The organism is Paracoccus sp. (in: a-proteobacteria) (assembly GCF_047605025.1).
Taxonomy (GTDB): Bacteria; Pseudomonadota; Alphaproteobacteria; order Rhodobacterales; family Rhodobacteraceae; genus Paracoccus.
On sequence record NZ_JASGGO010000001.1, the window covers coordinates 340,942 to 395,166 of the forward strand.

56 protein-coding genes and 1 tRNA gene (2 of these 57 cut by a window edge) are annotated in these 54,225 nt (G+C 66.8%); 21 read left to right on the forward strand and 36 right to left on the reverse strand.

What is annotated here, in order from left to right; genetic code table 11:
• Positions 1-101, reverse strand: the 5' end (the start) of a protein-coding gene (locus tag QM682_RS01565; protein ID WP_415126398.1) for a glycosyltransferase family 4 protein. Its footprint begins 1,096 nt before the window's first position; the window shows 101 of its 1,197 coding nt (coding positions 1-101); it begins with the start codon at positions 99-101; the stop codon falls past the left edge of the window.
• Between the two features lie 198 nt (positions 102-299).
• Here QM682_RS01565 and QM682_RS01570 point away from each other — a divergent pair, with 198 nt between their 5' ends.
• Positions 300-479, forward strand: coding sequence for a hypothetical protein (locus QM682_RS01570; protein WP_415126400.1), 180 nt, complete (start codon positions 300-302; stop codon positions 477-479).
• 36 nt (positions 480-515) lie between these two features.
• Here QM682_RS01570 and QM682_RS01575 read toward each other — a convergent pair whose 3' ends face one another.
• A complete protein-coding gene (locus QM682_RS01575; protein WP_415126402.1) occupies positions 516-1,184 on the reverse strand; it encodes a sugar transferase in 669 nt (222 codons plus the stop codon).
• 340 nt (positions 1,185-1,524) lie between these two features.
• Between QM682_RS01575 and QM682_RS01580 the strand changes: the two genes are divergently transcribed.
• On the forward strand, positions 1,525-2,298 hold the full coding sequence (locus QM682_RS01580) for a hypothetical protein (protein WP_415126404.1): 774 nt from the start codon (positions 1,525-1,527) through the stop codon (positions 2,296-2,298).
• Here QM682_RS01580 and QM682_RS01585 read toward each other — a convergent pair.
• Positions 2,295-3,122, reverse strand: a complete 828-nt coding sequence (locus QM682_RS01585) for a glycosyltransferase (RefSeq protein WP_415126406.1) — start codon at positions 3,120-3,122, stop codon at positions 2,295-2,297. The two genes, QM682_RS01580 and QM682_RS01585, sit on opposite strands and share 4 nt — an antisense overlap.
• Positions 3,119-4,144 carry a glycosyltransferase family 2 protein gene (locus tag QM682_RS01590; protein ID WP_415126408.1) on the reverse strand — a complete coding sequence of 342 codons (1,026 nt, stop codon included), beginning with the start codon at positions 4,142-4,144 and terminating at the stop codon, positions 3,119-3,121. Before QM682_RS01590 ends, QM682_RS01585 begins: the two co-directional genes overlap by 4 nt.
• A 131-nt stretch (positions 4,145-4,275) precedes the next feature.
• Here QM682_RS01590 and QM682_RS01595 point away from each other — a divergent pair, with 131 nt between their 5' ends.
• The 4 genes from QM682_RS01595 (at position 4,276) to QM682_RS01610 (ending at position 10,235) form a co-directional block, all read left to right on the forward strand.
• The gene (locus QM682_RS01595) at positions 4,276-4,977 is read left to right on the forward strand and encodes a chromosome partitioning protein (RefSeq protein ID WP_415126410.1); all 702 of its coding nucleotides are present in this window, start codon (positions 4,276-4,278) and stop codon (positions 4,975-4,977) included.
• A gap of 54 nt (positions 4,978-5,031) precedes the next feature.
• The gene (locus tag QM682_RS01600) at positions 5,032-6,498 is read left to right on the forward strand and encodes a GumC family protein (RefSeq protein ID WP_415126412.1); all 1,467 of its coding nucleotides are present in this window, start codon (positions 5,032-5,034) and stop codon (positions 6,496-6,498) included.
• On the forward strand, positions 6,498-7,871 hold the full coding sequence (locus QM682_RS01605) for an oligosaccharide flippase family protein (RefSeq protein ID WP_415126414.1): 1,374 nt from the start codon (positions 6,498-6,500) through the stop codon (positions 7,869-7,871). Before QM682_RS01600 ends, QM682_RS01605 begins: the two co-directional genes overlap by 1 nt.
• Before the next feature lie 81 nt (positions 7,872-7,952).
• Complete coding sequence (locus tag QM682_RS01610) at positions 7,953-10,235, forward strand: NADP-dependent malic enzyme (protein WP_415126416.1); 2,283 nt, start codon at positions 7,953-7,955, stop codon at positions 10,233-10,235.
• A 64-nt stretch (positions 10,236-10,299) separates the two neighbouring features.
• On the opposite strand, the gene QM682_RS01615 is transcribed toward QM682_RS01610, so the two are convergent.
• The 3 genes from QM682_RS01615 to QM682_RS01625 form a co-directional block, all read right to left on the reverse strand.
• Positions 10,300-10,497 carry a hypothetical protein gene (locus QM682_RS01615; RefSeq protein ID WP_415126418.1) on the reverse strand — a complete coding sequence of 66 codons (198 nt, stop codon included), beginning with the start codon at positions 10,495-10,497 and terminating at the stop codon, positions 10,300-10,302.
• A gap of 354 nt (positions 10,498-10,851) precedes the next feature.
• A complete protein-coding gene (locus tag QM682_RS01620) occupies positions 10,852-11,415 on the reverse strand; it encodes a hypothetical protein (protein ID WP_415126420.1) in 564 nt (187 codons plus the stop codon).
• 64 nt (positions 11,416-11,479) lie between these two features.
• Positions 11,480-12,373, reverse strand: coding sequence for a rhodanese-related sulfurtransferase (locus QM682_RS01625; protein ID WP_415126422.1), 894 nt, complete (start codon positions 12,371-12,373; stop codon positions 11,480-11,482).
• A 142-nt stretch (positions 12,374-12,515) separates the two neighbouring features.
• Here QM682_RS01625 and pncA point away from each other — a divergent pair, with 142 nt between their 5' ends.
• Both pncA and pncB read left to right on the forward strand, forming a co-directional pair.
• A complete protein-coding gene (gene pncA, locus QM682_RS01630) occupies positions 12,516-13,112 on the forward strand; it encodes a bifunctional nicotinamidase/pyrazinamidase (protein ID WP_415126424.1) in 597 nt (198 codons plus the stop codon).
• A gap of 12 nt (positions 13,113-13,124) precedes the next feature.
• Positions 13,125-14,417: a nicotinate phosphoribosyltransferase gene (gene pncB, locus QM682_RS01635; protein ID WP_415126426.1), complete on the forward strand. Its 1,293-nt coding sequence runs from the start codon at positions 13,125-13,127 to the stop codon at positions 14,415-14,417.
• Between the two features lie 5 nt (positions 14,418-14,422).
• Here pncB and QM682_RS01640 read toward each other — a convergent pair whose 3' ends face one another.
• Both QM682_RS01640 and QM682_RS01645 read right to left on the reverse strand, forming a co-directional pair.
• Positions 14,423-15,556: a Hint domain-containing protein gene (locus QM682_RS01640; RefSeq protein ID WP_415126428.1), complete on the reverse strand. Its 1,134-nt coding sequence runs from the start codon at positions 15,554-15,556 to the stop codon at positions 14,423-14,425.
• Positions 15,557-15,733: 177 nt separating this feature from the next.
• Positions 15,734-17,404, reverse strand: a complete 1,671-nt coding sequence (locus QM682_RS01645; RefSeq protein ID WP_415126430.1) for an NAD+ synthase — start codon at positions 17,402-17,404, stop codon at positions 15,734-15,736.
• 134 nt (positions 17,405-17,538) lie between these two features.
• Between QM682_RS01645 and QM682_RS01650 the strand changes: the two genes are divergently transcribed.
• Both QM682_RS01650 and QM682_RS01655 read left to right on the forward strand, forming a co-directional pair.
• Positions 17,539-19,017, forward strand: coding sequence for a 2-isopropylmalate synthase (locus QM682_RS01650; RefSeq protein WP_415126432.1), 1,479 nt, complete (start codon positions 17,539-17,541; stop codon positions 19,015-19,017).
• Positions 19,017-19,226 (forward strand): DUF6331 family protein, encoded by a 210-nt coding sequence (locus QM682_RS01655; protein WP_415126434.1) that lies wholly within the window; start codon positions 19,017-19,019, stop codon positions 19,224-19,226. Before QM682_RS01650 ends, QM682_RS01655 begins: the two co-directional genes overlap by 1 nt.
• Positions 19,227-19,381: 155 nt before the next feature.
• On the opposite strand, the gene QM682_RS01660 is transcribed toward QM682_RS01655, so the two are convergent.
• From QM682_RS01660 to QM682_RS01670, 3 genes are read right to left on the reverse strand one after another with little or no spacing between them, the layout of a single operon-like run.
• Positions 19,382-20,239: a carbon-nitrogen hydrolase family protein gene (locus tag QM682_RS01660; RefSeq protein ID WP_415126529.1), complete on the reverse strand. Its 858-nt coding sequence runs from the start codon at positions 20,237-20,239 to the stop codon at positions 19,382-19,384.
• Positions 20,240-20,247: 8 nt separating this feature from the next.
• A complete protein-coding gene (locus tag QM682_RS01665; protein ID WP_415126436.1) occupies positions 20,248-20,829 on the reverse strand; it encodes a GNAT family N-acetyltransferase in 582 nt (193 codons plus the stop codon).
• The gene (locus tag QM682_RS01670; protein ID WP_415126437.1) at positions 20,826-21,227 is read right to left on the reverse strand and encodes a ketosteroid isomerase-related protein; all 402 of its coding nucleotides are present in this window, start codon (positions 21,225-21,227) and stop codon (positions 20,826-20,828) included. The genes QM682_RS01665 and QM682_RS01670 overlap by 4 nt, the downstream gene beginning before the upstream one ends.
• Before the next feature lie 126 nt (positions 21,228-21,353).
• On the opposite strand from QM682_RS01670, the gene QM682_RS01675 reads away from it, so the two are divergent.
• Both QM682_RS01675 and QM682_RS01680 read left to right on the forward strand, forming a co-directional pair.
• Positions 21,354-22,733: a sensor histidine kinase gene (locus QM682_RS01675; RefSeq protein ID WP_415126439.1), complete on the forward strand. Its 1,380-nt coding sequence runs from the start codon at positions 21,354-21,356 to the stop codon at positions 22,731-22,733.
• 70 nt (positions 22,734-22,803) lie between these two features.
• On the forward strand, positions 22,804-24,183 hold the full coding sequence (locus QM682_RS01680) for a phosphomannomutase (protein WP_415126441.1): 1,380 nt from the start codon (positions 22,804-22,806) through the stop codon (positions 24,181-24,183).
• An 80-nt stretch (positions 24,184-24,263) separates the two neighbouring features.
• On the opposite strand, the gene QM682_RS01685 is transcribed toward QM682_RS01680, so the two are convergent.
• Together QM682_RS01685 and QM682_RS01690 are read right to left on the reverse strand one after the other, a co-directional pair.
• Positions 24,264-25,409, reverse strand: coding sequence for an alkane 1-monooxygenase (locus QM682_RS01685; protein ID WP_415126443.1), 1,146 nt, complete (start codon positions 25,407-25,409; stop codon positions 24,264-24,266).
• 3 nt (positions 25,410-25,412) lie between these two features.
• Complete coding sequence (locus QM682_RS01690; protein ID WP_415126445.1) at positions 25,413-26,519, reverse strand: A/G-specific adenine glycosylase; 1,107 nt, start codon at positions 26,517-26,519, stop codon at positions 25,413-25,415.
• Positions 26,520-26,595: 76 nt separating this feature from the next.
• Between QM682_RS01690 and QM682_RS01695 the strand changes: the two genes are divergently transcribed.
• Genes QM682_RS01695 through QM682_RS01705 form a run of 3 tightly spaced genes read left to right on the forward strand, consistent with a single transcriptional unit; the run spans position 26,596 to position 28,942 of the window.
• On the forward strand, positions 26,596-27,159 hold the full coding sequence (locus tag QM682_RS01695) for a DUF721 domain-containing protein (RefSeq protein WP_415126447.1): 564 nt from the start codon (positions 26,596-26,598) through the stop codon (positions 27,157-27,159).
• The gene (locus tag QM682_RS01700) at positions 27,156-27,833 is read left to right on the forward strand and encodes a DsbA family protein (protein ID WP_415126449.1); all 678 of its coding nucleotides are present in this window, start codon (positions 27,156-27,158) and stop codon (positions 27,831-27,833) included. Before QM682_RS01695 ends, QM682_RS01700 begins: the two co-directional genes overlap by 4 nt.
• On the forward strand, positions 27,830-28,942 hold the full coding sequence (locus QM682_RS01705; RefSeq protein ID WP_415126451.1) for a CaiB/BaiF CoA transferase family protein: 1,113 nt from the start codon (positions 27,830-27,832) through the stop codon (positions 28,940-28,942). Before QM682_RS01700 ends, QM682_RS01705 begins: the two co-directional genes overlap by 4 nt.
• Before the next feature lie 20 nt (positions 28,943-28,962).
• On the opposite strand, the gene lpxK is transcribed toward QM682_RS01705, so the two are convergent.
• The 4 genes from lpxK to QM682_RS01725 form a co-directional block, all read right to left on the reverse strand.
• Positions 28,963-29,955: a tetraacyldisaccharide 4'-kinase gene (gene lpxK / locus QM682_RS01710; protein ID WP_415126453.1), complete on the reverse strand. Its 993-nt coding sequence runs from the start codon at positions 29,953-29,955 to the stop codon at positions 28,963-28,965.
• Positions 29,952-31,187: a 3-deoxy-D-manno-octulosonic acid transferase gene (locus tag QM682_RS01715; RefSeq protein WP_415126455.1), complete on the reverse strand. Its 1,236-nt coding sequence runs from the start codon at positions 31,185-31,187 to the stop codon at positions 29,952-29,954. The genes lpxK and QM682_RS01715 overlap by 4 nt, the downstream gene beginning before the upstream one ends.
• An 8-nt stretch (positions 31,188-31,195) precedes the next feature.
• Positions 31,196-31,441 (reverse strand): DUF4170 domain-containing protein, encoded by a 246-nt coding sequence (locus QM682_RS01720; RefSeq protein WP_415126457.1) that lies wholly within the window; start codon positions 31,439-31,441, stop codon positions 31,196-31,198.
• Positions 31,442-31,565: 124 nt separating this feature from the next.
• Positions 31,566-31,648 (reverse strand) — tRNA-Leu (locus tag QM682_RS01725).
• Between the two features lie 31 nt (positions 31,649-31,679).
• Between QM682_RS01725 and QM682_RS01730 the strand changes: the two genes are divergently transcribed.
• Entirely contained in the window at positions 31,680-31,814 is a 135-nt protein-coding gene (locus tag QM682_RS01730) for a hypothetical protein (protein WP_415126459.1), read from the forward strand.
• Positions 31,815-32,215: 401 nt separating this feature from the next.
• Here the strand turns inward: QM682_RS01730 and metG are convergent, their stop codons facing one another.
• The 3 genes from metG to QM682_RS01745 form a co-directional block, all read right to left on the reverse strand.
• A complete protein-coding gene (gene metG / locus QM682_RS01735) occupies positions 32,216-33,934 on the reverse strand; it encodes a methionine--tRNA ligase (RefSeq protein WP_415126461.1) in 1,719 nt (572 codons plus the stop codon).
• A gap of 337 nt (positions 33,935-34,271) precedes the next feature.
• Positions 34,272-34,760: an NUDIX hydrolase gene (locus QM682_RS01740; protein WP_415126463.1), complete on the reverse strand. Its 489-nt coding sequence runs from the start codon at positions 34,758-34,760 to the stop codon at positions 34,272-34,274.
• A gap of 14 nt (positions 34,761-34,774) precedes the next feature.
• Positions 34,775-35,407: a GcrA family cell cycle regulator gene (locus QM682_RS01745; protein WP_415126465.1), complete on the reverse strand. Its 633-nt coding sequence runs from the start codon at positions 35,405-35,407 to the stop codon at positions 34,775-34,777.
• Between the two features lie 162 nt (positions 35,408-35,569).
• Here QM682_RS01745 and QM682_RS01750 point away from each other — a divergent pair, with 162 nt between their 5' ends.
• The 3 genes from QM682_RS01750 (at position 35,570) to argF (ending at position 38,860) form a co-directional block, all read left to right on the forward strand.
• Positions 35,570-36,397 carry an ABC transporter permease gene (locus QM682_RS01750; RefSeq protein WP_415126467.1) on the forward strand — a complete coding sequence of 276 codons (828 nt, stop codon included), beginning with the start codon at positions 35,570-35,572 and terminating at the stop codon, positions 36,395-36,397.
• Positions 36,398-36,564: 167 nt separating this feature from the next.
• Entirely contained in the window at positions 36,565-37,734 is a 1,170-nt protein-coding gene (locus QM682_RS01755; RefSeq protein WP_415126469.1) for an aspartate aminotransferase family protein, read from the forward strand.
• A 199-nt stretch (positions 37,735-37,933) separates the two neighbouring features.
• The gene (gene argF, locus QM682_RS01760; RefSeq protein ID WP_415126471.1) at positions 37,934-38,860 is read left to right on the forward strand and encodes an ornithine carbamoyltransferase; all 927 of its coding nucleotides are present in this window, start codon (positions 37,934-37,936) and stop codon (positions 38,858-38,860) included.
• Positions 38,861-38,977: 117 nt separating this feature from the next.
• Here the strand turns inward: argF and QM682_RS01765 are convergent, their stop codons facing one another.
• The 6 genes from QM682_RS01765 to QM682_RS01790 form a co-directional block, all read right to left on the reverse strand.
• Positions 38,978-39,853, reverse strand: coding sequence for a 3-hydroxybutyryl-CoA dehydrogenase (locus tag QM682_RS01765; RefSeq protein WP_415126473.1), 876 nt, complete (start codon positions 39,851-39,853; stop codon positions 38,978-38,980).
• A 185-nt stretch (positions 39,854-40,038) separates the two neighbouring features.
• Entirely contained in the window at positions 40,039-40,965 is a 927-nt protein-coding gene (locus QM682_RS01770) for an electron transfer flavoprotein subunit alpha/FixB family protein (protein ID WP_415126475.1), read from the reverse strand.
• A complete protein-coding gene (locus tag QM682_RS01775) occupies positions 40,965-41,723 on the reverse strand; it encodes an electron transfer flavoprotein subunit beta/FixA family protein (protein ID WP_415126477.1) in 759 nt (252 codons plus the stop codon). Before QM682_RS01775 ends, QM682_RS01770 begins: the two co-directional genes overlap by 1 nt.
• Before the next feature lie 121 nt (positions 41,724-41,844).
• A complete protein-coding gene (locus QM682_RS01780) occupies positions 41,845-42,417 on the reverse strand; it encodes a cob(I)yrinic acid a,c-diamide adenosyltransferase (protein ID WP_415126479.1) in 573 nt (190 codons plus the stop codon).
• Positions 42,417-42,617 (reverse strand): twin transmembrane helix small protein, encoded by a 201-nt coding sequence (locus QM682_RS01785; protein WP_415126481.1) that lies wholly within the window; start codon positions 42,615-42,617, stop codon positions 42,417-42,419. The genes QM682_RS01780 and QM682_RS01785 overlap by 1 nt, the downstream gene beginning before the upstream one ends.
• A gap of 23 nt (positions 42,618-42,640) precedes the next feature.
• Positions 42,641-43,456: an SDR family NAD(P)-dependent oxidoreductase gene (locus tag QM682_RS01790; RefSeq protein WP_415126483.1), complete on the reverse strand. Its 816-nt coding sequence runs from the start codon at positions 43,454-43,456 to the stop codon at positions 42,641-42,643.
• Positions 43,457-43,556: 100 nt separating this feature from the next.
• Between QM682_RS01790 and parC the strand changes: the two genes are divergently transcribed.
• Complete coding sequence (parC, locus tag QM682_RS01795; RefSeq protein WP_415126531.1) at positions 43,557-45,773, forward strand: DNA topoisomerase IV subunit A; 2,217 nt, start codon at positions 43,557-43,559, stop codon at positions 45,771-45,773.
• A gap of 878 nt (positions 45,774-46,651) precedes the next feature.
• Here parC and QM682_RS01800 read toward each other — a convergent pair.
• From QM682_RS01800 to cbiE, 6 genes are all read right to left on the reverse strand, one after another.
• On the reverse strand, positions 46,652-46,801 hold the full coding sequence (locus tag QM682_RS01800; protein ID WP_415126485.1) for a hypothetical protein: 150 nt from the start codon (positions 46,799-46,801) through the stop codon (positions 46,652-46,654).
• A gap of 514 nt (positions 46,802-47,315) precedes the next feature.
• Complete coding sequence (gene cobF, locus QM682_RS01805) at positions 47,316-48,071, reverse strand: precorrin-6A synthase (deacetylating) (protein WP_415126487.1); 756 nt, start codon at positions 48,069-48,071, stop codon at positions 47,316-47,318.
• Complete coding sequence (locus tag QM682_RS01810) at positions 48,068-49,357, reverse strand: cobyrinate a,c-diamide synthase (protein WP_415126489.1); 1,290 nt, start codon at positions 49,355-49,357, stop codon at positions 48,068-48,070. The genes cobF and QM682_RS01810 overlap by 4 nt, the downstream gene beginning before the upstream one ends.
• Positions 49,354-50,127, reverse strand: a complete 774-nt coding sequence (cobM, locus tag QM682_RS01815; protein ID WP_415126491.1) for a precorrin-4 C(11)-methyltransferase — start codon at positions 50,125-50,127, stop codon at positions 49,354-49,356. The genes QM682_RS01810 and cobM overlap by 4 nt, the downstream gene beginning before the upstream one ends.
• Positions 50,124-50,474, reverse strand: a complete 351-nt coding sequence (locus tag QM682_RS01820) for a cobalamin biosynthesis protein (protein WP_415126493.1) — start codon at positions 50,472-50,474, stop codon at positions 50,124-50,126. Before QM682_RS01820 ends, cobM begins: the two co-directional genes overlap by 4 nt.
• Positions 50,471-51,637 (reverse strand): precorrin-6y C5,15-methyltransferase (decarboxylating) subunit CbiE, encoded by a 1,167-nt coding sequence (cbiE, locus tag QM682_RS01825; RefSeq protein ID WP_415126495.1) that lies wholly within the window; start codon positions 51,635-51,637, stop codon positions 50,471-50,473. The genes QM682_RS01820 and cbiE overlap by 4 nt, the downstream gene beginning before the upstream one ends.
• Here cbiE and QM682_RS01830 point away from each other — a divergent pair.
• Positions 51,636-52,373: a cobalt-precorrin-6A reductase gene (locus QM682_RS01830; RefSeq protein WP_415126497.1), complete on the forward strand. Its 738-nt coding sequence runs from the start codon at positions 51,636-51,638 to the stop codon at positions 52,371-52,373. The two genes, cbiE and QM682_RS01830, sit on opposite strands and share 2 nt — an antisense overlap.
• Here QM682_RS01830 and cobJ read toward each other — a convergent pair.
• The 3 genes in view from cobJ to QM682_RS01845 are tightly spaced (at most 2 nt apart) and all read right to left on the reverse strand, a layout consistent with a single transcriptional unit that may run on beyond the window.
• Positions 52,349-53,074 carry a precorrin-3B C(17)-methyltransferase gene (gene cobJ / locus QM682_RS01835; RefSeq protein WP_415126499.1) on the reverse strand — a complete coding sequence of 242 codons (726 nt, stop codon included), beginning with the start codon at positions 53,072-53,074 and terminating at the stop codon, positions 52,349-52,351. The genes QM682_RS01830 and cobJ overlap by 25 nt on opposite strands.
• The gene (cobI, locus tag QM682_RS01840; RefSeq protein WP_415126501.1) at positions 53,071-53,808 is read right to left on the reverse strand and encodes a precorrin-2 C(20)-methyltransferase; all 738 of its coding nucleotides are present in this window, start codon (positions 53,806-53,808) and stop codon (positions 53,071-53,073) included. The genes cobJ and cobI overlap by 4 nt, the downstream gene beginning before the upstream one ends.
• Positions 53,809-53,810: 2 nt before the next feature.
• Positions 53,811-54,225: the 3' portion of a precorrin-8X methylmutase gene (locus QM682_RS01845; protein ID WP_415126533.1), read on the reverse strand. The gene runs 212 nt beyond the window's last position; the window shows 415 of its 627 coding nt (coding positions 213-627); its start codon lies off the right edge, out of view; its stop codon occupies positions 53,811-53,813.

The following is a 54,225-nucleotide window of genomic DNA, read 5'->3' on the forward strand; positions in this document are numbered from 1 at the left end:
CGGTGAACCTTCAGCCCCAGATTCTCCAGCGCCACAACTTCTCGGCGAATGAAGCTGTGCGAGGGACGAGGGTAAGTATTGACCAAGTAACCGATTCGCACGGTTGTAAACCCTTTTCAACGGCATTTTTCACTGAATTGCGGTGCTTTATTACCTCATTGGCCGGATTATGCCTATTTTTACTGAAGTTCCGGCGGAAGAGATCCAATATTTTTGCGCTCAGACGAATTCTGTAGAGATTATTTTAATATTCGGCACTATAGATGAAAGCAACCTAAAGACGAAAACAGGGGCTGTGATTGCCAGGGGTTCTCAACATAAGCATCGCCTTCGCGCTGATCATGGCCATGGCAGGGTTCGCCCTGCTTGGCCTGTCCGTGCTTGAGGCATTCTTGCTGTATTCGGGTGGGGGAACGGCGGCGACCTTTTTCTTCGCCTGGCGGCGCTATCGCTGCATCGCCCATCATCAGATCAATTAGGGGGCGAGGCTGACGCCCCGCCCGCAAAGGCCGATCTTAGTAGCCGGTGCAGCGCAGCACGACGCCGACGGTGCGGGCAATGATCGAGACATCGCCGCGAAAGCTTAGGCTGGCTGCATATTCCGCGTCAAAGGTGGCGCGCGCCGCAAAGGTGCTATCGTTGCGATCCGAGATCTGCCACAGGCCGGTGACGCCGGGACGCAGGTGATAGTAATCCGCGCCGGGGTAGAGTTGCGCCTGGTCCAGCATCATGGGGCGCGGGCCGACGATGCTCATGTCACCGCGCAGCACGTTCAGAAGCTGCGGCAGTTCATCGAGCGAGGTCTTGCGCAGGAAGTGGCCGACCGAGGTGATGCGCGGATCCTTCTTCAGCTTCTGAGTCAGGTTCCACTCATTCCGGGCCTCTTCGTTCTGGGCCAGGTATTCGGCCAGGTGCAGATCGGCGTCCTCGATCATGGTCCGCATCTTCCAGAGCCGGAAGGCGCGGCCCGAGCGGCCGATGCGCAACTGCGAATAAAAGGGCTTGCCGCCCTTGGCCATGATCATCAGCGCCAGGATCAGAACGACCGGGACGACGATCGGTGCCGCCAGCAAGACGGCGGCGATGTCCAGGGGGCGCTTCGCGAACCGTGCATAGACGGAATGGATGCCCCTTGGAAGAACAGTTTCCTCGGTCTTGATCAGGAGCGAGGCAACAGGTTCCAAATCGGATGAAACAAAGTCCGTGGAGTGCCGCATTTTGTAAAACCTACCGCAATCATTACGAGGGGCAGTATAGCTTCCACTTTTAATAAAACTAGAACGAAATGCTCTCCTGCCGAAAAGGATAGGTCTGTTGTTTTTCAGTGTGTTAGGTGCTGAACAGGCTCGTGTTCTCATTCTGTTGAAGGGCCTGTTTCGGTGCCTGTCGCGGTTCGGTCCGCCACCCGCAATGTCAATTGGTTGAGTGACTGAGATTTAGACATCTTATGATTGTTTTACGCTACGGAATCCTTGCCTCGGGATGGCGATTGATCCGTTGTAGCTGCTTTCTGGGAGTGTCCGCATGTTTCCGACTCAGCTTCTGGCCGATGTGCTTTCCGTCTTTTTCATCGGCCACAGCCTGGTCAGCCCAGACCTGCCGCAGATGCTGAAGGGCACCATCGACCAGCCTGTCGAGTATCAGATCATCAACGGCGCGCCGCTTGAGGTGCAGTGGAAGGACCCGGCGGGAATCGAGGGGCAGGTCGCGCGCGAGTGGCTGCCCAGCCACAAGGTCGACGTGCTGGTCCTGACCGAGCGGGTGCCGCTGGCGATCACCATGGAGTATCATGCCAGTGCCGATTACGCATATCGCTTCGTCGAAAGCGCCTTGCAGGGCAATCCGCAGGTGCAGAGCTATCTCTATGAAACCTGGGACGACATCGACGACAAGGCCACCGGCAGCACCAATGCCTGGCGCGACCGGATCGTCAGTGACCTGCCGCTTTGGCAGCAGATCGCGGACGACGTGAACGCGCGCCTGCCACGGGGCGCCAAGCCCATGCAGGTGATTCCGGGGGGCTTGGGCATGGTGCGGCTGCATGACGCGATCGCGGCGGGCAAGGTGCCGGGCGCGTCCTCGATCCGCGACTTCTTTCGCGACGACATTCACCCGACCGATGCCGGGTTCTATTACGTCGCCATGATCCACCATGCGGTGCTGACCGGGAAAAGCCCGGTGGGGCTGCCCAACCAACTGATGGGGCGTTGGGCGCCCTATGCGACCGTGCCGCCCGAGCAGGCGCGGGTCTTGCAGGAACTGGCGCAGGAAACCGTGACCGAGTTCGACGCCCGCTAGCGCCCGCGCGCCCATTCCTGGTCGTTGCGACCCATCCGCACGGCGATCGCAACCGCCGAATAGGTGGCGAAACCCAGCGGATCGGCTGCCGCCAGGCGCAGAAGCTCGGCCCGGCTGGGGCGCACATGGCCCTGGCGTGCCAGAAGCTGGGGATAAAGCCGCGCGATTTCGGCCACGCCTTCGTCCTGACGGCGGCGGACGCGGACCAGGGTGCGGAAGCCCTCGACGATGACCCATTCGAAGCTGCCGTCGACAAGCACCCGCTCGGGCTCGTCGAATTGCAGCCGGGCGAAGGTGTCGTCCGAGATGATCTGCGGGAAATCGCCCCAGCGTGCGCGGCCAGCGGCATTCACCCCCCATTGCCCGGCGCCGGTGACGTTTTCCGCGACGAAGGGCAGCTTCTGCCAGAACCGTGCGTAAAGCCGCGAGACCATGCTGCGCGCGGGCCGCACCACCAGATGCGCGCCGGCATAGCGCGGCTGAGGCACGTCCAGCGCCTGGACCATGCGCGTCAGCACACCCGGCGACAGGCGCAGGTCCGCGTCCTGATACAGCCGAATCCCATGCGAGACGCAGGCGTCGCCATGGTTCAGCGCGCCGATCTTGCCGCCTTGGGGCAGATCCTCGACCCGCAGCACCCAGCCGCGCGTCGTGAAATCGGGGGTCATGGCGCGGGCGCGGGCTACGGTGTCGTCCTGGCAGCCATTGGCGACGACGACCACCTCGACGGGGCCGGGGGCTTCCTGGGCCAGCAGGTTGGCCAGGCAATCCTCGATGTAAAGCGCCTCGTCATGGGCGGGGATGATGATGGAGCAGGGGGTCATTTATACTCGATCAGGCCGGATCGGCGTCCCAGAAGGCGCCGGAGATGGAATTCAAGGACGCCGCGCGCCTCGGGGAACTTGCCCAGCATGGTATAGAAGGCGCGCGCCCAGCGATCACGGGGCAGGGGGTCGCGCAGCGCCATGCGGGTGATCTGCGCGGGATAGGCCAGAAGCAGCAGCCAGGCCCAGGGCGTGAGCAGCGCGGCCAGGAGGATCGCCAGCGGCAGGGCGACCGCCCAAATCAGGGCGCGCCGCGTCTCGCGCTGCCAGAACCCCTCGGTCCCGTTGCGGTGGCGCCACGAGACCTCGGCGAAGGCATGGCCGGCCCGCCGCGCGCGCTTGGCCCATTGCGCATAGCGGGTCATCGCGGCGTCGTGCATGGTCATCGGCGCGTCCAGCCGCCGGATGGCCCAGCCCGCGCGGGCGATGCGCAGGCACATCTCGGGTTCCTCGCCGGCGATCAGGCCGGGATCGTAGCCGCCCACCGCATCCAGCGCCGCGCGGCGTGCCAGCATGTCGCCGCCGACCGCCTGGGCCGGGCCGATGGGCGTGTCCCATTCGGCATCGCAAAGCCGGTTGTAAAGCGAAGCGCCGGGATGCAGTTCGCGGCGGCGCCCGGCGACGATGGCCAGGCGCGGCTCGGCGGCAAGCGCGGCAAGGCCGGTCTGGATCCAGCCGGATTCGACCTCGCAATCGCCATCGACGAACTGCACGAATTCGGTCGCCCCGTCCAATCGCGCCAGCCCGGCATTGCGCGCGCGGGCGGCGGTGAAGGGGATGCTCATGTCCAGGCGGATCACCTCGGCGCCCAGTTCGGCGGCGCGCTCGGCACTCGTATCGGTTGAACCCGAATCGATATAGATCACCCGTCCTACCTGCGGCAGCAGCGAGCGCAGACAGCGCATCAACCTCTCGCCCTCGTTTCTTCCGATGGCGATGGCGGTGACGTGTTCAGGGCTCACATGCTGGGGGAATTGCCCAGCATTCTCGTGATCGGGGCTGTTTTCGGTTGTGGCGCTCATGGCGGGGAAGCTAACATGCGGTGATCGGCAAAGTCATCGTCTTGCAGCGGGGCACGCGCCGTCAGTGTTCCACCAGAGGCAGAGGGGCCACAGGTTTGCAGGCCGATACGATACACGCGCGGGAGTTGGGCATGGACCGGAAAACCGCAGTGCCCGGCGCCCGGACCGTTTCCAGTTCCTTCATCAAGCGCGAAGCCGCCCGCGCGGCCGAGGATGCCGAGCATGCGGCGCTGATCGCCAAGCGTTTCGCCATCCTGCGCACGCGCATCCTGCGCGAGATGCGCAGCCGCAAATGGCGCAAGCTGGCGGTCGTTCCCGTCACCCAGGGCGCGGGCGGAACTTTCGTCGCGGTCCATCTGGCGCTGGCGCTGGCGCGCCAGCAGCATACGGGGGTGCTGCTGGCGGATCTGGACCTGGCACTGCCTTCGGTCGCGCGGATGCTGGGCATTCCCGGCTGCGATCAATTGTCCGAGGTGGTCGCATCTGGCCGCAAGCTGACCGAGATCGCCCAGACGATCGAGGAGTTGCACAACCTTTCCGTGGTCGCCCCCGCCCAACCCGAGGATGCGGCGGCCGAGATCCTTCAGGATGAGGGGCTGGCGGCGACCATCGATGCCGCCGCCGCCATCCTGCCCGATTCCACCGTGATGATCCTGGATTGCGGACCGCTGATCGGCCAGGACGAGGCGCTGGCGGCGCTTCCCCTGGCCGACGCGGTGCTGCTGGTCGCCGATGGGCGCCGGGGCACTGCGTCGGATATGGTGCAGGTCGAGCGTCTGCTGGAGGGCATGCCGCCGGTCATGGGCGTGATTCTGAACAAATCCGAAGATTGAGAGACGGGGTTCAATAGTTTGGGACCAATACAATCCTTGCAGGACTTCATCTCGATGCTCTGGCGGCGCCTGCCGCTGATGCTGACGGTGCTGGTCTTGGGCGTTCTGATTTCGCTTTACCTGGTCGCTTCCTCGCCCCGCATCTATGAGGCGGCTTCGGTCATCCAGGTCGATACCCCGGCGGCGGTGAATTCGGGCGGCGACGCCTCGCTTCCCGCCTCGCGCCGCGTGCAATTGATCGAACAGCGGCTGATGGCGCGCTCGAACATCCTGGAGGTGATCGAGAAGCTGGGCCTGTTCAAGGACAATCCGGGCCTGAGCGAGACCGAGCGGATCGCCGCCGTGCGCAGTTCGACCCGCATCGAGAGCATCCAGGCGCCCGGAGTCTCGGCGGATTCCGGCATGTCCCTGGCGGCGATCGTGATCACCTCGCGCGCGGAAACGCCCGATACGGCGGCCGAGATGGCGAACTATTTCACCAACAGCCTAGTGAACCGCGACCGCGAGAACCGGCAGGCCCGCATCGTCGAAAGCCGCAACTTCCTTATCGGCGAGGAGAACCGCCTCAACGAATCGCTGTCCCAACAGGACCGGCGCCTGGCCGAGTTCAGCGCCCGCAACGAAGAGGCGCTGCCGACCTCGCAGGAATATCTGCAAGCCGAGCTGGTGCAGCTTAACGCCAACGAGACAGCGCTGGATCGCGAGATCATGGCGCTTCAACGCTCGCGTCTGGCGCTTGAGGCGGGAAGCACGGCGACCGATGCCCGGCCCTCGGCCACGCTGGTCCAGCAGATCCGCACAGCCGAGGTCGAACTGGCCCAGGCCCGCCGCACGCTTGCCCCCGGGCATCCCGAGATCAAGCGGCTGGAAGATCAGTTGACCCGGCTGAACACTGGCGTGCAGGGAGCCTCGGACGTGGCCGAGCGTCAGGGCGAGCTTTACGATACGCAATTGCAGCAGTTCGAGCAGCAGAAGCGCGAGGTTCAGGCCCGCCGCACCGAGATCGAGCGGGCGCGCGCCCGTGCCCCCCAGGTTGCCCGCGATCTGGAGGCGATGACCCGGCAATTGCGCCGCTTGCAGGACCGCTACAACGAGATTTCGCGCCAACTGGCCCAGGTCGAGACGCAGCAGATGTTGATGGACAACGACCAGACCGAGCGGTTCGTGATCCTGGAGCGGGCCTTGCCGCCGGAATATCCGGCGCTTTCGAACCGCAAGAAAAGCGCCGCTCTTGGCGGTTTTGCCAGCATCGGCCTGTCGCTTGCCATCGCGCTGGCGCTGGAGCTGAAGAACCCCGTGTTGCGCCGCGTCAACCAGTTTACCCGCTCCACCGGCACCCGCCCGGTGATTTCGCTGCCCTATCGCGCTTCCCGGCGTGAGATCGCGATGCGGCGCTGGCGCATGATCTATATCTGCCTTCTGCTGGCTGCTGGGCTGTTCGCGGCGCTGTGGCTTATGGGAAAGATCCCCGGCCTGCCCTCACCGGGCGTGGTGGCTACGCCGACCGACGGAATGGGTTGATGAGCGACGGCGCGACCCCCTCGGCGGTGTCCGAGCCGCCACGCAAGAGCTTTGCCTCGCGTGCTTTGGGCAGCGGTGTCTGGTCCATGGCCAATTTCGGCCTGGGCCAGATCATGCGGCTGGCCTCGAACCTGATTCTGACGCGCGTTCTCAGCCCGGACGATTTTGGCCTGATGGCGCTGGTATCCAGCTTCCTGATCGGCCTGAATATGTTCAGCGACATGGGGCTTGGCCCCTCGATCATGCAAAGCAAGCGCGGCGACGACCCGGCCTTTCTGGATACGGCCTGGACGATCAAGGTCATCCGCGGCTTCATCATCTTCGCCTCGGCCTGCGCCATGGCCTGGCCGCTGGCGCTGTTCTACGACGCGCCGCAATTCGCCTGGGTATTTCCGGCGGCGGCGATCTCGATGCTGGTGGGCGGGTTCTTTCCGACCCGGATCGATTCCGCCGGGCGGCATTTGCAGATCGGCCGGTTGACCCTGATCGAGCTTGCCAACCAGTTGATCGGCATCCTGATCACCATCGCGGCCGCGCTGATCCTGCAAAGCGTCTGGGCGCTTGTCTGGGGCCAGGTGCTGGGCGCATTCGTGCAGCTTGTCATGTTCCATTACATGCTGCCGGGCCATGTCGACCGCTTCCGCATGGAAAAGGCCGCGCGGGAAGAAATCGTCAAGTTCGGCAAATGGATCTTTTTCAGCACCATCTGCGGCTTCATGCTGTTTCAGGGCGACCGGATCGTGCTGGGCCGCGTGCTGACGCTGGACCATCTGGGGATCTACAATATCGGCCTGTTCCTGGCCACCGTGCCGGGGCTTCTGGGCACGGCCATCGCGGGCCGGCTCTTCATCCCGATGTATCGCGAGCATCCGCCCGGTGAAAGCGAGCATAACCGCCGCACGCTGCAACGCACCCGCACGGGGTTCACCGCGCTGCTGATGACGGCGGCGATCATTCTGGCGCTGATCGGTCCCTGGATGGTCGATCACCTTTACGACGACCGCTATACCCGCGCCGGCGGCATCCTGGTGGCGCTGGCCTGCATCCAGATGCTGATCGTGATCCCGCTGAGCTATGAGACGGCGGCCTTGGCGTCGGGGGATTCGCGGGGCTTCTTCATCATGCAGTCCAGCCGGGCCCTGATCTATAGCGCGCTGGTGATGATCGGCGCCTGGCTGGGCGGGCTGGCGGGGCTGCTGGTCGGCCAGGCATTCGCGCATCTTTTCTGCTATCCGGTCTCGGTCTGGATGGCGCGGCGGCAAAAGGCATGGGATCCCCGCCACGACATGATCGCGGCAGTGGTCGCGGTTTTGGGCGCCGCGTTCGCGCTGACATTGCATGGCGACATCGTTTCCGCTGCGCTGCTGCACTGATCGGGCTGCGGCGCAGCGACTTTCTGCTCTTTTTTCCGGCTTTTCGCTTCGCTAAGCAGATCGAAAGCTAGGAGGATGAGCATGAGCGACGACAACACCCCCCGCCGGTCCCGGATCACCCCCGAGGAGGCGCTGGCCTATCACATGGAGCCGCGTCCGGGGAAATACGACATCGTTGCTTCGACCCCCATGGCCACGCAGCGCGACCTGTCGCTGGCCTATTCGCCCGGCGTGGCGGTCCCTGTCGAGGCCATCGCCGAACGCCCGGAAACCGCCTATGACTATACCGTCAAGGGCAACATGGTCGCCGTCATCACGAACGGCACGGCGATCCTGGGGCTGGGGAACCTGGGCGCGCTGGCCTCGAAGCCGGTGATGGAGGGCAAGGCGGTCCTGTTCAAGCGTTTCGCCGATGTGAACGCCATCGACATCGAACTGGACACCGAGGATCCCGAACAGATCATCAACGCGGTCAAGCTGATGGGGCCGACCTTCGGCGGCATCAACCTGGAGGACATCAAGGCGCCCGAATGCTTCATCATCGAGCAGCGCCTGAAGGAACTGATGGACATCCCGGTCTTTCACGACGACCAGCACGGCACGGCGGTCATCTGCGCCGCGGGCCTGCTGAACGCGCTGGAGATCAGCGGCAAGAAGATCGAGGATGTGCGCATCGTCCTGAACGGCGCCGGCGCGGCGGGGATCGCCTGTCTCGAACTGCTGAAATCCATGGGCGCCAGGCATGACAACTGCATCATGTGCGACACCAAGGGCGTGATCTATCAGGGCCGCGCCGAGGGCATGAACCAGTGGAAATCGGCCCATGCCGCCAATACCTCGGCGCGCACGCTGGAAGAGGCGATGAAGGGCGCGGACGTGTTCCTGGGCGTCTCGGCCAAGGGCGCGGTGACGCAGGAGATGGTGATCGGCATGGCCGACAACCCGGTCATCTTCGCCATGGCGAACCCCGACCCGGAAATCACCCCCGAGGAGGCCCATGCCGTCCGCCCCGACGCCATCGTCGCCACCGGCCGTTCGGACTATCCGAATCAGGTGAACAACGTGCTGGGCTTTCCCTATCTGTTCCGGGGCGCGCTGGACATCCATGCCCGCGCCATCAACGATGAGATGAAGATCGCCTGCGCCCGCGCGCTGGCCGAACTGGCGCGCGAGGACGTGCCCGACGAGGTGGCCGTGGCTTACGGCCGCAAGCTGCAATTCGGTCGCGATTATATCATCCCGACCCCCTTCGATCCCCGGCTGATCCATGTCGTGCCGCCCGCCGTCGCCAAGGCGGGGATGGATACCGGCGTCGCGCGCCGCCCGATCATCGACATGGAGGCCTATACCCATTCGCTGAAGGCGCGCATGGACCCGACCGCGGCGATCCTGCAAGGCATCCATGCCCGCGCCCGCCAGGCCCAGGCCCGGATGATCTTCGCCGAGGGGGACGATCTGCGTGTGCTGCGCGCCGCCGTCGCCTGGCAGCGCGGCGGCATGGGCCAGTCGCTGGTCGTCGGCCGCGAGGCGGATGTGAAAGAGATGCTGGAAGGCGCGGGCCTGGGCGATGCGTCGCGCGAACTCACCATCGTCAACAGCAACAATACCCGCCATCTCGATGCCTATCAGCAGACGCTTTACAGCCGGCTGCAACGCAAGGGCTTCGACCGCGAGGACGTGTTCAAGCTGGCGGCGCGGGACCGGCATGTCTTCGCCTCGCTGATGCTGGCGCATGGGCATGGCGACGGTCTGGTGACCGGGGCCACGCGCAAGAACGCGCCGGTGCTGGCCCAGATCGGCAAGGTCTTCGACGTGACACCCGCCGCCGGGGCGGTCGGCCTGACGGCGGTTCTGCACAATGGCCGCATCGTGGTGATCGGCGATACGCTGGTCCATGAATGGCCCGAGGCCGAGGACCTGGCCGCCATCGCCACGCGGGGCGCCCATGTCGCGCGCGGCCTGGGCCTGGATCCGCGCGTGGCCTTCCTGTCCTTCTCGAACTTCGGCTATCCGCTAAGCGAGCGGGCGGTGAAGATGGCCAAGGCCACCGAGGTTCTGGACGCGCAGGGCGCCGATTTCGAATATGAGGGCGAGATGACCGTCGATGTGGCGCTGAACCCGGCGCAGGCGGCGAAATATCCGTTCTCGCGTCTGACCGGCCCGGCCAACGTTCTGGTGGTGCCGGCGCGGCATTCGGCCTCGATCTCGGTCAAGCTGATGCAAGAGATGGCGGGGGCGACGATCATCGGGCCGATCCTGACCGGCGTGCCGCAACCGATCCAGATCTGCTCGACCGGCTCGACCGTGAACGACATCCTGAACATGGCGGCCATCGCCGCCGGGCGTCTGGGTCAGGTGAAATAACCCGCCCATGAAAAAAGGCAGCACCCGGTGGTGCTGCCTTTTGATCTGGCATCCGAGGTAAAAATCACTCGGCCGCGATCGCGGTGGCGTATTGCCCGCACCAGTCGCCCTGTTCGACGACCGGCCAGAAGCCGCGGCTATCGGCGTCCTTCTGGGTCACCGGAGGATTGACGCGGCACAGGCCGGCGCCCGTCAGTTCGGTGTTGGAATTGGCTGCGTGATCTTCATAGAAAACGCAGGATTGGCATGCACCATGGGTCATGATTTCGGCTCCTGTATTCGGTTCGTTATCTGGCTGGCTGTTAAGCTGGCTGGCGATGGCTTGCTTGCGCGTGGCTTGCTTGCTGTATGAGAGGAATATAGGAGACGCTTTTGGGGAGTTCAATAGAAAATCTAATAAAAACAAATAGTTGACAAGTTATCTCGGATTAATTTCACCTAGAGAATTAATCGGATTCCTGGAATTTCCTTGCAGAACATGCGCTTGAGAAAGCTCTGGATTTTTCCCGTAAAAACCCAAGAAAAACCCTAGGAGTGTCGAAAGCGTCGGCGCCGGGCCATTTCCGGCCCGGCGACATATTTAAACAGATTCTCTCGGATTTCGATTTCAGACGAACTAGAAATCCGCTGCACCCAGGACGGCGTGGTCGATCTTCGCCAGCGTCACCGTCACGTTGCTGAAGCTGATCCGCGTATCGGCGCCCAGGTCGGTGATGCGCAGGTCCGCGAAACGCTCGGCGCCGCTTTCGATGACGATGCGGTCGACCCCGTCCTGGAAATCGCTGATCCGGTCGGCGCCATCGCCCGCCGCGAAGATAAAGGCATCCGCCCCCGCCCCTCCGGCCAGGGTGTCGTTGCCGATGCCACCGTCCAGCAGATTGCCGCCATCGCCGCCCTGAATGTAGTCATTGCCGGCGCCACCCCGGAACGTCGAATAGCCGCTGCTTTGCCAAGCATCCATCAGGTCGTTGCCGGCACCGCCGTCCAATAGGTTCCCGCTCGCACCGCCGGTAAGCGTGTCGTTGCCGGTGCCGCCGAAAAGCTCGTTGTAATGCAGAAACGCACCCACAAGCTCGTCATGGCCGGCCAATCCGTTCACGCGAATCGTTTCCGAATATGGAAACACGTTCTTCATGCGGATCCGGTCATTACCCGCAGTGCCGTTGCGAGTAATCGTCATTGTTCACCTATTAACTTGCAGTCTTTTCAACTGTTAGGTGATGGGCTGAAGATCAGCCGACTATTTACTTGGACAAGTTGAAGCAACCGCCCCGCTCGGCCTGCCGCTGGCGTTCGCGAAAGCGGGCGCGGTCGGCCTGGTCATATTCGGCGTGGCAGCGGTGGCAACTGACGCCTTCCTCATATTCCGGCCGCGCGCGATCGGCGGGCGCCAGCGGGCGGCGGCAGGCGTGGCACAGCACATGATCGCCCTGCCGCAGCCCGTGGCCCAGGCTGACGCGCTTGTCGAAGACGAAGCACTCGCCGTGCCACAGGCTTTCCGCTTCGGGCACTTCCTCAAGGTATTTCAGGATGCCGCCTTTCAGATGGAACACCTCGGGCACGCCTTCGCCCAGCAGGAAATTCGTCGATTTCTCGCAACGGATGCCGCCGGTGCAGAACATGGCGATCCGCTTGCCCGCGAAGCGATGCGCGTTCTCGCGCCACCAGGCCGGAAAATCGCGAAAGCTGCGGGTGGTGGGATCGACGGCGCCCTTGAAGGTGCCGATCTGGACCTCGTAATCGTTGCGGGTGTCGATGACCGCGACATCGGACTGGCTGATCAACGCGTTCCAGTCCCGCGCCAGGACATAGCGGCCGACGGCGGTGGTCGGGTCCACATCGGGCTGGCCCATCGTCACGATCTCGCGCTTCAGCCGCACCTTCATGCGACCGAAGGGCATCGTTCCGGCCTCGCTTTCCTTCCATTCCAGGTCCGCGCAGCCGGGCAGGGCGCGGATATGGGCCAGCACCGCGTCGATGCCCGCGCGCGTGCCGGCGATGGTGCCGTTGATCCCTTCGGGCGCAAGCAGCAGCGTGCCACGCAGGCCCTGGCCGCAGCAGAGCCGCGCCAGCGGCCGCTGGATCGCGGCGGGGTCGGGAAATCGTGTGAAATGGTAAAGTGCGGCGACGATCAGCATGGGCGCGGCTTAGCCATCCCTGTCCGGGGTTGCAACCTTGACCGTGGCGCTTCGAAACGGCGGGCAAGTGCTTTACCGGGATTGACCGCCCTGCGCGCAATTCCTACGCATGGTCTACAAAATATTCCTGGGGATTGCTCGAATGTCCAAGGCGCTGATCGTGGTCGACATGCAGGTGGATTTCTGTCCCGGAGGGAAGCTGCCCGTCCCCGGCGGGGACGAGATCGTGGCCTCGATCAACCGCCTGATGGCCGATTTCGAGACCGTCATCCTGACCCAGGACTGGCATCCGGCGAATCATTCCAGCTTCGCCTCGAATCATCCCGGCGCGGCGCCCTATTCCCTGACGCAGATGGATTACGGCCCGCAGGTGCTGTGGCCGGACCATTGCGTCATCGGATCGGCCGGGGCTGCGTTTCATCCGGGCCTGGACCTGGCTTCGGCCACCACGATCATCCGCAAGGGCTTCCGCCCCGCCATCGACAGCTACTCCACCTTTTACGAGAACGATTTCCGCACGCCCACAGGGCTTACCGGCTATCTGCGCGAGCGCCAGATCGAGGAGCTGTGTCTGGTCGGGCTTGCCTATGATTTCTGTGTCTCATGGTCGGCGATCGACGCGATGCGGCTGGGCTTCGAGGTGTGCGTGATCGAGGAGGCCACCCGTGCCATTGATCTGAACGGGTCGCGCGCGGTGGCGCGCAAGAACATGCTGGCGGCGGGCGTCCGGCTGGATTGACGAGGAATTACGATGGATATCGCCACCCGCGTCTATAATCACAAGTGGAAGATCGACCCGATCGTCCGCTCGTTGATCGATACGGATTTCTACAAGCTGCTGATGTGCCAGTCGGTGTTTCGCAATAGCGCCGATACCAAGGTCACGTTCAGCCTGATCAACCGCAGCCCCAAGATCCGGCTGGCCGAGTTGATCGACGAGGGCGAACTGCGCGAGCAGCTTGACCATGTGCGCGGCCTGTCGCTCAGCAGGGGTGAAAGCACATGGCTGCGCGGCAATACCTTCTATGGCAAGCGCCAGATGTTCCGGCCCGATTTCATGGAATTCCTGGAGAACCTGCGCCTGCCGCCCTATGCGCTGGAAAAGCGCGACGGCCAATATGAACTGACCTTCGAGGGTGGCTGGCCCGAGGTCATGCTATGGGAGATCCCCGCCCTGGCCATCATCATGGAACTGCGCTCGCGCGCTGTGCTGAAGGATATGGGGCGCTTCGAATTGCAGGTGCTGTATGCCCGCGCCATGACCCGCATCTGGGAAAAGATCGAGCAATTGCGCGGGCTTGGTCCCGATCTGCGCATCGCCGACTTTGGCACCCGGCGGCGGCACGGCTTCCTTTGGCAGGATTGGTGCGTGCAGGCCATGATCGAGGGGCTGGGCGACAGCTTCACCGGCACCTCGAACTGCCTGATCGCCATGCGCCGCGATATCGAGGCCATCGGCACCAATGCCCATGAACTGCCCATGGTCTATGCCGCGCTGGCCAGGAACGACCAGGAACTGCGTCAGGCGCCCTATCACGTCCTGGCCGACTGGCATGAGGAACATGACGGCAACCTGCGCATGATCCTGCCCGATACCTATGGCACCAAGGGTTTCTTGCAGCATGCGCCCGACTGGCTGGCGGGCTGGACCGGCATCCGCATCGACAGCGGTGATCCCGCCGAGGGGGCCGAGACCGCCATCGCCTGGTGGAAAAGCCGGGGCGAGGATCCGCGCCAGAAGCTGGTGATCTTTTCGGACGGGCTGGATGTCGCCAAGATCGAGGAATTGTCGCGTCAGTTTCGGGGCAGGGTGAAGGTCAGCTTCGGCTGGGGCACGCTTCTGACCAATGATTTCCGCAACCTGGTGCCCGGCGACGGGCTGGCCCCGTTCTCGCTGGTCTGCAAGGCGGTGGCGGCGAATGGCCATCCCACCGTCAAGCTGTCCGACAATCCCGAAAAGGCCACCGGACCCAAGGACGAGATCGCGCGTTATCGTCGCGTCTTCGAGGTCGGCCAGCAAGAGCGCGTGGCCGTCCTGGTCTGATCGGATCAGCCCAGAGACAGAGGTTGCAGCGCCCGGCGTTTTATCCCGTGGCGGCGCGCAAGGTCGCGGGCCGCGCGTCCCTGGCCGATCGGGCGGGCCGGGACCGGCCCCTGATCTGTGGTAAGCAATTTTGGAAACAGCGCCATGACCTCGGCCCGCGTTTCGGGCGGAAGGGCTTTCATCGCCTCGGGGCCGGTGAACAGCGATTCGGTCTGCGCGCCTTCGGACAGCACGATCTCGTGCCGGTCGAACAGCATGTGGAAATAGCGCAGGTCGACATTCTCCTGGTCGATTTCGATGCCAGGCAGGCCGGTCAGATGCTTGGCCGCGACCAGAACCTCGGGTCCGCCCAGAAGGCTTTCGGCGATGCGCGAGCGGACCAGCACGCGATGCTGCTGGGACAGGTAAAGATCGCGGCGCGGCAGGCCCGACCCCAGCGCGCCCGCGCGGATCCGCACCGGGCGCAGCGTCGGGAACAGGCCCAGCAGCGCACCGCCCAGCGACTTGCAGCCGATCCAGCGGATCGGTTGCGGGCCGTGATCATGGGTCAGCACCAGATCGCCCGCGCGCAGATCCTCGACCGGCCGCTCGCCTTTGTCGGTGGCGATCATCGTGCCGCTGCGGAAGCAGACGAAGACCGGCGGGTCGGCCAGCCCATAGCGCGAGGTATCCAGCCCGTTGAACCGGCTGTTCGTCACGGCGGTCAGGGTGATGGACTGGATCGCCTTGGCCGTGACGCCCTGGACCTCGGCCGCCTGGGCGCTTCGGGGCGGCGGCACCAGGACCAGGTGGCCGGCCGTATCCTGAAGGATGCGCAGCGGCACGTCCGTCACGCTGGTCCCGTCGGTATAGGTCACCGTGCCGCGATAGATGATGCCCGCATCCAGGTCATAGCGATTGTCGCCGACAGTGACATATTCGCCGTGCGTGTCGCCGTGCGAGGTGTTGAACGCCACGCTTTGATCGTCATTGCCGTCGTTCAGCAGCATCTCATGGATATCGCGCGCCAGCGGTGCCGAGGAACTGCCGAAGGTCGCGCCGACAAGCTCATCCGCCCGCTCGGCCCCCCTTGCATTCTCGTTGGGATCGAGATCCCGGTGCGAGCCCAGATAGATGACGCGGATTGTGGTGACGGCCATGAGAAAACCCGGAGATTGATGCGGCTAGATTTGATTCCATCTAGCCGGACCCTCTGCCGGGCTCCGAATCGCGAATGTCTAAAAATCCGCCGGATCCATCGCCCCGTCCGGGCAGGCAGTCATCATATCGTTGATTTTATTTTCTTATATTTCCTTCCCGCGCATTAACCAGGCGCGTCAAAGCCGGTCGCGCCAGCGGTTGACCAGCGGATAACGCCGGTCCAGCCAGAACGCCTTGGTGGAAATGCGCGGTCCCGGCGCGGCCTGGTAGCGTTTCCATTCGCTGCCGTAAAGCAGGGTCTCGACCTTCCTGACCGTCTCGGCGTCGAAGCCCTGCGCGACCAGATCCTTCAGCGCCAGATCCTTTTCCACCAGCCCCTCAAGGATGGCGTCCAGCACCTCATAGGGGGGCAGGCTGTCCTGATCCTTCTGGTCCGGACGCAGTTCGGCCGAGGGCGGCTTGCTGATGATCTGCGGCGGGATGACCTCGCCCGCCGGGCCGCGCATCCAGTCGCGATGGTTCTGGTTGCGCCAGCGGCAGGTCTGGAACACGCGGGTCTTGTAAAGATCCTTGATCGGGTTGTAGCCGCCCGCCATGTCGCCGTAGATCGTGGCATAACCGACCGCGACCTCGGACTTGTTGCCGGTGGTCAGCAGCAATTCCCCGAACTTGTTCGAGATCGCCATCAGCATCACGCCACGCAGCCGGGACTGGATGTTTTCCTCGGTCGTGTCGGGCTTGGTGCCCGCCATCAGATGGGCCAGCGCCGCGCCCACGGCATCGCGCGCGCCCTCGATCTGGACCGTATCCAGCCGCGTGCCCAGCCGGGCCGCGCAATCGGCGGCATCGTCCAGGCTGGCCTGTGAGGTGTATTCGCTGGGCAGCATGACGCAGCGCACGTTTTCCGGGCCGATGGCGTCGCTGGCGATGGTCGCGACCAAGGCCGAATCGATGCCGCCCGACAGGCCCAGCACTACCTTCTTGAATCCCGATTTTCGCATGTAATCGCGCAAGCCCTCGGTCATGGCGCGATAGTCCTGTTCCCATGCGTCGGGCTGATGATCCATCGGGCCGGGCGCCGCGCGCCAGCCAGAGGCGGTGCGGGTGAAATCGACATGCACGATCTGTTCGTCGAAGGGCGCAAGCTGCACGATCTTGGTCGCGCCGCCGGTATCGCCTGGGTTCAGCACGAAGCTCGCGCCGTCGTAAAGCTGGTCGTCCTGGCCGCCGACCGAGTTCAGATAGACCAGCGGCAGGCCGCTCTCGACCACGCGGGCGACCATATGGCCCATGCGCAGGTCCAGCTTGTCGCGGTGATAGGGGCTGCCATTCGGGACGATCAGGATCTCGGCCCCGGACTCGGCCAGGGTTTCGGCCACCTCGGGCCACCAGGCATCCTCGCAGATGGGGCTGCCGATACGGATGCCGTTGACGCTGTAGGGGCCTTGCAGCGGGCCTTGGTCGAACAGGCGCAATTCGTCGAAAAGCTGCTTGTGCGGCAGGTCGTGCTTCAGGACCCGCGTTACCACGCGTCCGGCCTGGAGGATCCAGAAGGCGTTGTAAAGCTTGCGCCCTTCGGCCCAGGGACCGCCGATGCCGATGGCGGGACCGTCCGCGCAGTCGCGGGCCAGATCCTCGATCGCGGCCATGGCGTCCTGGGTGAAGGCCGCCTTCAGCACCAGGTCCTGGGTCTGGTAGCCGGTGATGAACATCTCGGGCAGGATCAGCATGTCCGCGCCAGCCGCGCGCGCCTCCTCCCAGGCTGCGCGCGCCTTTCGCGCGTTGCCCGGCAGGTCGCCCACCGTCGGATTGAGCTGCCCCAGCGTGATGCGGAACGTGTCGGCCATCGCATGCCCCTTTTCCCGATTGCCCCCCGTAGATAGGCGAGCGGCGGCGAAAGGGAAAGTCGGCCTTTGCGTCGCCGCGCGGGCTGCGCTAAACCCACGCGAAACGTCACCGAGAAGTGCTGGAGGCAGGACCGATGAAGGCGACCCGCGCTGCTTTTCTGGCCGCTAGCGTGCTGATCGCGGCCTGGCCCGGCGTCCTGGGCGCGCAGGTCGTCACCAAGCAATATGACGATGGCGGCATCTACGAGGGCACGTTCCGAAACGGCAAGCAGCATGGGCGCGGCAGTTATCGTCTGCCCAGCGGCTACGAATATGCCGGAGATTGGGTCGAAGGCGAGATCCGCGGCCAGGGCAAGGCCAGCTTTCCCAACGGCTCGGTCTATGAGGGGGCCTTCGCGCGCGGCAAGCCGCATGGGCGGGGCAAGATCACCTATGCCGATGGCGGCACTTATGAGGGCGATTGGCGCGACGGCCAGATCACCGGCCAGGGCACGGCGCATTACGCCAATGGCTCGGTCTATGTCGGCGGCTTCACCGATGCGCTGCATGACGGGCGTGGCGTGCTGACCCAGCCCAACGGCTACCGCTACGAGGGCGATTGGAAAGCCGGGCTGAAAGAGGGGCACGGCAAGATCACCTATCCCGACGGCGCCAGCTACGAGGGAGGGATGCAGGCGGATCAGCGCGCGGGGCATGGCACGCTGACCATGCCGGACGGGCTGACCTATGAGGGCGGCTGGTCCGCCGGACAGATGGCAGGGCAGGGCAAGCTGGTTCAGCCCTCGGGCGACACCTATGAGGGGCGCTTCGCCAATGGCCGGCGCGAGGGGCGGGGCGTCGCGCTTTACGCCAATGGCGACCGCTACGAGGGCGATTTTCGCGCGGACCGCCGCGATGGCGGCGGCACGTTCACGGCGACGGACGGCTATGCCTATACTGGCGACTGGGTGCAGGGTCGGATGGAGGGGCTGGGTCGCATCACCTATCCCGACGGCTCGGTCTATGAGGGCGCGCTGAAAGCCGATCTGCCCGAGGGCAAGGGCCTGATCACCTATCTGGACGGCTCCAGCTATGACGGCGATTGGCTGGGCGGCGTGATCGAGGGGCAGGGCAGGGCGAAATACGCCAATGGCATGGTCTATGAAGGCGGCTTCCTGCGCGGCCGGAACGAAGGCCAGGGCCGCATGACCTATCCCGACGGCTATGTCTATAACGGCGCCTGGCGCGATGGCCAGCGCCACGGCCAGGGACAGGCCACCTATCCCGACGGCACCACTTATGACGGTACTTTCGTGGCGGGGCTGCGCCAGGGCAAGGGCCGGCTGATCGCGCCCGACGGCTTTCGCTATGAAGGCATGTGGAAAGAGGGCGAGATCGACGGCGAGGGCGTCGCGACCTATGCCAATGGCGATGTCTATACCGGCCATTTCGTGATGGGCAAGCGCCAGGGCGTGGGCGTGATGCGCTATGGTTCGGGCCAGGTCGCGGAAGGCGAATGGGACGACAACCGCCTGACACGGCCCGAGGGCGCCTCGGGCCAAAGCGTCGCGCCGCAGACCGCCGAGCCACCGCAAGAGCCGCCCGTCGATCCCGCCACCGATACGCGCGGCTGATGGCACCGCCGGCGCGCGTCAAGCTGGCCTCCCCCTTGGATCGCCTGATCGCGCTTTGCGAAACCGGCTGCGATCATGGCTGCCGCGGTCTGGGCGCTTTCGATCTGTCGCCGGTGCATGTGGCCAGTTTCCTGATCAACAGCCGCATGTTCGACGAAAACGCGGCTTTCGTCGTCGCGCGCAGCCTGCGGCGCCGCCGAACCGCATGAGAAGGCGGCTCGGCGGTGCCGCGCTGCGATCCATAAGCCGATGCCCAGCCCGTCTTACTTGCCCAAATATCCTGGGGGGAACGTCCTGCCGACCCCATCGAGGGGTCGTCAGGACGTGGGGGGCAAAGCCCCCCGGGTGCCCGCGAAACCCGGGATCACCCGATCAGCTTGCAGGCGTCGCTTTCCGGCCAATGCGCAAAGGGCAGGACGCGCCCGCCGCGCCGGCTTTCGGCCACGCGGTCCAGGTCCACCCGTGCCTTGACCCAGCCGGGGCGGTCCATCTCGCCCTCGGCCAGGATGCCGGTCTCGGGCCAGATCCCGTCCGAGGGGACGTAGATCGAGGCCCGGCCACGGTTCTCGTCGACCGCCGGATTCCAGTCGCAGGCCCCGACCGTGGGCGCATGGGCGACCACGCATTGGCTTTCAAGCGCCCGCGCCATGGACCCGATGCGGACGCGGTTGAAGCCCGCCACCGTGTCCGTGCACGAGGGCACCAGCAGCACCTCGACGCCGGCCTCGGCCAGCCGCCGCGCCAGAAGCGGGAATTCGCTGTCATAGCAGATCAGGATGCCCAGCCGGCCCACGGCGGTGTCGAAGACCCGCAGGCCGGGCGCGCCGGCGATGCTCCATTCGTCGCGCTCGATCCGGGTCATGATCTGCTTGTCCTGATGACCGATGCGCCCCTCGGGTCCGAACAGGACGGCGCGGTTATGGGGCCGCGCGCCGTCGTAATGCGGGGCCGACGCGGCCAGGATATGCAGCCCATGCGCGGCGGCCAGTTCGGCATGCAGGGCATCGCGCGCCTCGGCGTGGCGCGCCACCTCGCGCAGCGCGGCCTCGACTTCTCCGGCGACCTTCTTGCCACCCAGAGAGGCCAGTTCCATCGAGCCATATTCGGGAAAGATCAGCAGGTTGCAGTCCGACGCCGCCTCGACCCAGCGGGTCAGCTTGGCGCGATAGGCATCGAAGTCGTCGAACCAGTCCAGATTATAGGCAGCGGCGGCGATCTTGATTTCGCGTGTCACAGGGTCTTCATCCAGAATTGCAGCGGTTTCATGCTCGATTCCGGTGCATCCAGGTCCTTCCAGTCGAACTCAGCAACCACACCGGAAAGGGGCTCATAACCCCTTTTGCGCCAGAAGTCATCCAGCGGGCGATAATCGGCGGGGCGCAGCGGATGGCCTGCGGGGCGAACCACGCTGCAAAAGGCGCTGTAGCGCCGTCCCAGGGCACGCGCCTGCGCCTCGCGTCCGTCGAAAAACGCATGGCCCAGGCCCTGTCCGCGATAGCCGGGCAACAGCACCGATTCCGCGCAATAAAAGATCTGCTCCAGCGGTTCCGGCCGTCCGGCGAAAGCCGCGGCGAAATCCTGGGCGTGATACTCGATCGGGGCGCCGGTCGCGGCGCCGATCATGCGCGCGCCGTCCCAGGCCCCCACGACCACGGCGCCCGGCGCCTGATAGGCGCGCAGATATTCCCGCTCATAATCCAGGTTGCCATCGTAGAGATAGGGCCAGTCGCGAAACACCGCGATGCGCAGCGCCGCCAGGTCGTTCATTGCCGCCAGGACCGATTCTCCGGTCAGGACCCGCGTGCGGATCATGCCGAGACCTGCCGCACCCAGTCGGCCAGGTTGTAATAGGTGGTCAGCCGCGTGATCTTGCCGTCGCGAAGGGTGAAGAAGGCCCCGGCGGGCAGGACATAGGCTTGCCCCCTGGCCTCGGGCAGGCCCGCATCGGTCTTCAGATAGCTGCCATGCACGGTGAATTCGGCGGCGGCGCGGTCGCCCGCCTCATTGGCAAAGATGACCAGGTCGGCCAGGCGTTCGCGATAGCTCTCGCTCATATGGGCGTTGAAGGCCCGGAACGCCTCGATCCCGCGCCGGACCTGGCCTTCGTTGACATAATGTTCTAAATCCTCACTCAGATAGGTGAGCATCTCGTCAGTGCGGCCGGCGTTGAATGCCCGATAATAGGCGGCGATCAGGGCCTTGCTATCCATGGGAAAACCTTTCTGCTCTGCTTTTCGGCGAACCCGCGTCCGGCGTTCATCCCGGCCTTTCCATCTTGCGCCAATAATTTATACATAATGAGCATATATAATGGATTGCAGCGGCGGGAGAGGCTTTTGGTCAGTGACAAGCAGGGCGCAGGATCGCGACATGCCGCGCCGGTGCTGCCTGCGCAACCCGAATCGCCAGCCGGCGCGGATCTTCGTGTCGCCAAGGCGGGGCTGGCTGTCTTTGACGGCGATCTGCGCCTGTTGCGCCACGATGCGGTGTTCTTGCATCATTTCGCCGGGGACGCGCCGCTGATCCGGGGGCTTGGCCTGCGCCGGCTGCTTGAGAATGCGGGGCGGATCGCCGATCCTGAAGCTTGGCTTTCTGTGATGGTCCGGGGTGATGGCAGCCTGCTGCTGGACCAGCGCCCCGGCATCCTTCTGGGCTGGACCGCCCGGTTGAGCCCTGGCCAGGAGTTGGAGTGCCGCGTCTTCGAGATCGCCGGGCCGCCAAGCATGCCGGACCACCTCGCCCAAGATCTGGCGATTCGCGCCGAGCGCAGCCGGTTCGAACTGTTGGCACGGGTGCGGCACGACATCGCCGAACCGGCCGAGGCGCTGCGGGCTGCCCTTGGCGGGCTGGAGGATTCGGGGATCGGGCCGGCGCAGCGGCCGCATCTGCAAGCGGCCGAGCAGGCATTGGCCCGCCTTGCCCGTATCCATGACGAGGCCATGGAGCTTGCCCGCGACGCGGTGGGCGGCGCGCTGCCCGTGCAACAGGCATTCGACATCGTCGAGCTTGCCGTGGTGGTGCTTGAACGGATGCGCAATGAAGCGGCGGCCGTCAAGACGCGGCTGCGCCTGGTCCTTGATCCCTGCCTGCCACCGCAACGCCTGGGGGATGCGGGTTTCGTGCGCCAGGTGATGCTGGCCCTTCTGGTCAACGGCCTGCGCTTCGGCGACCGGGAAGAGGTCGTCCTGCATATTCATGACAGCCCCTCGGGCTGCGTGCTTCTGGTTCGCGACGGCGGGCAGGGCATCGCGCCCGAACAGGTGGACAGTGCCTTCCAGGATTTCGTCCGCCTGTCGGGCAGCGAGGAGTTCCCCGGCTTCGGCCTGGGCCTGCCGGTCGCGGCGCGGCTGGTCGCGGCCATGCGCGGCAAACTGTGGTATCACCGCGACGAGACCGGCTCGACCTTTGGGGTCGAACTGCCCTTTCCAGCCTTGGGCGAGGGCGCGGGACAGCCGCTGGCCGGGCGACGCCTGGCCTGTATCGGTTTTCCGCCGAGCCTGCGCCGGAACTGGCTGCGGCGGCTGACCGCGCTTGGGGCGCGGATCTGCCCGCCGGCGGCGGCCCCCGGCCCGGAACTGGTGCTGCTGCCCTCTGCCCTGGCCAATCCCGCGTCGAGGGTTCCGCAACTGACCGTGGACGAAACCGGCGGTCCGGCCGACCTTTCCGGCCCGGTGTCGCAGGCCGGGCTGGCGGCGGCGATCCTAGCGCGTCTGTAAAGACGCGGCGGATTTGCATTCGCGCGGCGGTGGTGTAGCCATGGCGGGAAAGCAGCAGGGAAAAGCCAGCATGTCCGCAAGGCAGATCGATTGTTTCAAGGCTTACGATGTCCGTGGCAGGCTCGGGATCGAACTGGATCAGGATGTGGCCTATCGGATCGGCCGCGCCTTCGCCCAGGCGCGGTCCGCGCGCGACGTGATCGTGGGACGCGACTGCCGCGAAAGCTCGCCCGCGCTGGCCCAGGCCCTGATCCGTGGCCTGACCGAGGGCGGCGCCCATGTCCGCGACCTGGGCCTTGCCGGCACCGAGGAGATGTATTTCGCCACCGCCCATTTCGGTGCGGATGGCGGGATCGAGGTCACGGCCTCGCATAATCCGATCGATTACAACGGCATGAAGCTGGTCGGCGCCGGCGCCGCGCCGCTGGACCCGGAGACCGAATTCGCGCAGTTGGCCGCGTTGGCCCAGGCGGGCGATTTCCGGCCCGCCAAGCTTGCCACGGCCCGCGATTTCCCCGAGGCCCGCGCCGCCTATGCCCGCGCCCTTGTCGATTTCGTGGATGTCGCCATGTTGAAGCCGATGACCGTGCTGGTCAATGCGGGCAATGGCACCGCCGGGCCGACCTTCGACGCCATCGCCGATGAGCTTGCGGCGCGCGGGGCGCCGATCCGGTTCATCCGCATCAACCATGACCCGGATTCCGGCTTTCCGAACGGTATCCCGAACCCGCTGCTGCCGGAAAACCAGCCCATGACCGCCGATGCGGTCCGCGCCCATGGCGCCGATCTGGGCGTGGCCTGGGACGGGGATTTCGACCGCTGTTTCTTCTTTGACGAGGCGGGCAATTTCATCCCCGGCGAATATATCGTGGGCCTGTTGGCGGCGGCCTTCCTGGAAAAGCATCCCGGCGAGCGGATCGTCCACGACCCCCGCGTGGTCCTGAACACCCGCGCCGTGATCGCCCAGGCCGGCGGCCAGGCGGTCCAGGCCCGCACCGGCCATGCCTTCGTCAAGAAGGCGATGCGCGAATCGGGCGCGATCTATGGCGGCGAGATGTCGGCGCATCATTATTTCCGCGATTTCGCCTTTGCCGATAGCGGCATGATTCCCTGGCTGTTGGTGGTCGAGCTTATCTCGCGCAAGGGCCAGCCCCTGGGGGCGCTGCTGCGCGAGCGCATGGCGGCCTTTCCTTCGTCGGGCGAGATCAATTTCCGCCTGACCGATCCCGACGCCGCCATCACCCGCGTGCTGGACGCGTTCCAGGCGCAGGCGATACGCCGCGACGACATGGACGGGATCAGCCTTGAGATGCCCGGCTGGCGCTTCAACCTGCGCCGCTCGAATACCGAGCCGGTGGTGCGCCTTAACGTCGAATCCGAGGCCGATCCCGAACTGGTGCGCGAAAAATCCGAACGGATCGGCCGGATCCTGACCGCCGGCCAGATCTGACCCGCCGCCGCTGTCGCCGCCGCTGTCACCGTCGTCCTCGCGGCTTCTAGGCCGCGAGACAGGGCGCGCCAGGCGGCAGCCTAGAACGCGTTGCGGGGCATGGGCAGGTCGCCCCGGTTATAGGGCTTCCAATCCTCGATCTCGGGATAGAATTGCCGGCGCCAGGCGCGGACGCGCGGGTTCATCCGCCGCCGCCACAGGGGAGGCACCATCGCCAGGAAGGTCATCGCCGGATAGCCCAGGGGCAGTTGCGGGGCCTCTTCCTGGGAATAGGTTTGCAGCAGGGGAAAGCGGCGGTCGGGCTTGTAATGGTGATCCGAGTGGCGTTGCAGGTTGATCAGCAGCCAGTTCGTCGCCGTATGCGAGGCGTTCCAGCTATGACGCGGCAGGACATGCTCATACCGGCCCCCGCCCAGATGCTTGCGGGTCAGGCCGTAATGCTCGACGTAATTCGTCAGCTCAAGCTGCCAGATGGCGATGAATGCCTGAAAGACGAACAGGCCCAGCCCCGCCCAGCCGCCAAACGCCAGCGCCAGGGCCAGCATCGCCAGTTGCAGCGCGCCGTAGCGCCAGAAGGGGTTGCGGCGGTCCCAGGGCTTGCGGCTGGCACGCGCCAGCCTGCGCGTCTCGGCCCGCCAGGCGCTGGCCGGGCAATCCGCCAGGACGCGCAGGAAAAAGCGGAAGAACCCCTCGTTATAGCGGGCCGAGACCGCATCCCTCGGCGTCGCCACCCAGGAGTGATGCACCAACAGGTGTTCGGTGCGGAAATGCGAATACAGCGTCGAGGCCAGCAGCAGGTCGCCCAGCCAGCGCTCGACCGGGTTCTTCTGGTGCAAAAGCTCATGCGCATAGACGATGCCGATGGTGCCCGAGGCGACACCGATGCCGAAGAACAGGCCCAGGCTCTCCCATCCCGACAATCCGCCGTGGCGCGCCCACCAGATGCCGCCAAGGATCATCGCCGCCTGGATCGGGAACCAGATCACGGTGATCGCGCGATACCAGAAAAGCTGGCCCTCGGGCGTCTCGGTATCGGGGTTTTCCTCGTTCAGGCCCAAGACCGAATCCAGCACCGTCATCAGATACCAGGCGTAAAGCGGCATCAGCAGGAACCAGGCGCCGCCGAAGCGGGCCGCGATCAGGAACAGCGGCACCATGCCCAGCGAAAGCCAGAAGGGCAGGGCGTCGATCAGGCGGGTGCGAAAGGCGCTTGAGGCGTCAGGCATGTCTCAACCATGGCGTGTTTGTTTCCGGCTGGCCAGCGCGGCATGGGGCCGCGGTTTGGGGCGCGCTGGTTCGGCATTGCTGCCTGGACGCGCCAGCGTCCAGACCTTGCGCATCAGTCCCGGCAGGGCGTCGGGGTTGAAGTCGCGCAAGGCCACCAGATTGCCGCGCTGCGGCGCCGTGGTCAACCGCCCCGTCATCACGGTCAGGTCAAGCGCGAAATGGGTGAAGACATGGCGCACCAGGCCCTGCTCGCGCCAATCCGCATCGGCGGGCGGCGGCTGGTCCGATCCGTCCCAGCCTGTCGAGGGAAAGGCCAGCGTGCCCCCCAGCAGACCCTTGCCGGGCCGGGTTTCGATCAGCACCGCATCGTCCTGAAAGCCGATCCAGACCACCCCCAGGCGCTGGGGCTTGGGCTTCTTCGCCAGCTTGCGCGGCAGTTCCGAGGCGATGCCCATGGCGCGGGCGCGGCAGCCGTCCGTCAGCGGGCAGATGCCGCAGGCGGGGCTGCGCGGGGTGCAGATGGTCGCGCCCAGATCCATCATCGCCTGCGCGAAATCTCCGGGACGCAGGCGGGGGGTCAGCGTCTCGGCCAGGGCCACAAGCGCGGGGCGGGCGGTGGGCAGCGGCGTCTCGACGGCGAACAGGCGCGAGACGACGCGCTCGACATTGCCGTCCACCACCGTTTCGGGCAGATCGAAGGCGATGGCGCTGATCGCGGCAGATGTATAGGGGCCGATGCCCGGCAGCGCCGCCAGTTCCGCGCGGGTCCGGGGAAAGCCGCCCCGCTCGGCCACGGCCCGCGCGCAGGCCAGAAGGTTGCGGGCGCGGGCGTAATAGCCAAGGCCCGCCCATTCGGCCATGACGGCGGCATCCTCGGCCAGGGCCAGATCGTCCACCGTCGGCCAAAGCCCGGTGAAGCGCAGGAAATAGGATTTCACCGCCGCCACGGTGGTCTGCTGCAACATCACCTCGGACAGCCAGACACGATAGGGGTCGGCCCGGCCCCCGCCCGGCGGCACCCGCCAGGGCAGGACGCGCGCGTGCCGATCATACCAGTCCAGAAGGCCGGTCGCGATCTCGTGCGTATTGGGGGCGCGGGAGTCACGCAATTTTCAGCCTCTTCTCTCTGGCGTCCGGGCGCGGCTCGGTCCAGACTGCCCGCCATATTAACCATATGGTCGCGGCATGGCCCGAATGAAACCCGAAACTGCCCCGCGCCGCCGCATGCGCGGTTTCGAGGCGGCGGCCCTGCTGGTCGCGCAGCGGGTCCGCTTGGTGGGCGAGGCGCGCGGCTTTGCCGTGGCGCGCCTGCTGACCCATTGGGAGGAAGTCGTCGGCCCCCAGATCGCCGCCCATACCAGGCCCGTCAGGGTCAGCCACGGCAAAAGCTTCGGCGCCACGCTGACGCTTCTGGTGCCGGGCGCGCGGGCGCCGATGATCACCATGCAGCTTGAACAGATCCGGGCCAAGGTGAATGCCTGCTATGGCTTCAACGCGGTGGCGCGGATCAGCCTGACCCAGACCGCGCCGACGGGGTTCGCCCAGGCCCAGGCGGGCTTTGCCGAGGCACAGGCCAGCTTCGCCGGCCCCAGCCCCGGCCCCGGCCGCGTGCCCGACCCCGCGCGGGCCGAGAGGGCCGAGGCCATCGCCCGCGATTTCGCCGACCCCCGGCTTTCCGCCGCCATGCGGCAGATGGCGCTGAACATCCTGTCCCGCCGGGACGCAAACGACCGAAAGGCCCATATATGACTTTCTCTCGCCGCTCTCTGGTCGCCGCCGCTGTGGCCGCGATGACCGCCGCCGCGATCTCTCCCGTCATGGCGCAAGAGGCGCAGACGACCCAGGGCCAAGCCGCCCCGGCCGAGACCATGCCCCAGGGCAAGGTGCTGCCCGACATCGTGCTGGGCCAGGAAGGCGCGCCGGTCACGGTGATCGAATATGCCAGCTTCACCTGTCCGCATTGCGCGGCCTTCCACGACGATAACCTGCCCAAGCTCAAGGCCGAATATATCGACAGCGGCAAGGTCAAGCTGATCCAGCGCGATGTCTATTTCGACGCCGTGGGGCTTTGGGCGGGGATCCTGGCGCGTTGCGGCGGGGATGAGAAATATTATCCCGTCTCGGACATGCTCTTTTCAGAGCAGAAGACCTGGCTGAATGCGAAAAGCGGTGACGAGATCGCGGCCAATCTGCGCAAGATCGGCGCCAAGGCCGGCATGACCCCCGAGCAGATGGATGCCTGCTGGGCCGACAAGCAGAAGGTCGCGGATCTGGTCACCACCTTCCAGAAGAATGCCACCGAGGACAAGATCGAAGGCACGCCGACTTTCATCATCCAGGGCGAGACCGTGCAGAACCAGCCCTGGGACGAGATGAAGAAGATCATCGACGCCAAGCTCGCCGAGGCGGCAAAGCAGGGATGACACCCCTTGCCGGCGTGAAGGTCGTCGAGCTTGCGCGCATCCTGGCCGGTCCTTGGGCCGGTCAGATCCTGGCCGATCTGGGCGCCGATGTGGTCAAGGTCGAGGCGCCCGAGGGCGACGATACCCGCCGCTGGGGGCCGCCCTTCATCGAGCATGAGGGCGAGCGGGCGGCGGCCTATTTCCACGCCGCCAATCGCGGCAAAAGCTCGGTCGTCGCCGATTTCCGCACGCCCGAGGGCCGGGAAAAGGTCCGTGACCTGATCCGTGGCGCCGATGTGGTGATCGAGAACTTCAAGGTCGGGGGCCTGGCGAAATACGGGCTGGATTATCCCTGCCTGGCCGCCCTGAACCCGCGCCTGATCTATTGCAGCGTGACCGGCTTTGGACAGACCGGGCCATATGCCCATCGCGCGGGCTATGACTATATCATACAGGGCATGTCCGGCCTGATGAGCGTGACCGGCGCCGCCGATGGCCAGCCGCAGAAGGTCGGCGTCGCGGTGGTGGACCTGCTGACCGGGGTTTACGCGGCCGTGGGCATCCTGGCCGCGCTGCATCAGCGGCAGGCGACGGGCCGGGGCCAGCATGTGGACATGGCGCTTTTCGACGTGGCGACGGCGGCGATGGCCAATCAGGCGATGAACTATCTGGCGACGGGCCGGGCGCCGCGGCGGCTGGGCAACGATCACCCGAACCTGGTGCCTTACGCGGTCTTCGACTGCGCCGATGGCTGGATCATCATCGCGACCGGAAATGACGCGCAATATCGCAGGCTGTGCGCGGTGCTGGGTCTGCCGGCCCTGGCGGATGCGCCCGCCTATGCGACGAATGCCGCCCGCGTCGCCCATCGCGAGGCGCTGACGGCGGCGCTTAGCGCCGTCACCGTCACCTGGAAGCGGGATGCGCTTCTGGCCGCGCTTGAGGGGCAGGGCGTGCCAGCCGGTCCGATCAACGATCTGGCGGATGTCTTCGCCGATCCCCAGATCGTGGCGCGGGGCTTGCGGATCGCGCCGCAGGGCGTGCCGGGCGTGCGCCTGCCGATCCTGTTCTCGGCTGCCGATCTGGCGTTGGACCGCGCCTCTCCCCGCCTGGGCGAGGGCGACGGTTAAAGCCCCAGCTAAAGCCCCAGCTAAAGCCCCAGCGCCGTCAGGCTGTCGTCCAACGCGGCCGCATCCTCAAGCTCCAGCCGCACCGGCAGGGTCAGCACCTTGGGCCGGAAGCCGCGCGGCAGGCGTGCCGCGTCCTTTTCTGTGGTGACAAGCTGGGCCTGGGCCAGCCGCGCCTCGGTCTCAAGCCGGGTCAGCAGGGCGGGAGTGAAGGGCTGGTGATCCTCCAGCGCCTCGGCCCGCGCGATCCGGGCGCCAAGGCCCCGCAGCGTGTCAAAGAACTTCTCGGGATGGCCGATCCCGGCAAAGGCCAGCACGCGCAGGTCCTGCCAGTCCATGCCCGTGCGCAGCGGCATCAGCGCGCCCCGCAGATGCGGCGGGCGGGGACGGGCGCCCCAGTCGCGGGCGAAAGCGGCCTGTGCCGGGGGCGGGCCGATCGACAGCAGCAGACCGGCCCGCGCCAGCCCCTGCTCGGCCGGCTCGCGCAGCGGTCCCGCCGGCAGGCAAAGCCCGTTGCCGAAGCCCTTCGCCGCATCGACCACCACCAGCGACAGGTCATGCGCCAGGCCGGGGTCCTGAAACCCGTCATCCAACAGGATCGCGCCGGCGCCGGCCTCGATCGCGGCCCTGGCCCCCGCCACCCGGTCGTCCGAGACCCAGACCGGAGCGAAGGCCGCCATCAGCAGCGGCTCGTCGCCGACCTGCGCGGCCTCGTGACGCGCCTCGTTTACCCGCAAAGGCCCCTTTTCGCTGCCGCCATACCCGCGTGAGACGATATGCACCGCGACCCCGCGCCGGATCAGGCGCTGCGCCAGCATGATCGTGCTGGGGGTCTTGCCGGTGCCGCCCGCATTCACGTTGCCGACGCAGATCACCGGCACGGGCAGGCGCGCGCGCTTGCCCCCGGCCAGCCGCCGTGCCGTGGCCGAGGCGTAAAGCGCGCCCAGGGGCGCCAGAAGCCGCGCCTTCAGGCCGGGGGGCTGATACCAGAAGCGGGGGGCCTGACGGATGTTCACGGGCTTTCCTCCATCGCCTGGATCAGCGCATCGGCGATGCGGCGCAGGACCGCCGCGCCGCCGGTGCTGACCGACCAGGCATTGCCCGCCAGGATCGCGGCCTGATCCGGGGCGGTCAGGTCGGCGATGGCGCGGGCCAATGTCTCGGGGTCCGTGACCAGCCGTGCCGCCGAGGCGCCGTCCAACTGCACCCATTCCGCCCCGTAAGGCCCCGGCTGCGGACCGTGGATGATGGCCGAGCCAAGGGCCGCCGGTTCGAACGGATGGCGCGGCGCCAGCCCCGGACCGGGCAGCAGCGTGCCGCCCATGAAGCAGACGGGCGCCAGGCGATACCACAGCCCCATCTCATAGGGGTCGTCCGCGATCAGGATATGGTCGTCCGGCTCGGGGTCCTCGTCCTCGGCGCGCAGCACGGCGGCCAGGCCAAGCTTTTCGGTCTCGGCGCGGATCTCGGGCAGCAATGCCTCGGGCAGACCCGCCAGGATCAGCAGGGCGCGGTGATTGTGGTGCAGCATCGCCTGATGCGCGGCCAGCAGGGCCTGGGCCTCGGGCAGGCTGGGACAGGCCGCCAGCCAGACATGGCGGCCGCGCAGGATCTGGGCCAGCGCGGCGCGCTCGGCCTCGTTCACGGGCAGGGGCGGCAGGGTTTCGGTGACGGGGCCGATGACCTCGATCCGGGCGGGAGCGGCGCCCAGTTGCCGGGCGGTGGCGGCGGCGGTCGCATCCGGTGCCAGGATACGACCGATCCGCGAAATCAGCCCGCGATTGATCGCCCCCCGCCACGAGCCGGCGCGGCTATAGGCGACCAGCCGCGTCTCGCAAAGCAGGATCGGCAGTCGGGCATCGGCGCATTCGGTGATCAGCGCGGCGGGCAACTGGTCGCCCAGCAGCAGCAACGCCCGAGGCTTCAGCACCTGCATCGCCTCGCGGACGGTGGCGCTGTCGCGCATCGGCGGCAGGGTAACGGTGCGCAGGCCCGGCGTCAGCATGCCTTTGTCGGGCGGCGAGCCGGTAAAGGCAAAGCGCAGGTTCGCGCGCCGCGACAGAAGCGCCCTGATGATCGCCAGCACGGGCGGCGGATCGTCCGCCCGCTCCGACAGATGCATCAGGATCAGCGGCCCGTCTCCGGGCGGCGGCTGGATCCGGGGCGGCGAGGCAGGGCCAAGCCCCGAGCGCCGCCGCAGATGCAGCCAAAGCGCCAGCGAGGCCGTGGTCTGTCCCGCCAGGGCCATGGCGGAGCTTAGCCGCCCAGTTCCTCGGTCGGGCTTCCCACGCGTTCCTCATCGCGCAGCCGGTGCAGGTGGGCGATGAAATAGCGGGTATGGGCGCTGTCCACGGTGCGCTGCGCCTCGGCTTTCCAGGCGGCGAAGGCGCTGGCATAATCGGGATAGATTCCCACGATATGGATCTGGCTGGTGTCGCGGAACTCGCTGCGGGTGGGGTCGACAAGCTCGCCGCCGAAGACGAGGTGAAGGCGCTGGGCCATTCCATTCTCCTGCATTCTCAATCGAGGGGAAATTAGCCGAGCGACCGCGCGGAACCAAGCGGATTCAGACCTGTGCCTGTCCTTTCCGCATCGCGGCATCGGGACCGGATTGCTGGGGCCTGATTGGTGCGGGTGGAGGGACTTGAACCCTCAAGCCATAGGCGGGGCATTTTAAGTGCCCTGTGTATACCGTTCCACCACACCCGCAACTGGCGACCCAAAATCACAAGGATCATGAATGATCAACACCATCAAGACCAAACGGCACATTCTTCCGCTCTTCTTCATCGCCCTTCAGGTGCTTCGTCGTCGGGAGAGGGTCCGCAGTTCGTCCGACTTCATCTCGTGGATGGACCCGGAACTCGATGGCTGACGCGATCGGAAGGTTCAGGCGAAACTGGTTGGCCGAAGATTTCGTCCGCGGGATCGAATACGGAGCCTCCTTCCGTGTAGATGACAGAGAGAGGCAGTCTCGGTCATCCCATCATAGGTGCCGCTTCCCGGTCGTGGAGAGGTTTTGCCGCAAAGGACCCGCTTGCCGCATCATTGGCGAAGGACAGGCGCGAACCTTGAAGGATCGGCGCCGCTTTTGCGCGTGGCTCAGCGGATGGGATCGGCCTGATCGCTCCATTTCCCGTCCGCCAACTTCCCCGTCCGGGGCAGGCGGAACTGAACGCAGGTGGTGGTAAGGATGGTTTTATTCCCCATGCGTCAACCGTTCCACCACGCCCGCGCCGCGCTCTGGCTGGCGGCGGGGCGGGGCAAGAGCCGGGGCTATTGCCGGATGCCCTTGAAGCGGTCCTGCCATGCGTCGCGGCTTTCGTCGCTGATCTTGGCAAACAGCACGCCCGGGACCGTGAAGGCATGGCCGGCGGGCAGGGCCTGCAAGGCGGCGCCGGGGTCGGTTGGCCAATCGCGATCCTGGGCTTGCATCGCATCCAGCATGGTCTCGGCGGCGAAGGGGATGAAGGGGGCCGAAAGGACCGCATAGAGCCGAATCAGGTTCAGCCCCAGCCGGACCTGCATCGCGGCCTTTTCCGGGTCGGTCTTGAAGGTGGTCCAGGGGGCGGCGGATTGCAGGTATTCGTTGCCCAGGACCCAGATCGCGCGCAGTTCGGCGGCGGATTTGCGGATCTCCATATGGTCCATGAAACCCTCATAGGCGCGGATGCGGGCGGTCAGTGCCTGGGTCAGGGCCTCCTCCTCGGGGCCGTAGCTGCCGCCTTCGGGAAGCGTCTCTCCGAACTTGCTGCGGCAGAACTTGGTGATGCGGCTGACGAAATTGCCCAGAACATCGGCCAGGTCCTTGTTCACCGATTGCTGGAAATTGTCCCAGGTGAATTCGCTGTCGCCGGATTCGGGCGCGTGGGACAGAAGCCACCAGCGCCAGTAATCGGCGGGCAGGATCGAAAGCGCCTGGTCCATGAACACGCCGCGCCCCTGCGAGGTCGAGAACTGGCCGCCGTCATAAGTCAGGTAGTTGAAGGACTTGATGTAATCGACCAGCTTCCAGGGCTCGCCCGAGCCGATGATCGTGGCGGGGAAGGACAGGGTGTGGAAGGGCACGTTGTCCTTGCCCATGAACTGGGTATAGGTCACATCGCCCGCGCCTTCGTCCAGGCGCCACCAGCGGCGCCAGGCGCTGTCGGGCAGGCCGGCCTTGTCGGTGCCCTCGGCGGTGCCGGCGATATATTCGATGGGCGCGTCGAACCAGACATAGAAGACCTTGCCCTCCATTCCCGGCCAAGGCTGATCGCCTTTCCTGACCGGGATGCCCCAGTCCAGATCGCGGGTGATGCCCCGGTCCTGCAACCCGTCGCCGTCGTTCAGCCATTTCTTCGCGATCGAGGTGGTCAGGATCGGCCAGTCGGTCTTGCTGTCGATCCAGGCGGCGATCCGGTCCTTCAGCGCGCGCTGGCGCAGATACAGATGCTTGGTCCTGCGCACTTCGAGGTTCGTCGAGCCGCTGATCGCCGAGCGCGGCTCGATCAGGTCGGTCGGGTCGAGCTGCTTGGTGCAGTTCTCGCATTGATCGCCCCGTGCCTTGTCGTAGCCGCAATTGGGGCAGGTGCCCTCGATATAGCGGTCGGGCAGGAAACGGGCGTCGTCGATGGAATAGACCTGGCTTTCCTCGACCTCGGAGATCCAGCCGTTCTCGTCCAGCCTGCCCGCGAAATGCTGGGTCAGGATGTGGTTGCGTTCCGAGGAGGAGCGCCCGAAATGGTCGAAGGACAGGCCGAAATCGCGGGCGATTCCGGCTTGGATGTCATGCATTTCGGCGCAGTAGACCGGGACCGGCTGGCCCGCCTTCTTGGCCGCGAGTTCGGCCGGGGTGCCATGTTCGTCCGTGGCGCAGACGAACATCACCTCATGTCCTCGCTGGCGCAGGTAGCGGGCGTAGAGGTCCGCCGGAAGCTGAGAGCCGACGAGATTGCCGAGGTGCTTGATCCCGTTGATATAGGGGATCGCCGAGGTGATGAGATGCCGGGCCATGATGCGTCCTTCGTGATCGGGGCCATCTCTAGCCGCGATGGCGCGGCTTGGAAAGTGCGTGATCCGCGCCGTCCCCAAGGGCTTTGCCGGGGCGGGACGCGATGGGGATTGGGAATGCGGCGCTAAAATTCCAGGATTTTCGGGGAAGGGGTCGGTTCCGGTCGCCCAGAGCCGTGCCTTGCCCCTATGCGAGGCGCGCATCGCTGAAGGGGGCGAGCCGCTTTGCGTTAAGGTGTGGTGCGTGCGGAGTGCCGGGGGGCTTTGCCCCCCACGCCTGACGGCCTCCTCAATGGAGGCCGTCAGGCGTTCCCCCCAGGATATCTGCGCAAGGAAGACATCAGGGCGTCGGTCGGGGATGGGCGAGGGCGAGGGCAAGAAGATCGGAGACGCCTCGGCTGAGCGGCAGCGCTTCCTCGGGGGGCGGATTCAGGATGCGTGACTGCGTAAACCAGGCCGCGTCCTGTGCGTCGTCGGCCGCCCTCGGTTCGCCCGCCTGATAGTCGCAAAGCACCGCCGCCAGCAGGAAATGGAAGCGCAGGGTGCCGTCCGGATCGTGGGCGATCATGTCGATATTGTCGAGATAGGCGCGGGGATGGGCGGTCACGCCGGTTTCTTCGAGAAGCTCGCGGGCGGCTGCGGCGAGCGCGGTTTCGCCCGGTTCGACATGCCCGCCCGGAAAGCCCCACAGCCCGGCATCGGGCGGGTTGCGCCGCCGCACCAGCAGCACCTGATCACCGCGAAGCGTGACCGCCAGCGCAGCCAGCCGGGGAAAATGCCGCCGAGCTTCTTGCGGCGGCGTTTGGCCGAGGGGCGGCGCGGCGGGCATGGGCGCGGTGCCCGTCAGCGGCGGCGGTCGCGGCGCGAACTCATCGGCTGGAACGCCACGCCGACATGCGCCTCGCAATAGGGTTTGCCGGGGGCCGAGGGCAGGCCGCAGAACCAGAACTTGTCCGTCGCCGGATCGCCGATGGGCCATTTGCAGGTCCGCTCGGTCAGTTCCATCAGCGTCAGCTTCCGGGCACGCTTCTCGACCTCGCGGACCGAGGCCAGCGCCTCGGGGCTGATCTCATTGGCCGAGGGTTGGGGCGGTAGTGGCTGGCCTGCCGGCACGATGGGACGGCGGTTGAAATTGACCGCCGGCTGGGCCGATGCCGCGGCCGGTTCGGGCTGCGGCTCGGCTGCCGGTTGGGCGGCGGGCTGGGGCGCGGGTTCGGGTTCGGGTTCCGGCTGCGGTTCGGGTGTCGCGGGGGCCGCCGCCGCCGCCGGCTGGGGGGCGGGCTTGGCCTCGGGGGCGGGCGCGGCGGGGGCCGGCTCGGCCCCTTCCTCGGCGCGGTTCGAGAGGCCCAGGCGATGGACCTTGCCGATCACCGCATTGCGCGTCACGCCGCCCAGTTCCTTGGCGATCTGGCTGGCCGACTGGCCTTCGGCCCACATGCGTTTCAGCGTCTCGACGCGCTCGTCGGTCCAGGACATGGTTTGCCTTTCCTGCACCGGTTCCGGCCCGGTGCCTTTGTGTTCGTGGCTTCAAATCTGTTCACGGCTTCAATTCCGCGCGGACCGGCCTTAGAACCGGGGCCCGGAAAACCGGCGATAGCCAGATTTAGCCGGCCGGACCCGCAAATTCAAGGAGCGCCGATGCGACCCAGCCCTCTCCTGCCCCCCGCCGGTTGCCGCCAGATGGGCGTGCGCCGCTTTGGCCGGGTGAATTGGCTAGGACTCTATACCCTGTCGCGGCGCGAGATCATGCGCTTCCTGAACGTCTGGCAGCAGACGATCTTTGCGCCGCTGATGACCTCGGCCCTGTTCGTGACAGTCTTTGCCCTGGCCCTGGGCCAGCATCGGGGCGAGGTGATGGGCCTGCCCTATCTGGCTTTCCTTGGCCCCGGCATCCTGATGATGACGGTGATCCAGAACGCCTTCGCCAACAGTTCATCCAGCATCATCTCGGCCAAGATGCAGGGCAATATCGTCGATACGCTGATGCCGCCCCTGTCGGCGGCCGAGATTTTGGCCGGCTATCTGATCGGTGCCGTCGCGCGGGCGCTGATCGTGGCGGCGGCGATCGCGCTTGGCATGGCGCTGGTGATCGGACAGGGGGTCGCGCATCCCCTTTCGGCGCTGGCCTTCGTGGTGCTGGGCGCGTTGCTGATGGGCGGGCTTGGCCTTCTGGCCGGGATCGCGGCGCAGAAATTCGACCAGATGGCGGTGATCTCGAACTTCATCGTGACGCCGCTTTCCTTTCTGTCCGGCACCTTCTATTCGGTTCAGGCGCTGCCCCAGCCATTCCGGGCGCTGGCGCATTGGAACCCGATCTTCTATCTGATCGACGGGGCGCGCTATGGCATGGCCGGGGTCTCGGACGCGCCGGTGTGGCGGGGCTTGCTGGTTTGCGGCCTGGCCGTGGTCCTGGTCCTGGGCATCGCCTGGCGCTGGCTTTCCACCGGCTATCGGATGAAGCCCTGAAAGCCGTTGCGCGGCCCGGAATTCCGCGCTATGCGAGAGGCATGATCGCCCGGACCGCCCGTATCGCCCGTCCCCGACGTTGATTTTTCGACGTTCGATCCCGCCTGCCCTTTCCCTATTCCTGTCGCCGCCCCGTTCCGGGGCTTCGCCCGCAAGAGGACAATTCCATGATTCCGCACGTCCTGCCGACCTATAACCGCACCTCTTTCGCTTTCGCGCGCGGCGAAGGCGCCTGGGCCATCGCCACGGACGGCACCCGATACCTGGACCTGGGCGCGGGAATCGCGGTGAACGCCCTGGGCCACGCCAATCCCGAACTGGTGGCGGCGCTGACCGAGCAGGCGGGCAAGATCTGGCATGTCTCGAACCTTTACCAGATCCCCGAGCAGGAGCGGCTGGCCGATCTTCTGGTCGCCCATACCTTTGCCGATACCGCCTTCATCACCAATTCCGGCACCGAGGCCGCGGAGCTCGCGATCAAGATGGCCCGCAAATACTGGTATGAGAAGGGCGAGGACCGGATCGAGATACTGACCTTCGAGGGTGCCTTCCATGGCCGCTCGACCGGGGCCATCGCGGCTTCGGGGGCCGAGAAGATGGTCAAGGGCTTCGGCCCCTTGATGCCCGGTTTCCGGCAGTTGCCATGGGGCGACATGACCGCGCTGGAGGCGGCGATTTCCCAGACGACCGCCGCCGTCATGCTGGAGCCGATCCAGGGCGAGGGCGGGATCCGGCCGCTTGCCGACGCCGATCTGAGGCGGGTGCGCGAGCTTTGCGACCGGACCGGGGCACTGCTGGTCCTTGACGAGGTGCAATGCGGCATGGGCCGGACGGGGCGGCTTTTCGCACATGAATGGGCCGGGATCGCGCCAGACATCATGATGGTCGCCAAGGGCATCGGCGGCGGCTTTCCGCTGGGCGCGGTGCTGGCCACCGAGCAGGCCGCCTCGGGCATGGCCGCGGGCACGCATGGTTCGACCTATGGCGGCAATCCGCTGGCCTGCGCGGTGGGCGCGCGGGTGATGGAGATCGTCTCGGCCCCCGAATTCCTGGCCGAGGTCAACCGCAAGGCCGCGCTGTTGCGCCAGAAGCTGGAAGGGCTGGTCGCCGCCCATCCCGATGTCTTCGAGGGCGTGCGCGGGCAGGGGCTGATGCTGGGGCTGCAATGCAAGCCGGCCCCGGCCGAACTGGTCAAGGCGGGCTATGACGAGCGGATCCTGACCGTGCCCGCCGCCGACAATGCGTTGCGCCTGCTGCCGCCGCTGAACATCACCGATGACGAGATCGCGGAGGCGGTGGCCCGGCTGGATCGCGCCGCCAGCCGGCTGGATGGATAGGCTCGGCGTTTCTCGGCTCGGCCGTGACGACCTTCCCATGCCGGAAGTGCCGGATCCGGCGGCGCATGGCCTGCCCGCGCGGACAATGACCTGGCCCCGATGAGGCCGCGCAGATCCCCGGCCTGATCGGGGCATGACCCTTGACCTTGTGCCGGCAAAGCGGCTTGCTGGCCGGAGCCTTCCGAAAGACGATAGGACGATGAACAGCTTTCTTGACATCCATACTACCGACAAGGCCGATCTGCGCGGCATGATCGACGCCGCGCGCCGGATGAAGGATGCGCGCGCCGGCCAGCCCAAGGGGGCGGCCGATGCCGAGCAGCCGCTGAAGAACCGCATGGTGGCGCTGATCTTCGAGAAGCCCTCGACCCGCACCCGCGTCAGCTTCGACCTGGGCGTGCGCCAGATGGGCGGCCAGACCATGGTGCTCTCGGGCAAGGAGATGCAGCTTGGCCATGGCGAGACCATCGCCGACACCGCCCGCGTGCTGTCGCGCTATGTGGACCTGATCATGATCCGCACCTTCGAAGAGGCGACGCTTCTGGAGATGGCGGAACATGCCAGCGTGCCGGTGATCAACGGGCTGACGAACCGGACCCATCCCTGCCAGATCATGGCCGATGTGATGACCTTCGAGGAACATCGCGGCCCCATCGCTGGGCGCAAGGTGGTCTGGTCGGGGGATGGCAACAATGTCTGCGTCTCGATGATCCATGCGGCGGGGCAGTTCGGCTATGACTTCACCTTCACCGGTCCTTCGACCCTGGACCCCGAGCGCGAGGCGCTGGATTTCGCCCGCGCGCAAGGGGTGCAGGCGGTGATCGAGCGCGACCCGGCGAAGGCGGTGCGGGGCGCGGATCTGGTGGTGACGGATACCTGGGTCTCGATGCATGATCCCCAATCGGCGCGCGAGCGGCGGCACAACCAGCTTCGCGGCTATCAGGTCAACGAGGCGCTGATGGCGCGGGCCAAGCCCGATGCGCTGTTCATGCATTGCCTGCCGGCGCATCGCGACGACGAGGTGACGAGCGCGGTGATGGACGGGCCGAACTCGGTCATCTTCGACGAGGCCGAGAACCGGCTGCATGCGCAAAAGGCCGTCATGCGCTGGTGTCTGGGCGTCTAGGTCCGCGATATGAGGGTTGCTTGATGGTGTCCGGCGGGGCTTGGTCCGCGTTCGGGCAGTCCCCTCGCCGAAATCGCGCGCCTTGCTTGCGACATCCCGGATCGCGGGAAAGCCCTTTTACCGCGTCGGAACAGGCTCATCGCCGGAATAGTCGTAAAAGCCGCGCCCGGTCTTGCGGCCCAGCCACCCGGCCTCGACATATTTCACCAGCAGCGGGCAGGGCCGGTATTTCGTGTCGGCCAACCCGTCATGCAGCACGTTCATGATCGCAAGGCAGGTGTCCAACCCGATGAAATCCGCCAGTTCCAGCGGTCCCATGGGATGGTTCGCGCCCAGTTTCATCGATTCGTCGATGGATTTGACCGAGCCGACGCCTTCGTAAAGCGTATAGACCGCCTCGTTGATCATCGGGATCAGGATGCGATTGACGATGAAGGCGGGGAAGTCCTCGGCGCTGGCGGCGGTCTTGCCGATCCTCTCGACCACGCCGACCAGTTCCTGGAACACGCCCTCGTCGGTGGCGATGCCCCGGATCAGTTCGACCAGTTGCATCACCGGCACGGGGTTCATGAAATGCACGCCCAGGAAGCGGCCGGGGCGGTCGGTGCGGCTGGCGAGCCGGGTGATCGAGATCGAGGAGGTGTTCGAAGCCAGGATCGTCTCGGGCTTCAGATGGGGTAGCAGATCCTCGAAAATGGCGTGCTTGACGGCTTCGCGTTCGGTCGCGGCCTCGATCACCAGATCGCACTGGCCCAGTTCGGCAAGCTGCGGTGTCGTCAGGATGCGCTTCAAGGTGGCGTCGCGGTTCTCGGCCGAGATCTTGCCGCGGCTGACCTGACGGTCCAGGTTCTTCTCGATCAGGGCCAGGGCCTTGTCCAGCGCCTCGCGCGAGATATCGGTCATCAGCACGTCATAACCCGCCAGCGCGAAGACATGCGCGATGCCATTGCCCATCTGGCCGGCCCCGATCACGCCCACCGATTGAATCGTCATGGTCCTACCTCTTTCTGCGCCCCGCAGGACGATAGGCGCAAGCGACGGGGGCGTTCAATCGGAAAACCGCTCCCGATGGGGAGCGGCCTGTTTCAAGGGCCGGGGGCTTTGCCCCCACGATTTGCCTGCCCCTCAATGGGGCAGGCAAACCGTTCCCCCAGGATATTTGGCAAGGAAGAAGGCGCTTAGAGTTTTCCGGTGAGTTCGGGGACAGTTGTGAAGAGGTCTCCGACCAGGCCGTAATCGGCGATCTGGAAGATGGGGGCCTCTTCGTCCTTGTTGATGGCGACGATGACCTTCGAATCCTTCATCCCCGCCAGGTGCTGGATCGCGCCGGAAATCCCCACCGCGACGTAAAGCTCGGGCGCGACCACCTTGCCGGTCTGCCCGACCTGCCAGTCGTTCGGCGCATAGCCCGAATCGACCGCCGCGCGCGAGGCGCCCACCGCCGCGCCCAGCTTGTCGGCCAGTGCCTCGATGATCGCGAAGCTTTCCTTCGAGCCCAGGCCGCGACCGCCCGAGACCACGCGCTTGGCCGAGGTCAGCTCGGGCCGATCCGATTGGGCCACCTCGTCCGAGACCCAGCTCGACAGGCCCGGATCCTCGGCCGGCGCCGCGTCCGAAACCGGGGCCGCGCCGCCGATCCCCGCCGCCTCGAAGCTTGCCGTGCGCAGCGTGAAGACCTTTTTCGCGTCGCGCGATTTCACCGTCTGGATCGCGTTGCCGGCATAGATCGGACGCTCGAACGTGTCGGCGTCGATCACCGCCGAGACATCCGACAGCACCATCACGTCCAGAAGCGCCGCGACGCGGGGCAGGATGTTCTTGGCATCCGTCGTCGCCGGCGCCGCGATATGGCTGTAATCGCCCGCCAGCGCCACGATCAGCGCCGCCGTCGGCTCGGCCAGGCGATGGCCGTAGAGCGGGCTTTGCGCCACCAGCACCTTCGAGACGCTCGCGATCTTGGCCGCCTCGGCTGCCGCCGCCACCGCCGAGGCCCCGGCGCAAAGCACGGTCACATCGCCCAGGCCCTTGACGGCATTGACGGCTTTCGCGGTCGCATCGACGTTCAGCGCGCCGTCGGCGACCTCACCCAGGATCAGAACGGCCATCAGATCACCCCCGCTTCTTTCAGTTTTCCGACCAGTTCATCGACGGAGCCCACCTTGATCCCGGCCTTGCGTCCTTCGGGTTCGCGCACCGAGACGACCTCCAGGCGCGGGGTCACGTCGACGCCGTAATCCGCCGGGGTCTTTTCCTCCAGGGGCTTCTTCTTGGCCTTCATGATGTTCGGAAGGCTGGCATAGCGCGGCTCATTGAGCCGCAGGTCGGCGGTGACGACCGCGGGCAGCGCGACCTCGATGGTCTGCAAGCCGCCGTCGACCTCGCGGGTGACGCGGGCCTTGGATCCGTCGATCTCGACCTTCGAGGCGAAGGCCGCCTGGCCCCAGCCCAGCAGCGCCGCCAGCATCTGGCCGGTGGCGTTCATGTCGTTGTCGATGGCCTGCTTGCCGGCGATGACCAGCCCGGCCCCCTCGGCCCTGGCCACGGCGGCGAGGATCTTCGCCACCGCCAGCGGCTCGATATCGGTCTGCACGTCGTCGGCCGCGATGACCAGGATCGCCCGGTCCGCCCCCATGGCCAGCGCCGTGCGCAGCGTTTCCTGCGCCTGCTTCACGCCGATCGAGACCGCGATCACCTCCGAGGCCACGCCCTTTTCCTTCAGCCGGATCGCCTCTTCGACCGCGATCTCGTCGAACGGGTTCATCGACATCTTCACATTCGCAAGATCGACACCACTGCCGTCCGCCTTCACGCGGGCCTTCACGTTGTAGTCGATCACGCGCTTCACGGGCACGAGGAGCTTCATAAACCTCTTCCTTTTGGTTTGCGTCACCTGGTCGCGCAATGTGTTAGCGGGGCGTTGGCGCCAATGACAGAGAAAAAGCGACAGGATTGCGTCGTTAAGCGACGATCCATGCCTGTTGCTGCTAACGGCTGGCGCCCGGCACCCAGAGGATGTCCCGCGCGCCGTTTTCATTGGCGATCCGGCCCGCGACGAAAAGCCAGTCCGAGAGTCGGTTCAGATAGCGGATCGCGGCGGGATTGGCGTCCTGAGCGGCTGCCAGCGCCACCGCCGCGCGCTCGGCCCGCCGCGCCACGGTGCGCGCCAGGTGCAGATGCGCGGCAAGCGCGGTGCCGCCGGGCAGAATGAAGCTGCGCAGGGGCGCCAGCCCCTGGTTCATGGCGTCGATCTCGGCCTCCAGACGAAGGGTCTGGCTGTCGATGATGCGCAGCACCGGATAGGGCGCCTGGGCATCCTCTTGCATGCGCGGCCGCGACAGGTCCGCGCCAAGGTCGAAAAGATCGTTCTGGATCACCGCGATGCGCTCGGCCAGCGCCCCTTCGGCATGCAGTCGCGCCAGGCCCAGCGTGGCGTTCAGCTCATCCACGTTGCCGTATGCCTCGACCCGCAGCGAATCCTTCGGCACCCGCTCGCCGTTCGAAAGCGCGGTTTCGCCCTGGTCGCCGGTGCGGGTATAGATGCGGTTCAGGACGACCATCAGCGGCTCCTTGCCCAAAGATAGATCAGGAAGACGGCGATGGCGACGGCCTGGGCGATGATGCGCCAGCGCATCATCCGGTTGCCATGCCTGCGGTTGAACTCGCCCCCTTTGGCGAAGCCGCCGATGCCGGTGGCCAGGATCGCGACCACGGCCAGGCAGCAAAGCGCCAGCAGATAGAACAGCGGATCGTTTCGCATCATGGCCCCTTCCGGCGCGAAGCCTAGCTGCGCCGCGCGAGCCAGTCCAGAGCGCGCGAGGGCAGGATGCGCCGTGCCGCGCCCGAAAGATAAGTCGGTGTCGTGACGTAATAGCGCGGCCTGGGGTTCGGGGCGTCCAGCGCCTGGGCGATGCGCAGGCTGACGGCGCGGGGCGGCAGTTCGAAACGGTGCTTCCTTGCCTCCGGCTCATAGAGTCGTTTCAGCAGGGTGCGGCGATATTGTTCGGCGCGGGGGCTGGCCTGCCAGTCGATCCAGGTCTCGAAATGCGGGACCGAGTTCAGGCGGATCTTCGTGCTGATCGGGCCGGGCTCGATCAGCACGAATCTGACCTTCGTGTCGGCCATCTCGGCGCGCAGCACGTCGGTCAGCCCCTCCAGCGCGAATTTCGTCGCCACATAGGCGCCGCGCCAGGGGATGCCGACCAGGCCCAGCACGGAACTGATATTCACCACCCGGCCCCCCTGCGCGCGGAAATGCGGGATCAGGCGCGTGGTCAGATCGTGGGTGCCGAACAGGTTAGCCTCGAAGATGGCGCGGAGCGCGCCGCGCGGCAGATCCTCGGCCGCGCCGGGAATGGCGAAGGCTGCGTTGTTGACCAGCGCGGTCACACCCTGCGCGGCGGCGGCTTCGGCGCAGCGGGCCACGCTGTCCTCATCTGCCAGTTCCAGATGCAGGGGCTGGAACCCTTCGGTCCGCCGTGCGTCCAGATCCTCGGGGCGGCGGCAGGTGGGGATCACCCGCCAGCCGCGATCCCGCAGGAAATGCGCGGCATCAAGGCCGATGCCCGAGGAGCAGCCGGTGATCAGGACGGTCTTCATGCGCGCCTCCGTTTGGCGCGGTTCTGCGACAGTCCCGCCGCTCGCGCAAGACGCGCATTTCCGGCTGGACCGGCGCGGTGCCTGCGCCTATTTGTCAGCCATGTCCGACGATCCGAATATCCCCGATCAGACCAGCACCGAACCGCTGTCGCGCGCCATCGGCGAGCGTTACCTGACCTATGCGCTGTCCACGATCATGCATCGCGCGCTGCCCGACGCCCGCGACGGGCTGAAGCCGGTGCATCGCCGCATCCTTTACGCGATGCGCGAATTGCGGCTGTCGCCCACCGGGGCCTTTCGCAAATCGGCCAAGATCACCGGCGACGTGATGGGCAACTATCACCCGCATGGCGACGCCGCGATCTATGACGCCATGGCGCGCCTGGCCCAGCCCTTCGCCATGCGCTATCCGCTGGTGGACGGGCAGGGGAATTTCGGCAATATCGACGGCGACAACCCCGCCGCCAGCCGCTACACCGAGGCCCGGCTGACCGCGAGCGCCGAGGCGCTGATGGAGGGGCTGGCCGAGAATGCGGTCGATTTCCGTCCGAACTATGACGGCACGCTGCAAGAGCCGGTCGTCCTGCCCGCCGCCTTCCCGAACCTTCTGTGCAACGGCGCCTCGGGCATCGCGGTCGGCATGGCGACCAACGTGCCGCCGCATAACCTGCATGAGGTGATCGACGCCTGCCTGCATCTGATCAAGGCGCCCGATGCCCGCGACGACACGCTGGTCAGCATCATCCCCGGCCCGGATTTCCCGACCGGCGGCGTGCTGGTCGAAAGCCGCCAGACCATCGCCGAGGCTTACCGGACCGGGCGCGGCAGCCTTCGCCTGCGCGCGCGCTGGTCGGTCGAGGATCTGGGCCGCGGCGGCTGGCAGGTCGTCGTCACCGAAATCCCCTATCAGGTGCAGAAATCCAAGCTGATCGAGCGCCTGGCCGAGGTGATCCAGCTAAAGAAGGTGCCGATCCTGGCCGATGTCCGCGACGAATCGGCCGAGGATGTGCGGATCGTCCTGGAACCTCGTGCCCGCAGCGTGGACCCCGAGCAGTTGATGGCCGCGTTGTTCCGCGTCAGCGATCTGGAAATCCGCTTCGGCCTCAACATGAACGTGCTGATCGACGGCCGCCTGCCCAGGGTCTGTTCGTTGAAGGAGGTGCTGCGCGCCTTCCTCGACCACCGGCGCGAGGTGCTGGTGCGCCGCAGCAACCACCGGCTGGACAGGATCGCGGCCCGGCTTGAGGTGCTGGAAGGCTATATGATCGCCTTCCTGAACCTTGACCGCGTGATCGAGATCATCCGGCACGAGGACGATCCCAAGGCGGTGATGATCGCCGAATTCGCCCTGACCGAGGTGCAGGTCGAAGCCATCCTGAACATGCGCCTGCGCGCCCTGCGCAAGCTTGAGGAAATCGAGCTGCGCCGCGAGCACGAGGCTTTGACCGCCGAAGGCGCGGCTCTGGCGGCGATGCTTGCCGATGACGCCGCGCAATGGGCCAGGATCGCCGAGGAACTGCGCGAGACGCGGGCGAAGTTCGGCAAATCCGCCCCCGGCGGCCAGCGCCGCACCGAGATCGGCGAGGCGGGCGAAGTGGCCGAGATCGACATGGATTCGATGATCGAGCGCGAGCCGATCACCGTGATCCTGTCGAAAATGGGCTGGATCCGCGCCATGAAGGGCCATCAGCCGCTGGATGCCGAGGTCAAGTTCAAGGACGGCGACGGTCCCTTCCTGGCCCTTCACGCCGAGACGACCGACAAGCTGATGGTCTATGGCGCGAACGGCCGCTTCTATACCCTGCCCGCGAACGGCCTGCCCGGCGGGCGCGGCATGGGAGAGCCGCTGCGCCTGATGATCGACCTGCCGAACGATGTCGCGGTGATCGACCTGTTCCCCTGGCGCGCCGATGCCCGCTATCTGGTTGCCTCGAAGGCCGGGGACGGGTTCATCGTGCCGGCCGCCGACATCCTGGCCCAGACCCGCGCCGGCAAGCAGGTGCTGAACGGCGAGGCGCTGCTGTGCCGTCCCGTCACCGGCGATCACCTGGCCTGCGTGGGCGAGAACCGCAAGATGCTGGTCTTTCCGCTTGCCGAACTGCCCGAGATGGGGCGCGGCAAGGGCGTGCGGCTGCAAAAGTTCAAGGATGGCGGCTTGTCGGATGCCATCTGCCTCACCCTGACCGACGGGTTGCGCTGGCAGGAAGCGGGTGGCCGCACCCGGACCGAGCCGGACTTGACCGAATGGCTGGGCAAACGCGCCGGCACGGGCTACATGGCCCCGCGCGGCTTCCCCAGGGACAATAAGTTCAACTAGGCCCGGCCGGCGGATCCCGCATCCTTTGCCGGCGGGGCGGCGATCCGCCGTAGACCTTTCGCTTGCCGAGCACGCGTATGAGGCGTCTTCTAGAAGACGGCCAAACGCGTCCACCATATCGCGCGGGCCGTGCCGTGCCAGCGATCCAGGCGCATCGGAAACATGGATGAAGCGTCGTGGCCAAGTTCAGCGTCGCCTGGGGGAAACCGGATCTAGCCACGGCGGGTCTGAAAACATGTGTCCGCCTTGGTCGATCCATTGAAAATCTCCGCCAACTGGCCGACATTAATGGCGGGCTGCCCCTCTGGCATCATCGAGGAATCGCCTTCGGGCATGAACTTGTCGCCAGAGCGGGCTGCCTCCATCCCTTCCATCTGCTAAAATCGATAGTCGCCTGACGTGATTTCCTTTTCGGCGATTCGAACCGCCAGATCCTTGCCGTCGACCCGGACGAACGCCGCGCTGGATCTGGTATTCTCGTTTTGGGATCTCCGCCGGGCGGGTGGCTGGCTGTCGGCGCCCATCAGATCGCGGCGGGGCGTGATCCCAGCCCCATCGGCGGATCCGCCTCATGGAGCCGCGGCCTTGTGCGTGAAATCGCCTCTCGAACGGCCAGAAGCCTCTTTCGCGGTGCCGTCCGCATAAGGCTGGATGCTGATCGGGGACTGTCGATCATCGACAGCTTGTCCGGCGGCGCTTCGGCCTTCGGAATGTCTTCCGCCTTGGCCACCGATGGCGCGCAACTGGCGACAAAGAACCGGCCGCAGACCGGCGCCCGCTAACTGAGTTGTGGCCCAACCCTTCCGGCGGGCGGCGCCACGGATACCGCCGCGCGATCTGGAACGGAAAAAGGGCGGGTCCATTCCCGCCCTTTCCATTCAGGTGGTGGTGGCGGGCTGTTCCACCACCGGACCTTGCGGCTGCTCGACCGAAGCATTCTGGTCGAGCATCTTCTTACCGGGACAGGCCAGGGCCGGAAGGGCCGTCACGGTCAGGACCATTGCGATGGCCAAGGCTTTCGAGATCATCTCAACTCTCCTTGCGCACCAACCCTGACATGCTGGCATCAATAGGCGATTCGCTCAATTCCCATCGCGGACCCTTACGCATCTTTCTTCCATGCACAGCCAGGCTGGAATCGGCCCTTTCGCGCCCAATGAGCGGGCTTTCCCCGTCTTTTCTTCCAGAAAACTACAAAATAAGGGCAAATAATGAATATAATGCACAAAATAACATCATTTCTATGCCGCGCCTGCATTCAAGGCGCTTTGCGGTTGCCGCACGCGTGCTGCGGGCGCAACGTGATCAAGACGGGGTCCGCATCCCCGCCCCCCGGGCCGCACGGGGTTCTTCATGGCAGTGCCGCCGTTCTTGCCGCGTCTCTCCTCCCTCCGCGTGACGCAAGAACGGCGGCTTCTTTTTTCCGCCAAGTCTAGCCTCTCTCAAGACCGGCTTCTCTCAAAGTCGGCGTTTCTTCGTTTCCCAAATACCCATGCGACGGCGGCAACCGAAAACTCGCACGAGGTCCGGTGGCCGGCTGCGTCAGGCGCTCCCGGTGATCGCACGTTCCAGCAGATAGATATCCATGATCCAGCCATGCCGCGCCCGCGCCTCGGCCCGTGCCTTCAGGATGCGCGGCCCGGCCTCGTCCAGCGGCCCCGAGATCAGGATCTGCTCGGGCATGCCCAGAAAGGCTCCCCACCAGATCCGCAGCCCCTCGGGCGCCAGGGTCTGGAACGATGCCTCGCCATCCAGCATCACCACGATCCGGCGCAGACCCGTGGGCCAGCCCCCCTCGCGCAATTGCCGGCCGGTGGTGATCTGCACCGGATCCGCGACCTCGTTCAGGGGCACCGCATGGGCCGCGCAAAGCGCCTGGACGGCGGTGATTCCCGGCACCACGCGCAGCGACAGGGGCAGGCGCCGTGCCACCCGCGCCGCGATGCGAAGCGTGCTGTCGTAAAGCGAAGGATCGCCCCAGACCAGCAGAGCCGGGCGCGCGGCGCCATGGTCGCGGATCACCCGCTCCCAGATCCGGGCGATGGCGTCGTGCCAATCCTCGACCCCCTGGCGATAGCCCATGGCAATTTCGCGCCGGGGCATCTCAAAGCGCAGAAGCAGCGGCGGACGGGGCAGGACGCGCTGGCACAGCGCCTCGCGCAGATCGGCCAGGTCGGCCTTGTCCTCGCCCTTCGAGGGGATCAGGATCAGGTCCGACATCGCCATCACCGCGATTGCCTCGCGCGTCAGATGGCCGGGCGAGCCGGTGCCGATGCCGATCAGGGACAGGTCGATCATGGCGCCGCTCCGATCAGGTGAAAGAAGCTGCCGGTGGCATGGCCGCGCCAGGATCCCGTTTCGGGCACCGCATCGCCATTGGCGTCGGCGACATGGGCCAGGGGCGCGTCGGGCTGTTCCAGGATGGTCGCATAATGGAATTCATGACCCGTCAGCGTGCCCCGGTAAGGCCCGGCCAATGGCTGCGCCCGGCGATAGCCCAGATGCATCCGGCGCTTTGCATAGCTGGTCTCAAGGCCCAGAAGCCCGGCCATCCGGTGACGCGCGCCCCCCGCATCGACCAGCCCCGCGCCCATCGCCATATAACCGCCGCATTCGCCATGGACCGGGCGCGTGCGGGCGAAGCGCGCCAGCCCTTCGCGGAACCGCTCGGCCGCCGCCAACCGGCCGGCATGCAATTCGGGATAGCCCCCCGGCAGCCAGCAGGCCCCGGCGCTGTCGTCGGGCGCCGCGTCGGCCAGCGGCGAGAAGGGCAGGATCGTCGCCCCCGCCGCGCGCCAGCCCGCGACCAGATGCGGATAGACAAAGGAAAACGCATCATCCTGGGCCAGGGCGATCCGTTCGGCGGGCGGGGGCAGGGGGGTGAATTCCCGCGCCTCGATGCCGCCCCGCGCCGCCGCCAGAATGGCGTCCAGATCCAGGTGCCGGGCCGCAGCCGCGCCGGCGCGGGCCAGCAGGTCGTCCAGCGCCGCATGTTCCTGCGCCTGGACCAGCCCCAGATGCCGCTCGGGCAGTTCGATCCCGGCTTCGCGCGGCAGGACGCCCAGGACGGGGATCGCCAGCGCGTCGAAAGCCAGCCGCATCAGCGCCTCATGCCGGGGCGAGGCCACGCGGTTCAGCACCACCCCCGCCAGCGCCACATCGGGCCGCATCTCGCGAAACCCCAGCGCCACGGCGGCGGCGGACTGGGCCTGCCCGCGCGCGTCCACGACCAGCAGAACCGGCCAGCCGGTCAGCGCGGCGATGTCGGCGCTGGCGCCATTGCCGCAGCCGCCAACCCGCGCCACGCCGTCGAACAGCCCCATCGAGCCCTCGGCCACGGCGATATCGGCATCCCCCGCGCGGCCGATCAGATGCGCGATCTGCGCCCGGCCCATCGCCCAACTGTCAAGGTTGTAGGATTCGCGCCCCGCTGCCGCGCGGTGAAAGGCCGGGTCGATGTAATCCGGGCCGCTCTTGAAGGGCTGGATCGCCAGCCCGCGCGCGCGCAGTGCCGCGATCAGCCCCAGCGTGACCGTGGTTTTCCCGCAGCCCGAGGCGGGCGCGCTGACCAGAAGCCCCCTCATTCGGGGAAACGCGGCGCGGTGCCGACAGGGCGGAAGCGGCGGTCGTAATCGCCGGCGTAAAGGCGGCTTTCGTCGAAATCCGGGGCGTCCAGGGCGGGACCGACCAGGATCAGCGCCGTCCGCTCGCCCGCGCCGATGCCGGGGTCCAGCGTCGAAAGCGTGGCGCGGATCACGCGCTGATCGGGCCAGCTTGCGCGAAACACCACCGCGACAGGGCAATCCGGGCCGTAATGGGGCGCCAGTTCCGCCTGCACCCGCTCCAGCACATGCACCGAAAGGTGGATGGCCAGCGTCGCCCCGGTCGCGGCGAAATTGGCCAGCGTCTCGCCCGGCGGCATGGCCGAGGCGCGGCCCGAGGTCCGGGTCAGGACCACAGATTGCGCCACGCCCGGCAGGGTCAGTTCGGCCCCCAGCGCCGCCGCCGCCGCCGCGAAGCTGGGCACGCCAGGCGTCACGTCATAGGGGATCCCCAGGGCGCGCAGCCGCCGCAACTGCTCTCCCATGGCCGACCAGACGGACAGATCGCCCGAATGCAGCCGCGCCACGTCCTGGCCCGCCGCATGCGCAGCGGCGATCTCGGCAATGATGGCGTCCAGGTCCAGGCCGGCCGTGTTCACGATCCGCGCGCGGGGCGGGCAATGGGCCAGCAGTGCCTGCGGCACCAGGCTGCCCGCGTAAAGGCAGACCGGGCAGGCGGCGATCAGGTCGCGGCCGCGCAGGGTGATCAGGTCGGCGGCGCCTGGCCCGGCGCCGATGAAATGGACGGTCATATGGGATCTCCTTCGGCCATGGCGGCGGTCGCCATGCCGTCTTGCGATGTCACGCGGGGAAAGATCAGGCTTGCGCCGGGGGCCAGCGCCGCCAGCGCGGCGGCCTCGGCGACCGAGCCGGTGCCGTGCATCAGCACCACGCGCGGCGAGCGGGTGGCGGTGGCGATGCCGGCGACATCGACCGCCAGCAAGGGCAGGCCAAGCTGATGGGCCAGGTCCAGGATCACCGCAGCCTTGGCCTTGGCGATGGCGGTCGCCAGCGCGTCGGGCTGGCCCAGCCGCGCCAGCGCGCCGTAAAGCGAGGCAAGGGTCGCCGCCTGGCGAAAGCCGATGCCGGCAACCCTCATGGCCAGCTCCATTGCGTGACGCTGCGCTGGGGCGACCAGCCGCGCATCCGGCCAAGGGGGGCGGCTTCCTCGACCGAAAGGCGGGTCAGGCGACCGCCGCGGCCGGCATGCAGCGCGGCCAGCAGCGCCTCGGTCTCCAGCGTCACGGCATTCACGACCAGCCGGGCCGGGGGCAGGGCCTCGATCAGCGCGGCATGGGCGCCGCCGCCGACGAATATCGCGTCGGGCGGAGGCAGTCCGGCCAGCGCCTCGGGAGCGCGGCCCTGAACGGCCCGCATCCGCCCGGCCAGGCCGAAGGCGGCGATATTGGCCTCGATATGGGCAAGGCGGTCGGGGCGCGGCTCGATGCTGATGGCGCGACCGCCGTTCAGGCACCATTCGACGCTGATCGAGCCGGAGCCGCCGCCGATATCCCACAGCATTTCCCCGGCGCGGGGGGCCAGCGCCGCCAGGGTCGCGGCGCGGACCAGGCGCTTGGTGATCTGGCCGTCATGGGCGAAAAACCCCTCGTCCAGCCCGAAGCCGCGCGGCAGGCCGCTGCCCGGCGGCAGGTCCGCGCCGTCCAGCGCCACCGCCACCGGGGCCATGGCGTCCACCAGCGCAAAGCCCTCGGCCCGTGCCTGGCGGATACGCTCGCGCGGGCCGCCCAGGGCCTCCAGCACGCTGATCCGGGTCGCGCCCAGCCCCTCGGCCACCAGCCATTGCGCCAATGCGCGCGGCGCGGCGCCGTCGCGCATCAGGCAGATCGCGCGCGCGCCCCGCGCCATCACCGGCCGCAGGCGGGCGAAGGGCGCGGCGTGCAGGCCCAGGCAGGCCACGTCCTCAAGCCGCCAGCCCAGCCGGGCGGCCGCCAGCGAAAACGTCCCCGCCACCGGATAGGCCCGCCACTCGGCCGGTGGCAGGGCCGCGGCCAGGGCCGCGCCCGCGCCATGCCAGAACGGATCCCCCGAGACCAGCGCCGCCACCCGCCGCCCGCGTTCCGCCAGCAGCGGCGCGACCGAGAAGGGCACCGGCCATTCGCGCCCCCGAACGCCCGCCAGCGCCAGATGCCGGGGCGCGCCGAAGGTGATTTCCGCCGCCGCCAGCGCGGCACGGCTTGCAGGGGGCAGCCCCTCGGGTCCATCTTCGCCCAAACCAATGATCGAAAGCCAGGGCTCAGCCATGCAGCGCATCCTTCTTTTGGGCGGCACGACCGAGGCGGGTGCGATGGCCCGCGCGCTGGCCGGGGCGGGGCTGGATGCGATCTATTCCTATGCGGGCCGCGTGGCGAACCCGCAGCCGCAGCCCCTGCCGACCCGTATCGGCGGCTTCGGCGGGGCCGAGGGGCTGATGGCCTGGCTGCGCGAACATGGCATCACCCATGTCATCGACGCGACCCATCCCTTCGCCTCCGGCATGAGCCGCAATGCCGTCGCCGCCTGCGCCCGCGCCGGCGTCGCCCTGATCGCGCTGGAACGTCCGCCCTGGCCCGAGGCGCCGGGCGACAACTGGGTCCATGCGCCCGACTTCGCCCGCGCCGCCGCCGCGCTGCCGGGCGATGGCTCGGGCGTGTTCCTGGCGATCGGGCGGCAGAACCTGGCACCCTTCCTGGGCCGCGATCACCGCTGGCTGCTGCGCTTCGCCGAGGTGGCGGCCCATCCCCTGCCCGACGCCACGCTGGTCGTCTCGCGCGGTCCCTTCTCGGTCGTCGGGGATCTGGACCTGATGCGCCGCCACCGCATTCGCCATCTGGTCGCCAAGAATGCGGGCGGGCGCGCGGCCGTGGCGAAGCTGGTCGCGGCACGCGAACTGGGCATCCGCGTGGTGATGATCGCCCGCCCGCCCTTGCCCGCCCGGCGCATGGCGGGCCATCCCGATCAGGTCCTGGCCTGGCTTCATGGGGCGGATCGCGGAGTATAGACCCAGGGGCCGACGCGCCGGGTCGCGCTGTTGCCGACGATCACCACCGTCCGCATATCGGCCATGTCGGGGGTCGCCTCGGCCAGGGAGACGGTGCGGATCGCCTCGTCCGGGGTCGAGACGGCGCGGGCGAAGCTGATCAGGCGATCCGGGCCGCAGCATCCGCGCAGGATCTCAAGGACGCGGGCAAAGCCCTCGGGGCGGGCCTTTGAGCGGGGGTTGTAGAAGGCCATGGCGAAATCCGCCTCGGCCGCCAGGCGAAGGCGCTTTTCGATCAAGGCCCAGGGCTTCAGGTTGTCGGAAAGGTTGATGGCGCAGAAATCATGCCCCAGCGGCGCGCCGATCCGGGCGCTGGCGGCCAGCATGGCGGTGATGCCGGGCAGGATGCGGATGTCCGGGGCCGGGCCGGCGTCCAGCGCCTCGAACAGGGCCGAGGCCATGGCGAATACCCCCGGATCCCCCGACGAGACCACGACCACGCGCCGCCCGTCCCGCGCCATCTTCAGCGCATGGTGGGCACGGTCCAGTTCCACGCGGTTGTCCGAAGGGTGCAGGACCAGCCCCGGACGCGCCGCCACGCGGGCGACATAGGGGATATAGCCCACCACATCCGTTGCCTGATCCAGCGCCGCGCGGACCTCGGGCGTGATCAGCGCATCGGCGCCGGGGCCAAGCCCCGCCACGGCGACCCAGCCCGTCATTCGGCGGCATCCGCAAGCGGGCGGCGGCCGTTGCCATGGACCAGCACCGTCGCGAAATAGGGGCAGGCGTCCAGGTCGGCCTGGGCCAGGGGCGTCACGCGCTGGTTCGGCATGGTCCCGCGCTCGACCAGCCAGGCGTCGGCGATGCGGCCGGCGGCGGTCAGGGCGCGGGCGATCTTGGGCAGGTTGCGGCCGGTCTTCATCACCACCAGCGCCTGCGCCGCCTGCATGTGCCGGGTCAGGTCCGATTCGGGCAGGGTGCCCATCAGCACCGTCATCGCATCGTCGCCCCAGGTCATCGGCTGGCCGATGGCGTTCCAGCAGCCGGTCATGCCGGGAATGCCGGGGATCACCTCGACCGGGACGATCCCTTGCAGGCGCGCATGCAGATGCATGAACGAGCCGTAAAACAGCGGATCGCCCTCGCACAGGACGACCACATCGCCCGCGCGGGCAAGGGTGGCCAGCCGCGCGGTCCATTCGTCGTAGAAGGCCGACAGAAGCCGGTTGTATTCCGGGCTGTCGAAGGGGATCTCGACCGTCACCGGATATTCCATCGCATGCTCGACGGCATCCGGGGCCAGCATCCCCTCGGCGATGCGGCGCGCCTGCCCGGCGCGGCCCTTCTTGCGGAAATAGGCGACCTGGCGGGCATTGCGGATCGCACGGTCGGCCCGGACCGAGATCAGGTCGGGATCGCCGGGGCCGAGGCCCGCGCAGATGACCTTTCCCATGCTCATTCCTTTCGGCTGGCAAGCGCGTTGACGGCGGCGACGGTGATGGCCGAGCCGCCAAGCCGCCCCCGCACGATCAGCGCGGGCGCGGGCAGGTCGGTCATCAGCGCGTCCTTGGATTCGGCCGCGCCGACGAAGCCCACCGGGCAGCCGATGATCGCCGCCGGGCGCGGGCAGGCGGGGTCTTGCAGCATGTTCAGCAGGTGGAAAAGGGCGGTGGGTGCATTGCCGATGGCGACCACGGCGCCGCCTAGATCGTCGCGCCACAGTTCCAGCGCCGCCGCGCTGCGGGTATTGCCCATCCGCGCAGCCAGGTCCGGCACGCGCGGGTCTTGCAGGGTGCAGATGACGCGGTTGCCGGCGGGCAGGCGGGGGCGGGTGATCCCCTCGCTGACCATGCGCGCGTCGCACAGGATC

What these genes read in the sequence shown, in the direction of transcription:
- QM682_RS01695 (WP_415126447.1), top strand. Translation starts at nt 26,596, where the DNA reads ATGGCCCGAATGAAACCCGAAACTGCCCCGCGCCGCCGCATGCGCGGT.
- QM682_RS01715 (WP_415126455.1), bottom strand. Translation starts at nt 31,187, where the DNA reads ATGGCCCTGGCGGGACAGACCACGGCCTCGCTGGCGCTTTGGCTGCAT.
- QM682_RS01705 (WP_415126451.1), top strand. Translation starts at nt 27,830, where the DNA reads ATGACACCCCTTGCCGGCGTGAAGGTCGTCGAGCTTGCGCGCATCCTG.
- QM682_RS01580 (WP_415126404.1), top strand. Translation starts at nt 1,525, where the DNA reads ATGTTTCCGACTCAGCTTCTGGCCGATGTGCTTTCCGTCTTTTTCATC.
- cobM (WP_415126491.1), bottom strand. Translation starts at nt 50,127, where the DNA reads ATGACCGTCCATTTCATCGGCGCCGGGCCAGGCGCCGCCGACCTGATC.
- QM682_RS01830 (WP_415126497.1), top strand. Translation starts at nt 51,636, where the DNA reads ATGCAGCGCATCCTTCTTTTGGGCGGCACGACCGAGGCGGGTGCGATG.
- QM682_RS01720 (WP_415126457.1), bottom strand. Translation starts at nt 31,441, where the DNA reads ATGGCCCAGCGCCTTCACCTCGTCTTCGGCGGCGAGCTTGTCGACCCC.
- cbiE (WP_415126495.1), bottom strand. Translation starts at nt 51,637, where the DNA reads ATGGCTGAGCCCTGGCTTTCGATCATTGGTTTGGGCGAAGATGGACCC.
- QM682_RS01670 (WP_415126437.1), bottom strand. Translation starts at nt 21,227, where the DNA reads ATGGATAGCAAGGCCCTGATCGCCGCCTATTATCGGGCATTCAACGCC.
- QM682_RS01665 (WP_415126436.1), bottom strand. Translation starts at nt 20,829, where the DNA reads ATGATCCGCACGCGGGTCCTGACCGGAGAATCGGTCCTGGCGGCAATG.
- QM682_RS01730 (WP_415126459.1), top strand. Translation starts at nt 31,680, where the DNA reads ATGATCAACACCATCAAGACCAAACGGCACATTCTTCCGCTCTTCTTC.
- pncB (WP_415126426.1), top strand. Translation starts at nt 13,125, where the DNA reads ATGGATATCGCCACCCGCGTCTATAATCACAAGTGGAAGATCGACCCG.
- QM682_RS01765 (WP_415126473.1), bottom strand. Translation starts at nt 39,853, where the DNA reads ATGACGATTCAATCGGTGGGCGTGATCGGGGCCGGCCAGATGGGCAAT.
- QM682_RS01775 (WP_415126477.1), bottom strand. Translation starts at nt 41,723, where the DNA reads ATGAAGCTCCTCGTGCCCGTGAAGCGCGTGATCGACTACAACGTGAAG.
- QM682_RS01680 (WP_415126441.1), top strand. Translation starts at nt 22,804, where the DNA reads ATGTCCGCAAGGCAGATCGATTGTTTCAAGGCTTACGATGTCCGTGGC.
- QM682_RS01620 (WP_415126420.1), bottom strand. Translation starts at nt 11,415, where the DNA reads ATGACGATTACTCGCAACGGCACTGCGGGTAATGACCGGATCCGCATG.
- QM682_RS01740 (WP_415126463.1), bottom strand. Translation starts at nt 34,760, where the DNA reads ATGCCCGCCGCGCCGCCCCTCGGCCAAACGCCGCCGCAAGAAGCTCGG.
- QM682_RS01800 (WP_415126485.1), bottom strand. Translation starts at nt 46,801, where the DNA reads ATGATCTCGAAAGCCTTGGCCATCGCAATGGTCCTGACCGTGACGGCC.
- parC (WP_415126531.1), top strand. Translation starts at nt 43,557, where the DNA reads ATGTCCGACGATCCGAATATCCCCGATCAGACCAGCACCGAACCGCTG.
- metG (WP_415126461.1), bottom strand. Translation starts at nt 33,934, where the DNA reads ATGGCCCGGCATCTCATCACCTCGGCGATCCCCTATATCAACGGGATC.
- QM682_RS01625 (WP_415126422.1), bottom strand. Translation starts at nt 12,373, where the DNA reads ATGCTGATCGTCGCCGCACTTTACCATTTCACACGATTTCCCGACCCC.
- QM682_RS01590 (WP_415126408.1), bottom strand. Translation starts at nt 4,144, where the DNA reads ATGAGCGCCACAACCGAAAACAGCCCCGATCACGAGAATGCTGGGCAA.
- cobI (WP_415126501.1), bottom strand. Translation starts at nt 53,808, where the DNA reads ATGGGAAAGGTCATCTGCGCGGGCCTCGGCCCCGGCGATCCCGACCTG.
- QM682_RS01790 (WP_415126483.1), bottom strand. Translation starts at nt 43,456, where the DNA reads ATGAAGACCGTCCTGATCACCGGCTGCTCCTCGGGCATCGGCCTTGAT.
- QM682_RS01595 (WP_415126410.1), top strand. Translation starts at nt 4,276, where the DNA reads ATGGACCGGAAAACCGCAGTGCCCGGCGCCCGGACCGTTTCCAGTTCC.
- QM682_RS01615 (WP_415126418.1), bottom strand. Translation starts at nt 10,497, where the DNA reads ATGACCCATGGTGCATGCCAATCCTGCGTTTTCTATGAAGATCACGCA.
- QM682_RS01745 (WP_415126465.1), bottom strand. Translation starts at nt 35,407, where the DNA reads ATGTCCTGGACCGACGAGCGCGTCGAGACGCTGAAACGCATGTGGGCC.
- argF (WP_415126471.1), top strand. Translation starts at nt 37,934, where the DNA reads ATGAACAGCTTTCTTGACATCCATACTACCGACAAGGCCGATCTGCGC.
- QM682_RS01785 (WP_415126481.1), bottom strand. Translation starts at nt 42,617, where the DNA reads ATGCGAAACGATCCGCTGTTCTATCTGCTGGCGCTTTGCTGCCTGGCC.
- QM682_RS01810 (WP_415126489.1), bottom strand. Translation starts at nt 49,357, where the DNA reads ATGAGGGGGCTTCTGGTCAGCGCGCCCGCCTCGGGCTGCGGGAAAACC.
- QM682_RS01755 (WP_415126469.1), top strand. Translation starts at nt 36,565, where the DNA reads ATGATTCCGCACGTCCTGCCGACCTATAACCGCACCTCTTTCGCTTTC.
- QM682_RS01700 (WP_415126449.1), top strand. Translation starts at nt 27,156, where the DNA reads ATGACTTTCTCTCGCCGCTCTCTGGTCGCCGCCGCTGTGGCCGCGATG.
- QM682_RS01650 (WP_415126432.1), top strand. Translation starts at nt 17,539, where the DNA reads ATGAAGGCGACCCGCGCTGCTTTTCTGGCCGCTAGCGTGCTGATCGCG.
- QM682_RS01585 (WP_415126406.1), bottom strand. Translation starts at nt 3,122, where the DNA reads ATGACCCCCTGCTCCATCATCATCCCCGCCCATGACGAGGCGCTTTAC.
- QM682_RS01655 (WP_415126434.1), top strand. Translation starts at nt 19,017, where the DNA reads ATGGCACCGCCGGCGCGCGTCAAGCTGGCCTCCCCCTTGGATCGCCTG.
- QM682_RS01610 (WP_415126416.1), top strand. Translation starts at nt 7,953, where the DNA reads ATGAGCGACGACAACACCCCCCGCCGGTCCCGGATCACCCCCGAGGAG.
- QM682_RS01770 (WP_415126475.1), bottom strand. Translation starts at nt 40,965, where the DNA reads ATGGCCGTTCTGATCCTGGGTGAGGTCGCCGACGGCGCGCTGAACGTC.
- QM682_RS01750 (WP_415126467.1), top strand. Translation starts at nt 35,570, where the DNA reads ATGCGACCCAGCCCTCTCCTGCCCCCCGCCGGTTGCCGCCAGATGGGC.
- QM682_RS01605 (WP_415126414.1), top strand. Translation starts at nt 6,498, where the DNA reads ATGAGCGACGGCGCGACCCCCTCGGCGGTGTCCGAGCCGCCACGCAAG.
- QM682_RS01640 (WP_415126428.1), bottom strand. Translation starts at nt 15,556, where the DNA reads ATGGCCGTCACCACAATCCGCGTCATCTATCTGGGCTCGCACCGGGAT.
- QM682_RS01600 (WP_415126412.1), top strand. Translation starts at nt 5,032, where the DNA reads ATGCTCTGGCGGCGCCTGCCGCTGATGCTGACGGTGCTGGTCTTGGGC.
- QM682_RS01780 (WP_415126479.1), bottom strand. Translation starts at nt 42,417, where the DNA reads ATGGTCGTCCTGAACCGCATCTATACCCGCACCGGCGACCAGGGCGAA.
- cobF (WP_415126487.1), bottom strand. Translation starts at nt 48,071, where the DNA reads ATGATCGACCTGTCCCTGATCGGCATCGGCACCGGCTCGCCCGGCCAT.
- QM682_RS01820 (WP_415126493.1), bottom strand. Translation starts at nt 50,474, where the DNA reads ATGAGGGTTGCCGGCATCGGCTTTCGCCAGGCGGCGACCCTTGCCTCG.
- QM682_RS01645 (WP_415126430.1), bottom strand. Translation starts at nt 17,404, where the DNA reads ATGGCCGACACGTTCCGCATCACGCTGGGGCAGCTCAATCCGACGGTG.
- QM682_RS01685 (WP_415126443.1), bottom strand. Translation starts at nt 25,409, where the DNA reads ATGCCTGACGCCTCAAGCGCCTTTCGCACCCGCCTGATCGACGCCCTG.
- pncA (WP_415126424.1), top strand. Translation starts at nt 12,516, where the DNA reads ATGTCCAAGGCGCTGATCGTGGTCGACATGCAGGTGGATTTCTGTCCC.
- cobJ (WP_415126499.1), bottom strand. Translation starts at nt 53,074, where the DNA reads ATGACGGGCTGGGTCGCCGTGGCGGGGCTTGGCCCCGGCGCCGATGCG.